The sequence below is a fragment of the Shewanella profunda genome (assembly GCF_023283765.1).
Taxonomy (GTDB): domain Bacteria; phylum Pseudomonadota; class Gammaproteobacteria; order Enterobacterales; family Shewanellaceae; genus Shewanella; species Shewanella profunda.
Genome location: NZ_JAKILG010000013.1, coordinates 57672 through 98155, shown reverse-complemented (window position 1 = coordinate 98155; position 40484 = coordinate 57672). Strand labels below are relative to the sequence as shown.

The window sequence follows — 40484 nt, the reverse complement described above, 5'->3', positions numbered from 1 at the left end:
CCGAGCATCACCTAAACTGGCATGTTGGAAGAGATGTTGGGCCCATTGTGCTGGGTTGGAAATAAAATTCATAGCGTGCGCCTAAAGTTGTTTTGTAGATCAGATCAACAACATCAGCGCGAGTTCAAAAAAATCCCCCGAATTTATCGGGGGATTTGTGTATAAGAGACAGGCATTTAGCGCCTTTTGAATATCCATAAAATAAAACCTAGCAGATAGATATTACTCTTTGTGGTCAGTTTTACTGGGCTCTGGAGGAGTCTCTGTTACAGATGTTTGCTGTAATGGTTTTTCATTATCTGCTTCGGTAGGCGCTTTGTTAGGATCCGCAGCAGAAGCGTTTGCTCCCGTCTTTAGCTGCTTATCTTTATCATGCTGACCAAATTGCGGTAGCTTGAACTTAGCACTGTATTTTAGTGCTGCCAGATTGCTGGCGATAACACCTATGACCAAAATAATAATGATCCAGACTTCTAAGGTCGACATATAGAGCTCCTACTTTGGCATATCTATTTTCAGGATTAATCTGCCGCTAAACGTTGCTCACATTTGTGGATATCTTCTGGTCTATCGACTTCAAGAGAATTAGAGGCGCTGATGGCGATTTTGATCTTATGACCATGTTCTAAAGCACGTAATTGCTCGAGTTTTTCCAGATCTTCAAGGCGGCCTAATGGCAGTGCGGCGAAGGTTTGTACGAATTTACTCGTATAGGCGTAAATCCCTAAGTGCTTAAAAACGGGATAATTTTGGCTGTCGCGGCCAAATGGAATACGCGAGCGGGAGAAATACAAGGCATAGTAGTTGTTATCAAATACCATCTTCACTTGCATAGGGTCATCAATGTCGGCTTTGTTAACGATTTCATAGCCTAGGGTGGCCATTTCAAACTCACCCGGTTGACGCTCGAATAGGTTGATCAGTTGCTCGATAGCGTTGGGATCAATCAGGGGTTGATCGCCCTGTACGTTGATCACTAAATCGTCATCTTTTAATCCCAGCAGCTTGATCGCTTCATTGATACGATCTGTGCCCGATGCGGCATCAGGGCTGGTCATGACCACTTTGCCGCCAAATCCTTCAACGGTCGCTTTGATGCGTTCGTCATCGGTTGCAACGTAAATATTAGTGAGACCTTTTGCTAACGATGCGCGTTCATACACGTGTTGGATCATTGGCTTACCGTTAATCGGGGCCAGTGGCTTGCCAGGGAAGCGGCTAGAGCCGTAACGCGCTGGGATTAACAGAGTCACATTCATCAAATTATCCTACTTATCAAGGTTATGTGGTGTACAAAGATAAAAGGGCTCGCGACTGAGACCTTTTAGTATGCGCTAGAGTTTAAATGCGGCGGAATAGGGCGGTCAACCTATCGTCAGAGACTTTTTATCCCCAACCTATGCTGTAAATGCTTGCCCATAATCGAACTTTGCTCTTGGGCACTGCAAGCTGCACTATATCGACAACTTAAGATCACTCAGCGGGGATTGGCTAAGCCTTGAGTTCGGTCGACAGTGACATCTAAGTCGGTTAATAAACCATTGTCTATGCCATAAATCCAACCGTGAACGGCAACCTCTTGACCGCGATCCCATGCCTCTTGAACTATGGTTGAACTGGTAACATTGGCGACCTGCTCAATCACGTTCAGCTCGCACAGGCGATCGAAACGTTTGGCTTCATCCATTTGCAGCAGTTCTTCTTGGTAGATACGGTAAATATCCCGTAAATGCCCGAGCCAGTTGTCGATAAGGCCTAGTCGCTGTTGACTCATCGCTGCGCGCACACCACCGCAACCATAGTGACCTACCACCATAATATGCTTTACCTTCAGTACATCGACGGCGTATTGCAGCACAGATAAACAATTGAGATCTGTGTGGATGACCATGTTGGCAATATTACGGTGCACAAAAACTTCGCCGGGCATTAAATCGATGATTTGATTAGAAGGTACGCGGCTATCTGAGCAGCCAATCCACAGGTATTCAGGATTTTGCTGTTTTGCCAATTGTTCAAAAAAATCGGGATTTTCTTGGCGTATGCGTCCAGCCCAACGGCGGTTATTATCAAATAAAGGTTTGAGTAGTTTCATTTTAACCTATTGTTTTATTAACGCATTAACTGTCTTTAATGCTCTAAATCATGCATAAGCGAATTTTCAGCAAGAGTATAACAGTAATTTTATGACGGCTGGTCTATCCAATGCGTTGTTATGACACATCCTAGATAAGATGTTTGAGAAATTGGTTAAGCCGTTGATTAATAAAATCGGCTTGTTCTAGGGTGGAGATATGGCCAGCATTAGGGATATGCACCAGTTCACTGCCATCAATGGCATCGTGCATCAGGTAGCTTTCTAATACACTGCGGGCTTTATCTTCAACACCGACCATGATTAAACAAGGCAGCGTAAATTGCTCCGCAAAATCCATGGTGTCTCGGCGGCCAAAAATCATACGTCCAAGCTGTACTATTGTGGGAATATTTTCTGGGGGTATTGAGGCTAAATATTGCTCAAAACGAGTAACCAGTTCTGGATGCTTGTTGGTGGCATCAGTTGCAAAAAAAAGTGGCGAAATGGCGCTGATAAGCGCAGGGGGAATAATGCCTGCACTCTGGATCATATCCAACATACTATCGTATTTTGCGCGGGTAACTTCTGGCTCAAAACCAATAAAACTGTCGAGCATGACTAAGGCGTTAACCCGTTCTGGCGCTTTGAGGACGAGCTCTGCCCCCACATAGCACCGACTGAAAGTCCGATAACACTAAAGTTATCAATAGCAAGGGTATCCATCAGCATAAGCATATGATCGGCAATATCAAGTAAGCTATTGCAGTTGTCAGGCAGTGCGCCAGATTGTCCGTGTCCCCAGAGCTCAGGTACTATGCAGCGGTAATGGGTACTTAATGTGGTAATCTGTGGCGCCCACATGGCACTATCCCAGAGATAACTGTGCCCTAGGAGTAGGACGGGCCCTGTGCCGATATCGAGATAACTCAGTTGGCGACCTGCGATCATCCTGGTCTGACGGTATAAAGATAAATCCATAAAAACCTACTTAATATTAATGAGCACATAAGCAATAAGGTAAGCGTGGCGCTGTTGCTAGGGTTTTGCGATACGTAGTACGTACTCATCCACTAGCGTGCTTAATCGGGATAGTACGGCATCTTTTAATAGCATATCACTGTTTTTTAACAATATTGCCAGTTCATGGGTATCAAATTGGGGTAATAATAGCTGCGATACGGGGAAATAACTGATATGCCAAGGTTCGGGACTTACAGCACTTTGTCCGCGCTGAAAGGGAAAATAAAAGCCAAAATCATGGGCATTATCTTTTAGCCAACTATGCAGTTTGGCGCAGGGGCCTCCCTCAATATACTCAACCTCAATAAGACGAAGTGCCTTAGCATCAATTTGACTTGCATCGAATACATCGATATCTGTGCCCCAATGATGACGCGATGCGCCGGGTAGCGCCGACCAGAGTAAGATCAAATCGACCAGTTGATTATCAGTTAACCCTTTAATATCAATTTGTTGCTCAAAAGCATCTAATACAACTCGTTTACCACTGGCCTTAGCATTCCATATGGCTAACTGGCGCTCAAAGGGACGATAGGCAGAGCAGATGGCTAAATGAATGCCATCTTGTGCCGCCTTGGCTGCCATGGCTTCGAAGGCAAGGGCTGTATTGGCTTCCAATTGAAACCGCGTTTCTTGACTATGGTAAGGACTGAATATTTCAACTAACGTATTGGGCTCTAAGCCATAGAGCCGTGCGGTTGCGGGTGATATTGTTGATGTGTTTAACACAGTAGTTGTTCCAAAATCACTTCGTAACATAGGGCGAGTTGTTCAAGGTCATCCACTTTTACACACTCATTAACCTTATGAATGGTCGCATTCACTGGACCTAACTCTAAAACTTTAGCCCCCGTTGGCGCAATAAAACGGCCATCGGAGGTGCCGCCAGTGGTTTGTGGTGACGTTTCATAACCTGTCACTTGGTGGATAGCGTATCGGGTGGCATCCAGTAGGGGGCCATCGCCGGTTAAAAATGGCAATCCATTGAATATCCAGCTTATATCGTAATCAAGTTCATAGGTTTTAAGGAGAGTTACAACCCGTTCGATTAGGATTTCAGCGGTCACTTCGGTGGAATAACGGAAGTTAAACATGATATCGAGTGCCCCTGGGATCACATTCGATGCCCCTGTTCCTCCATGGATATTGGCAATTTGAAAACTGGTCGGTGGAAAGAACTCATTACCATTATCCCAATGCATTTGGCTTAACTCCGCTAAGAATGGCGCAGCCTTATGGATAGGATTATCGGCAAGGTGAGGGTAAGCCACATGGCCTTGAATACCTTTGATGGTGAGATTACCAGTGAGACTACCACGACGGCCATTTTTAACGACATCGCCTAGCTTGAGAGTCGATGAAGGTTCACCCACCAGTGCCCAAGTGATTTTCTCATTGCGCGCTTCTAGGGTATCAATCACTCGGGTGGTGCCATTGATAAATGGGCCTTCTTCATCACTGGTGATTAAAAAGGCGATAGAGCCCTGATGATCAGGATATTTTGCCACAAAACGTTCGGTCGCCACGATCATGGCGGCGAGGGAGCCTTTCATATCGGCAGCGCCGCGACCATAGAGATAACCATCGATAATGGTGGGTTCAAATGGAGGGGTGTGCCAACGGCTAATATCCCCAGTGGGTACAACATCCGTGTGACCCGCAAAACAAAAAACTGGACCTTGGGTACCACGGCGTGCCCACATATTAGTGGTGTCTTCAAATACCATAGGTTCAATCATAAATCCGAGGGCACTGAGTCTTTCTGCCATTAATGTTTGACAGCCTTCATCGAGCGGGGTAACTGAAGGGCGGGAGATCAGGGCCTTAGCTAGCTCGGTTACCGGAAAGTTTTCGGCTGTCATAGGGAAAAGACCTTTTTATAGTCTGCTTCATTAAAGCCAATAAGTACTTGCTTGCCAACAACCAGTACGGGACGTTTGACAAGCGTAGGATGGATTAACATTAATTGAATGGCTTTGGCTTGATCAATATTGGTTTTATCCGCCTCATTTAGGGTGCGAAAGCTGGTACTGCGTTTGTTAAATACCGTTTCCCATCCTGCGGTATCGCACCAGAACGTCAGATCTTCCTGGGTTAAGCCATCTTCTCGAAAATCATGGAAACAAACTGGAAGTTGATGATTTTCAATCCATTTACGTGCTTTACGCACTGTATCGCAATTTTTAATACCAAAGAGAGTCAAAACGTTGCTCCAGTGTTGATGCACGCTTGGCGTGCAAGCATTGATTTTGCACGCATTGTGGCATTGTGCGCTTGATGTCACAAGTCGGATGTATTGCCTCCCAAGGGGAGGATGGCTTAAACGATGAATTTATTCAGGATTGCGTCTTGCTCTTTGATATGTTGGGTTTGAGTATCCATAGCCGAATTTGCCCGAATGGCAGTGTCTGAGACTTGGACTGATAAATCTTTGATCCTGATGGTGTTATTGTTTATTTCCTCAGCCACTAAACTTTGTTCTTCGGCCGCAGAGGCTATTTGAAGGTTCATATCGGTGATCTGTAATATCGCTTCACGGATCTTATCTAATGCGGTATTAGCATCTTGGGCGCGGGTAACGGCATCCTTTGCGGTTTCCTTGCTTTGGTGCATAACATCAGCCACGGCACGGGCCCCTAGCTGAAGTTGCTCTATCATATTACGGATTTGCGTCGTTGATTGTTGGGTTTTTTGCGCTAGAGTCCTCACTTCATCGGCTACAACGGCAAAGCCCCGTCCAGAATCTCCCGCCCTTGCGGCTTCAATCGCCGCATTTAAGGCCAGCAAATTTGTTTGATCCGCAATATCGTTAATGACTTTTAGAATAGTCGCAATATTGTCTGTCGCAGCTCCTAGTGTTTTGACTTCGGTTACGGCCATGTCAATCTCAGAGGATAACGCATTGATTGCCTTTGTTGTATCACTAACTACCCGAGTACCCACACTGGTGGCTTCATCTGCCTCTTTAGCTGCTGACGCGGCACCTTGGGCGTTGCGTGCGACATCTGATGAGGTGGTTGCCATTTCATGCATGGCGGTAGCCAGTTGTTCTAGTTCATGTAGCTGCGAGTTCATGGCCTCGGTCGATTGTTGTAATTCTAAGGATGTCATTGCTGCACTCTGGTGAATGAGTTGGCCAATGGATTTAGATTCAATAATCAGTTGTTGTAGATTGGCCGTGAACGTATTGAAACTAATAGCTAAAGATGAGAACTCAGTATCTGTTTTTGTATTCAAACGTTGAGTCAGATCGCCTTCTCCAGAGGCGACATCTTGAATAGCTTCGTTCAAGGTTTGTAATGGGCGCATCAAGGTTGTGATCAGTAGGAGGAGTACTGTAATACTGATAAGTAAAGCGATTACCGTATATAGAATAGAACTATTGCGTAAGTCCGTAACGGCTGCATAGGCAATATCTTCGTCTAAGATAACGCCGACATACCAGTTTTCTCCTGCAACTCTAGAAAAATCTAGGGTGAAATTTTTACCATCAATGTTCACTTTCTGAGGCTCTTCCATCACCTTGATATTGGGTAGATAGTCGGCCATTGGAGTACCATTCCGCTTTTCTTCAGGGTGGGCGATTGTTGTACCATCCTGTGCAACAATAAACACGTATCCAGCGTTGAATAGTTTCACCTCATTGACTAGCTTGGCTAAGCCAACGAGACTGACATCGTAGAAAATAGCACCGATAAATTGACCATTGTCTTTTACGGGAGTTGCGATAGAGACAAGAATCTCACCGGAGACGGAGTCAGGATAGGGCGCTGTGATGATCAATTTATCGGCTTGTTTTGCATCTTTATACCAGGGTCTCGCCCTTGGATCCCATCCTGCGCCGGGGTCCCAACTCGGATTATTATTAGTATTAGTGCCATCTTTTTCATAGCCGAAACCCACGAGCAAAAATGCATTTTTAACGATGGGGCGCGTGATAACAGTGCTAATGTGGCCAGGGGTGAGATCTTGCTCTATCAGGCTAGTGGTATAAGCCGCCAGTTGTTTACGGGCTTCAATTTCCGATGAAACTGTGTTTCTTACTCCGTCAACAATTTCGGTAACACTGGCCTCGACTTGTGCCTGCATTTCCATCTGAATAGAGTAATATTGTTTTATTGTTAGCAACGTTACTGTGACTAAAAGTAACGCAGAGGAGGCGGCTACAATCCTATGACTGAACTTCATCGTTTTTCCTCTTTAATCTTAAAGGGTGCTTTAGATATATAGCCATTTTTGTGTGTCAGGGCCAGCGTAGACATTGATTTTTTTGGTTTTTGCGATGAATGTAACGGAGGATACTTTAACGAGGATAGATGACTCTTTTATTTAATCTAATAGGCCGATTGTGTGATCTTAGCTCAATATGCTTGATAATATATTAGTGCAGCAAATATAAAGGCGAGTGCTAAATGAGCGATCCTAAATTTTCTGGTAGGGATTGCGATAATGGGAGTAAAAAGAGCTGATGTTAGTGTGGGTACTATTTGTTTTGTTGCTGAGTAAATAAGTAACAGGCTTAATAGCTTTAAACTATATCAGCATGTTACTTATTTATTTTTAATTTATCCAACGGCTAAAGCTGGACGGTAAAGATCACATCTTTACCCGCGGTGACGCTTCCCTGAGCTTTATCAAGATATTTAACATCTTCCATATTGGCGAGTACCACTGGGGTAAGCAAACTCTCGACTTGATCCCTAAGATATTCAATATCAAATGCTAAAATCGGATCGCCTGCTTTTACTGTTTGGCCTTCTTCAGCTAATCGTTTAAAACCTTTGCCCCTGAGTTCAACAGTGCCAACCCCAAAATGCACGAATAACTCTAAACCTTGGGGTGACTCTATGCTAAAGGCATGGTTGGTCTCGAAAATCTTGCCAATAGTTCCATCAATTGGGGCAACAATTTGATCACCTTTGGGGGCGATAGCAATACCATCCCCAACAATTTTTTCAGCAAAAACAACATCGGGAACTTTTTCAATGGCGACTATATCGCCACTCACAGGTGCATACACCATGATACCGCCAGCCAAATAGGTTTGTCCCGATACCAATCGTCTTATGCGGCTTAGAAATCCCATAATGTTGAGCCCCTTGTATTCATTTTTGTCATTATTCTTTCGATCCGTGATGCAGCATAACGAATAAATTCCACTATTTATAGCTTGTTATACATTGCTGTAGGGTTGCAATTCTATCTTGTTGTAATGCAGTGTGCGCTAGCGCAGAAAATCGTTCAAAATCCCCTTGGCAGATGGCAGCTTTGACTTCTAACAGGGAGTTTAAATTCACGCTGAGCTCATCGAGCCCCATACCGACCAACAAGGGCACCATCAGAGGTGAACTGGCAAGTTCGCCACAAAGTGATACTTTGACACCTGCTGATTTCGCCTGTGATATGGTCATTTTTATCAGTGCGAGTATCGCAGGGGACAGTGATGGATAGTCCCGTGTGAGTTGTGGATTTGTGCGATCGGCTGCCATGGCATATTGGGTTAAGTCATTGGTGCCAATACTCACAAAATCCAGCTTAGGCAGCATGGCACTCAGATTGAGTACTGCGGCGGGAGTTTCTACCACAATGCCATAGCTCAACTCTCCATAACCTTTTTCTTCTTCCTCTAATGCATCTTGGCATTCGGCAATTAGCTGAAAAATCTGTTCGAGTTCCTCGACTTGATTAACCATAGGAAACATTAATCGAATTGGGCCATGATTTGCGGCGCGAAGAGTGGCCCGCAACTGGGTTTTAAACAGTTCAGGATGAGCCAAAGTGTAACGTACTCCCCGTAACCCTAGTGCGGGATTCTCCTCCACTTCTTGATATAGACAAGGTAATTCTTTATCGGCACCGATATCTAAGGTTCTAATGGTGAAAGTTTTTCCTACTAGAGCATGTAATGCCTCGCAATAGAGGCTGTACTGTGCTTTTTCATCGGGTAAGGTTCTGGCATTCATTAGCATAAATTCGGTGCGAAATAACCCAATACCATCGGCGCCAGCATCGCTCACATGGGTGATATCGTTTAGGTTGCCCACGTTTGCTAATAGACTAATTTGGTGTCCATCCAGGGTTTGTGCGGGGACGTTTTTATAGTCCTCGAGTGCCGCGCGTCGAACCTGTTCATGGTGCAATGTCACAGTAAGTCGAGCTTGCTGCTCTGGAGTGGGCTTGACCCACAATTCGCCATTAAGGGCATCGAGAACCAAGGGCGTGCCGTTAGGAATAAACTCGGCATCAAACTGGCAACTCAAAATAGCGGGTATACCCGCGGCTTTGGCTAAGATTGCGGTATGACTGGTTAACCCGCCAGTTTTGAGGACGATACCGCTGATATGTTCCTTTGGCAGCAAGGCAAACTCAGCAGGGGTGAGATCCTGAGCGAGTAAAATTGTGGGTGCGGTGAGTTTATCTAACCCCTGATCTAAGTGGCCATGGATAGCGGAAACAAGACGTTGACCAAGGCTGCGCACATCCTGCGCCCGATTGGCTAAATAGGGATCGTCAAGGGATTCTAATTCGTTGGCTTGGTGAGCGAATATCCGCTCAACTGCGACGCTCGCAGATAATTGCAGAGTCCTAATCGTATCTTTGACTTGCTCAATGAGTTCTTCATCCTGTAACAGCAATAAATCGGCTTCAATAAGCTGATAATTTTCACATTCGGCGGAAAGTTTGGCTTGGCTGTGGCTAAGTTGTTGTTGTAGTTCCTGTAGTGCCTTGAAAAATTTTGTCTGTTGCTGTGGGATCCTCGCGAGGGGAATAGGCCGATAATCGAGGTAATTTTTGGTGTAGTTAAGGTGTAATGCCTGTCCGAAGGCAATACCCGATGACACTATGATCCCTGTTATCGACATATTGATTCCTACAATTTACGCATAAGTGAGTGCAAAGAGAGTTTAACTTAAGGTAATTAAGAGTGTTGATACTTTTTCGACGGCATCTTGCGCCTCTTCGCCATCGGCAAACACTCTGACTGTGACACCATGATATAGGCCTAATGTTTGCAATTTAAATAAACTTTTAGCACTGGCTTGTTTACCATTGCACTCCACTAAAACATCACAGTTAAAGGTTTTAGCCTCTTTGACGAGTAGGGCGGCAGGGCGAGTGTGAATACCATGTTTGGCGGTAATAGTGACAAATTTTTCGTACATAGCGGATCCACTTTTTATATTTTTACTGTGTTTCTTTTGATTCGATAACTTGATAACCCTTTTTTCTTAGGGCATCAATGGCACTGGTGAGGCGATTTTGTTTCACGAGAATGTAGTCGGTATCGAAGGTAGAAAGGGCAAAAATACTGATTTGTACATCGGCTAACGTACTAGAAACTTTCGATAAAATGCCCGTCATTGAAAAACCTAAAGGTCCAAGTACTTCTAAACAACACCAATGGCTTTCTTGTTCAAGGCTATCTAGTTCAATATCACTGCTGATAACGACCGTAAAACCTTCCTCAGTTTTACTAATAAAATACACAGCTTCGGCGAAGATTTCGCTCGGTAGCTGGGCATTTGGACTAAAACTATGGATAGTATATTGCCGAGTGTGAACGGCTAAAGTCATGCGCATCGGCTGTTCCTCTATTAGATTTCGTTACAGGATACCCTAATATTATTGCCTTGCGTGTTAGGTTTTTTATTTTGAAACATTTTAATTTAAAAAAGGCGCCATTTGGCGCCTTAGTTGCTAAAAGTCATGTAGAGCGATTAGATTTTAAATTGGCCTAGTGTATGGGACATATCCTGGCTAATGTCCTGCAACGATTGTGCTGCGTGGCTGTTGCTTTCGTTTGCCCTGACTGAGACTTCCGTTAACTCTGAGATGTTACAAATATTACGGTTGATCTCTTCTGTGACTAATGACTGTTCTTCCGTAGCGCTGGCAAGCTGAGTGTTCATATCACTAATATGGGCAATCAATTGTAAAATCGCTGCCATCGATTTACCCGCTTCGTGGGCTTGGGCCTGCAGTTCATCGGATTGATGTTGGGTTTGGCTATTACTCTTCATGACTGAGCTAACACCCGATTGGATCTCAGTGATTATTTTCTGAATTTCATTGGTAGAGTCTTGAGTGCGGGTAGCCAGTGCACGGACTTCATCGGCAACGACTGCAAAACCTCGACCATGGCTGCCAGCCCTTGCGGCTTCAATAGCAGCATTGAGTGCAAGTAAATTCGTTTGTTCGGCAATACCGCGGATCACATCAAGAATGCTGCCAATTTGCCCTGAGGCAACACCAAGTTTTTGGGTGATGGCTTCAGAGGCTTTAAGTTCTAAGACCAGTTTTTCAGTGTTGCGCACGGTATTGTCTATCACGACTTGGCTCTGTTGAGCTTGCTCTTTAACGCTATTTGCCGCATCCGCCGCTTGTTGGGTATTGTTCGCCATTTCATGGGTTGTGGAGAGCATTTGATTCACCGCAGTGGCAACACTGCCTGTTTCACGGTGAATATGTTCAGCACTTTGATTCGACTCTTCAACGGCTTGCATTAATTGTTTTGCATCGCTGTCGAGTGAATGACCAAGAGGCTGTAAGTGGCCAATCATATCGCCAATTTTTTGCGCAAAGAGATTAAAAGCTTGGGCTAGGTGGGCAATTTCGTCTTTACCTTTGGTTCCTAAACGTTGGCTTAAATCTCCTTCACCTTGGGCAATATCTTCCAATGCCTCAATGGCATCGTTAAGTGGCGAGGTAATAGAGTGATTTAACACGAGGAAAAAGGCGAAAATGGGGACAGAAATTAAAAACATGATAACCAGATAATCGACAATTACCGATTTAAGGTTTTGTTCTACATCACTAAGATATGCTCCTGTGACGATAGTCCAACCCCATTGTGGGTAATAACGGGCTTCGGCAAGCTTATCTTCAATCACATTAGTGACAGGATTAGTAAATCGGTACTCTAAGGTGGTTTTTGCGTTTTTACGTGCTAACGGCAACATAGTCGCTAATGGATTTGAGCCATCAGCCAGCTTAACATTCATGGCTGAAGTGCCTATTAACGCGGTATTTTCACCATGTGCAACGATTTGATTAGTATCATCTATAACAACAAAATAACCCGCGCCAGCATAACGAATTTGACTCATCAATGCCGCAGCTGCTTTTTTTGCATCTTCTTCAGTGGATTTCCCATTGAGGGCATCTTGGCGATAGGCATCGAGTATACTCAACACACTACCAAGTTGCCCGTCGATCTGTTGCCATTTCTGCTCTATCAAATTGTTGTACTGTAATTTTATCGAGAAGCTTGCGAAGCAAACAGTACCAATTGCAGCCATGATGAGCATTATCATCAGTCGTTGCAATATTGTAAGTTGACGTAAAAATGTGATCATTTGGGTTCCTTAAAGGCACAATATACACAAAAATAGTGTAACCCAATATACATGCGAATCATTGTTAATTGAATCACTTACTACTCAATTTAGTAACAGGTTAATAAGAATCGATGGTTTCTTTGATCTTAAGCAGGATATTTTATCCGACGGTTCTGAAAAGATAGTGTTGAGGGTTTTACTCTTTTTTATGAATGGTCTTGTATTGCTGGTCGTAGGGAAGATTAACATAATATCAATAGGTTACAGAAATGTAACTATTTTATTTGTGCTGAAATAGGCTAATTAGTTGTTTTAATTTTGATTTTTTAGGCTTTTACGCGCAAGATTAATTTATTGTTCAGTTTGAGAATTGATTATGACAACAAACACTATCGTTACTTCGGATGATATTTTACTCAAGCTATGTCATTCGGTGGCCCATGTGTTATCGAGTACAAGTGCCAGCCATGTTAGCCACGCGGGTATGGTACAGAGTATAACTCGGACTCGCCTTAAACCCGATCTTGGGTGTTTTTCTATTTTTGACGGCGGTTTTTCTGGATTAGTGGTGATCAACTTTTCTGCCTCGGCCGCTATTGAGATCTATCGTCGGTATATGTTGAACATGGGGATGCCGGAATCTGAGCTGGCGTTCTCCCACACTTCTGATGAAGTGGGTAATGTGATGGGGGAGCTGATGAATCAAATTCTTGGCGATTTTATTAATAAGATCTCCAAGGAATTGCAAACGTCCATTAGCCAAAGCCAACCTAAAATGTTAACGATTAACAAAGAGTTGACTATTTCGATTGACGCAAACTTGGATGATGCTGTCGCAAGGCGAGTTTCTTTTAAAACAGAAAATAACCATATTTTCTACCTTGAATTTGCTATGGATAAGACGGAGTTTATTAAGTTAGACGAGTTTGAATACGACGAGGAATTTGATCCCGATAGTTTACTCGAGCAACATGGTAATATCGGCGCGAGTAACGATAGTAATGTATCACCTTGGTCAAAAATGAAGGATAAGCCAGCGATAGTCTCGCTAACTACGGACGCTAACGCCGATGATTTACTTGACCAATTAGGTCTTTAATTAGCTAAATACTTGTATAGACGGATGTTTAAATTATCCGTCTATACAAGTTTATCGAACTGTTTTAGTATCGTCTAAAATAATCACTTAAGTGAAAACCTCCCTATGGCATCGAAAGCGACCTCGATTGATATTGCTTATCGTGCTGGTGTATCCCAGTCTACGGTTTCCCGAGCCCTTAGAAACAGTCCGTTAGTCAATATAGAGACCCGTGAGCGAATTCAAGCAATTGCGAAGGAGCTCAACTATAAGGTCGATAAAAATGCCAGTAATCTTCGTACTCAAAACAGCCATACGCTGGCGCTATTATTGTGTGAAGACCCCACTAATGATGACTCATTAATCAACCCATTTTTTCTATCAATGCTCGGTTCTATTACTCGAGCAACAGCGCAGCAAGGATATGATTTATTAGTTTCTTTCCAGCAATTATCCAGTGATTGGCATGCCGATTATGAGGACAGTAATAAGGCCGATGGTATTATTCTGCTCGGCTATGGTGATTACATGGATTACGAACAGAAGCTGGAGAAATTATTAGCACAGAACACTCACTTTGTGATTTGGGGGGCCGAGCATAACAATAAATCCGTGTTATCGATTGGTTGTGATAATCACCAAGGCGGTCTGATTGCAACTGAACATTTGATCTCACTAGGCCGTAAAGCCTTTGCTTTTTTAGGCGATGCATCTAGTCATAGTCCAGAATTTAGGGACAGGTATTTAGGTCATGTTAAAGCTTTACAAATGGCGAATATTTCCATTGATAGCAATAAGCAGGTACCGGCCATCAGCACTGAAAGCTCGGGTTATGATGCGGCGATGATGTTGCTTGAAAAGGGCACTCATTTTGACGCTATTTTTGCTGCCAGCGATTTGATTGCCATTGGTGCAATTAGAGCGCTTAAGAAAAAGGGCATAGCGGTGCCGGAGCAGGTTGCTGTGGTCGGTTATGATGATATTCCCGTTGCCAGTTTTGCTAATCCCCCCCTAACCACTATCAAGCAAAATACCCAGTTGGCGGGCGAAATTTTGGTCGAAAGTGTGCTAAAGCTTATTCGCGGCATTGAAGTCAGCCCGCAGCTTATCCCGACAACCCTTGTTGTGCGCAGTTCCTGCGGTGTCGATAGTGCACCATTAAAGTCGATATCTTAGCAGCGGTATTGTATAAGATTGATTATCTAGATATTTTATCTAGAGCTGTACTCGCGAAGAAATTTAGGTACGTCGGCTTTTGTCTTTTTAGTTATTTTTTGCATTAGGCTAAAGGGTGGTGAGGTGATAGCAAAATCACGCTGTAAATCCGCCAGCATAGCTAACCATAGGTGGCTGGTCATCTCTGCATCGGCTAAGGCTCGGTGAAAAGTGCCATTGTTGGGCAATTGTTTATAACGTACTAAGGTGCCGAGTTGATGATTGCTTGCCAAGGGATATAAGCGTCTTGCCACCAGCAATGAACAACCAAATTGGCCTTTGTACTGGTGGCTAATTTGGGCAAATTCGGCATCGAGAAAACGCTGATCGAAGGTGGCATTGTGTGCCACTAAATGATGTTCGCCAATAAAATCGGCAAAACGTACCATCACTTCATGGCAGGGTGCGGCATTTTTCAGCATTTGATTGCTGATCCCCGTATAGTCCTCAATAAAAGAACTGATCCTAAAACCGGGATCCATGAGTTCGGAAAATCGTTGGGTTATCACACCATTCTCAATCAATACCGCCCCTATTTCGATGGCTCGATCGCCTTGGTTAGGTGAAAGTCCAGAGGTTTCAAAGTCGAGCACTACAACCGTATTCGCAGGGGTAAAAGCGGGTTTTTTAGACATATATCCATCATTGGTCCGGGTGAATAATCTTGTGCACTGAGCACAGACCTAAGCGGGTAAAAGGCTTTGGAGTGTAACTTAATTTTTAATTTGGAGCACCTTACCTGATTGCTTTTGCGATGATAAATAAATCTGTCGTAGGAACTGCATCACAGGGCACAGGAAATGTTTGGCGTGAGATCTCGAGGATTTGAAAACCATTGGTTATAAGCTGTTGCTCAATAAAGTCATATTGATGGTAATGCACATAGACACTGTCGCCACTGCTACCGGTTTGCAGACCGGAGCGGCTATCAACATCTTCCATAGTACTTAAATATACTAGGCCATCAGGGCAGATAAGCATGCTGAGTTGCTTAAAAAAATCGACTAAATCCACCTTAGATAAATAGGGCAAACAAAAGCCGCAGGCAATGATATCGAAGGAGCCAGCGCTGAGCGTATTCAGGCGGCCAAGTTGACGATTATCCATGATTTCGAACTGCCCAGTGGGAACATTCTGTTTGGCAAGTTCAATCATGTTAGGTGACAGATCAATCCCAAAAACCTTCATTTGCGGTATTTTAGCAGCAAGGTAACGACTGATATTACCTGGTCCGCAGCCGATATCGAGCAAGTGGTTATGATGGGTTATGTTATTGATTAGGGCATCATAGGTTTGAGTGTAGGAGGCAAACTCCATATATTTATCTTGGTACTGCTGGGCAAACTTATCGAATGTTGCCACTGTTAGCTGGTAGTTATCCTGTGTTTGTGGCTTCAATTTCATTCCCCTCTAATAAGCATAAATACGCGATGTGCAGTTTAAGTTGTGGGCGGGTATCACATGCTTAAATGGCATAATCCAGATCGAAGCTTATCTTTAAACCTAAGTTATAGGCGTGATTTTTGTGCAAATACTCCATTAATTCACCATCCATAAGTTGTGCTAAGGTGATAGGCCTTGCCTCCCAGCGCGGCGCATGGCCTGCATCATTGCAGTGGGCAAGATATAAACGCCGTTTACTTTGCATTATTCCAAAATAGTGCATGTTGCAGCGCTGACCTATGGAAAGGTAAGGCTCAAAATCGAGTGCATAAACCTGCATATCCTTAAATACAGACCATGGAATATAGCGGGTCTTTTCATAGCACATAGCGGGCAGATTTGCTTCAAGCGCAATGGCATCAAATAGCGCGATAACCTCATGTATATTATTTAATCTAATGATGTTTTCATTCATCAATCTTGTTCCTTAAACCCAAAGTCTATCGGCAAGACCCGATGCCCTTTGGGTGACTTGGCTGCTGGCTCGCTCAAAGACTTGCTGGGTACCTAAGCAGGTAAAATGGGTTTTAGCACGGGTAATTGCAGTGTAAATCAATTCTTTAGTTAATAGTTGCCACTGGGCTAGACTTGGACTCGGTGGTAGCACTAAAGCCACGCGATTAAATTCACTCCCTTGGCTTTTATGCACTGTCATAGCGTAGCAAGTTTCATGCTTTGGTAAACGTGCCGGTAAGACTTTAAGCAAACCACCGTCGGCCTTAATAAAGTGTGCCATTAGGCGTTCGGGTTTATCTTCATCCTGTAAAATCAGTCCGATATCCCCGTTAAATAATCCTAAGTTATAGTCATTACTTTGGATAATAATCGGGCGACCTAAATAAAACTCCTGTAGTGGTTTGATAAGCTTGGCATGGGTGAGCGCTTGGGTGACATATCTGTTAATACCTTCTACCCCATAATCGCCTGAGCGCATGGCGCATAAAATGCGATAGTGGTTAAAACGCTCGATAATCTCTGCGGTGCTAGGACGAGTCCCTAACTCCCTATTTAATAAATCGAGGTAGTCGCCATATTGTGCGCATGCTTGTTCAAGCAGTAAGTTAAGCCCAGTGTTGTTTGCAGGTTCACTGACTTTTGCTTGGGTTTGGCTGAGATTAGTACTGTGTTCTAGCCAGTTAAGCTCAGCAAATCCTTGGCGCCACACCTGTAGAATACCTTGAAGATCAGAGCGATTAACCGCGCCAGCAAGGAGTCCTATGCCCGCATCCCCTTTGAATCTATGGCTGTGCATTAACATGCATAAACTATCGCCCAGTTTAGGCGACTGACTGACAAATGGCGTTAAGTCATATCCGGTCAAAGCACTGAGCTGTGTCGCTTGCCCGAGCGAATAGTGCATTTGCCAAAGTGTATCCTGCGCCCCTCCTTGCGGTATGGGAAGTTTTAAGCCCGCGCAAATATCGGCAAGTACAGCACCTGCTTCAACCGAAGCCAGTTGATCCTGATCGCCAAGCAAAATCAAACTGGCATGCTCAGGCAAGGCACTTAACAACTTATACATCATAGGTAAATCCACCATCGAGGCTTCATCGACGATCAGTAAATCGAGCCTTAATGGATTATCTTGATGGTGGCGAAACTGAGGCGAATTAGGAATGACCCCGAGTAGTCGATGCAGGGTAGAGGCCTCTTCTGGGATACGGCTAAGTGCTGTTAAAAAAATCTCTTGGCTATTTCCGCCTTGGTTGACACTGAGTTCTTTAGCGAGGCGTGCCTTTGAGGCCTTAATTGATTCACTTAAGCGAGCAGCGGCTTTTCCCGTGGGGGCGACTAAACGGATCGCTTGTTTTGATTCCATTTGTAGCAATAATAACAGCTTAGTCACCGTCGTGGTTTTACCCGTACCGGGCCCACCAGTGATAACAGCCAGTTTTTTGCCAAGCGCCGTTGCCGTCGCGACTTTTTGCCAGTCAATCATCTCGACATTTTCATCGGCAGGGAATAGCTGATCTAAGTGATTTTTGAGATCCTCGGCCTGAACTGTGTTGGTTCGTTCGGATAATCGAATTAAAGAGGCGGCTACAGCGGTTTCAAAATGATGATAACGCTGTAAATAGAGTCTGCCATTATCGATGATCAGCGGTTTATTGCTGCCAGCTTGGCCCACTGCATCAAAGGTTTGCAGAGTCTTAGTTAATGCATCAAGGCTTAACGTGATTTTACAATGGCTGATTTGCTCCGCCATGGGATTGAGGGGCACTATATGGGCGAGCACTAAGCAACTGTGCTGTGAGGATAATTGCTGACTTAACAGTGCACAGAGTAGGATAAACAGGGGATTCTGACTATCAATTTGGTGTAACTGACTCATTTGCAGTGCAAAATGCCTATCGAGCGGCGTAATCAGTCGCTCTTGCTCCCATTGTTTTAACAGCTCAGATAGCGGCGCAGCGAGTTGGATTGCGCCATGGTCAATCCAATGCTCAGCGATTTGTGTATGCGTATTTAAGCCGAGTGTTGAGCGCATCATGCCGTAACTCCTGCGTCTACGAATGGGCTGTCAAATAAGGTGCTGTTAAATAAAGCATCAAGTGCATAGATCAGTGCCTTTGGTGGTTTATCATAATAAATACCATAGCCCGGATATTGAACCGACATTCCCCTTAAAAACAAATAATAACAACCGCCTATATGGGTGTCATAGTCATATGCTGGCAGGCGTAAGCCTAAGTATCTATGTAAGGCGAGGGAGTAAAGAATGTACTGCAAATCGTAGTGGTGATCTTTTATCGCCCCCTGGAGAGCCCCATGATGATAGGCATATATATCATCCCCTAGGTGGTTAGATTTATAGTCTGCAATGTAAAATTTACCATCATATTCAAAGGTTAAGTCAATAAAGCCCTTGAGCATACCTTTAAGATCATCAAATTTGAGTGTTGACCCATAACCAAATTGATTAAGTAAGTCATTAAGCTGCGCATCTTTTAGTCCGTTAAGGGGTAAATAAAACTCCATTTCGACTAAGGTATCTTGCTTTGATAACATGGCCAAACACAGATCAGGATTGATGAGTTGAGTCGTCGCTTCTGCTTCAGCGGGCATAAGTGCAAGTGGCGCCTTGAGTATATCAAGATACCAAGTATGTAAGACTTCTAACCATTGGGCTGCGATTCCATATTGCAGCATGGCTTTGGGTAGTTGCTCAGGTAAATCGAGCTCCGCCTTTGTAAAATCAATCAGTTCGAGCACTAAGTGCATAAAACTCCCTGCGTTTGCGCCACGCTCAAAGTTAAAGCGATTAAGCCCATTTTGCTTAGGATCTAACGTGTCATAGTGAGAGAGTGTTTCAAGCTGATCGCGTGCTGTAATACTTTGTTCGAGAACACTTAGCTCCTCATCATCGGCACCGGGGACGGCTTTACCGTGGCTGGTATTTTTCACTAAACCAGAATAACTGCCCACCCGCCAAGGTGTACTGTACTGGCGATTGATTGTTTTTGCCGCGAGTGTTTGCGTTGTATCCTGGCTTGAAGGCAGTGTTTGCGGGTGAGCTTCTTCTGGCACTGTATCGACGCTAATAGCATCAATACCCTGGGCAAGGCTTTGTGCCGCTTGGCTGATACGGTTAAAGTCACAATCGGCATCGGTGATCCCCAGAAGATAACCCATGGCGGTTTCATGGAGCTGACTCTTTAGGCCATTTTTGAGTTGGCGGCAGTGGTTAGCAATATACAAATAACACAGATACACAGGCCGAGTGAGTGCTACATATAATAGCCGTAGATCTTCGGCTAAGGTTTCTTGTGCAAACTGCTCCCAGCCTTCATCTGTCCCTTCAATATCCCACACTAACTCTTGCCCATTAGTCTGGTTTATTTTGTGGTAGAGCATAGGCGTTGGGCGGCGGCGATTGTCCCGTGCAAGGCTTACAAAGGGCACGAAACAGACAGGATATTCTAATCCCTTACTCTTATGGATAGTGACGATTTGCACTAGATTTTGCTCGCTTTCTAGGCGAAGCTGTTGCTCATCTGTGCCTGTATTATCAATAAGTTGTTGTTCATACCAATTGAGTAGGGCACTTATTCCATCGAGTTCAGTGGCCTTTTGCTGTAATAGTTCGGCTAAATGACGAAAATCGGTCAAACGCCGCTCACCATATGTCGTTTCTTGTTCTTGGTTGCTATCCAGATTGATCTGAGGGCCCTGCAGTAAACGTTCGATAAGAGACGTACTATTGGCAAGGCTGAGCAATGCGGGCATGATGCCGCGTTTTTGCCAGATAATGTGCAAGTTAAAAAACTGTTCTAACAGTTGTTGTCTTTGCTCTTCATTTTGGTTAAATGCATGAATTTGTTCGGCGTTATAACCAAGCAATGCCGTGGCGAGGGCGCTACGCAGTGCCCGCTCATCTTTGGGGTTAGCCAGTGAGCGTAGGATCAGCGCCATTTCCCGTGCTTCAAGGGTATCAAATACACTATCGCGACTTAAAAACACGGCACCGATTTGGCGCTGACTGAGTGCGACTTTCATCACCGCCGCTTCGTTGCGATCACGCACTAATATGGCAATGTCTTGTGCCATTAAAGGGCCTTTGGGGGTATGGCATTCGCCATTAGCGGCATCTGTTAGCAAACGGGTGATTTCTGTCGCCGCATCTTCAGCGAGTCGATGCCTCGCTGTGGTTTTATTCAGGCCATTTTCGGTTTCACTTAACAGTCTTAATCTGAGCGCTGCGGGATTTTCACGCTTCTGCGTTAGGGTTTTATGTTTAGCGCTGCTCGGGGTTTTTACGCTATCAAAGGGAATGGATTGGCTGATAAACGGATCGGGATGTCGACTAAATAAATGGTTAACACCCGCGACCATATTGGCGCTTGAACGGTAGTTCGTATCTAAGTGATAGTGGGACTCGGTGGCTTTGCGGGCCTCGATATAGGTATAGATATCAGCGCCACGAAAGGCATAAATGGCCTGTTTAGGATCGCCAATCATCAATAGACTGAGGTTGTTTTCAGTATGATTAAGGTGATTATCGCTGTGTTGATTGCATGAGTCATGGTGTTGATAAATACCAGAGAAAATCGCAAATTGCAGAGGGTCGGTATCCTGAAACTCATCAATCAGCGCCACAGGGAAACGACTTGCCACCGCTTTGGGCAAGGTTTTACTGTTGGCATTTAACGCAGCGGCTAAGGTGGTGAGTAGATCATCGGGCGTCAGCACATTTTGTTGTTGTTTTTGCTTTGCAAAGCGCTCGCTAATACCCTGTTTAGCACTATACAAAAACGCCGGTTTAATGGCTTTAATGAGTGCTGCCAATTGCTCCATATGATCCAGCAAGGGTGCTTCGTTTACACTTGGGATCACGCCACCTTTATTGAGTTTAAGTTCCGATAGGGATAAATCCTCCAGTACTTTTATGGGCGGTAGGCCATTTGCAAAGGCAAACCAATTGTCTAAAGCATCGAACATAGCGGCGAGCTTGGGATAATGATCACTTGCCTTGCCAAATCGGGTGCCATTAAGCGGCAAGTTATGCAATAACTCGAGTAATCCATCGCGACCTCGGGGCCATGCTAATTTGAAGCGCTCTAAACTCTGACTGAGGGATTGCGCTAAGGTAGTAAAGTTTGCTGTTGGGGTGAGAGGTTGCGCTTGACTCGCCCCCAGTAATGGCCGCAGCTGTTTGACTAAGCCATCGGGTTCGCCAAACTCTTTTGCGATAATTTGGGCCAAGTAGTCGGGTAAGGGATAGCAGGCCTCGCGCCAAAAATCCCGCACAGCATGGTGCAGGAATTCGCTGTCATCTAAGGTAAAATCAGACTCGAAAAGCAGGGATGATTCAAAGGCAAGATCCGACAAAATACGCTGACAAAAACCGTGAATAGTAAAAATCGCGGCTTCGTCAAGGGACTTTAGTGCTAAATCGAAACGCCTAAGGGCAATTGAGCGTTCGTCTGCTGGCGTATTGTCGTAAAGTGCTTGTACAAAGGGATCATCAATCGGTAAGCCTAAAAAACACTTAAAGGCGACTTGAATGCGGCGGCGAATACGATCCCTTAACTCTTCGGTAGCGGCATTGGTAAAGGTGACCACTAAAATTTGTTCGCAGGTCAGTGGGGTACTGATACCATCACCGAGGAGTAAACGCAGATAAAGACCTGAAATAGTATAGGTTTTACCCGTCCCCGCGCTGGCTTCTATCAGACGACTGCCACCAAAGGGCAATGTCAGCGGGTTAAGTGCCTCTGCCTGATTTTGTGCTGCTACCGCTTGGGTTTTAGTTTTTGAATTCAACATCATATCTTCACCCATCTTCATTCTCCCTGTGAGATATTCTGTTGTGTGCTAACGCTATTGATATCGGCCGCTGGATCTAAGTTAACACTACCGAGGTTCATGCCATTATTGAGGGCAAAGTCCTCAAGCTGAGCAAGTGTGTCTTTCACATATAAACTGACCATGGGGCGATAAATACGGTCGGCGAGTACACCAAAGGTATTTTCAGTAAAATCCCGCGGGAAGTGAAATAACCGCTGATAATGGGGCTCAGTACCTTCGCTCTTTTCCCCTTGTTCATCCAGCCATTCAGCCTGTGCCCCGTTGAGTCTTTCAACATGTTCGCCTTCACTGCTAGCGTAAGCAAGGGAGGTGCGTGGCATAAAACGCAGGGGATGCAGTTGACCTTGATAAAAAAGTTGCAGTAAATCGGCCAATAGTTGCTGAGCACGCTCTGGCATAATTGGCGAAAGCGCATGGAAATGCCCCATATCCAATAGGTAGCTTGCGTGGGTATACCCCATCGCCATTAAACACAGATGGCGTAAATACAGTTTCAATATATCGCGGCCATGGGCACTGCCGGGGCGGTAATTGATGAGTCCCTTAGGGCTAATATCATCAATACGGCCTTCAAGCCATACTCTGCGCGTTTGACCAGATTGAGTTGCGTGGGAAATCGCTAAATCGAAGCTTAGTCTAATGTCTGCATGATGGCTCTGTTGCTCGCCTTTAAGAAACAAGGTTCTATCGATCAGTGGTTTAATGTCCTGCTGATATTGGCGTAGCAGTAGATCATCAAAGGGATGCATGGGCAAGTTACCACTGGCTTTTAGGCGTTTTAAAAGCTCAATGTCCGGCTCTAACACACCTTGTCTTATGCTATTGTCGAGTAGTTGTGCTTGTAAAATATAGCGTTCAAGGGCATTCAAGCTAAAGGGTTCGTCATTATCATCGGCCTGAATATTAAGGCTTAGATCTACCTTGAGTGTGCGGTTAAAGAAGTATTGGGCCGGATTACGAAAGAAGCGGATCAGGGCCGAAATATCCACGTGTTCATCTTCGACGGTGGATTCTCGTTTTACTTCATCTTCAATAATGGTTTCATTTTCAATCACTATGCGTGTCAGTTCACCGATAAAACGACCATTATCAGCCTGAACCTGCGCATTAGGTGGACACCATTGTTGGCTATAACTTTGCTTAATTCCTTTTGAGTCGGCCGTTTTGGGTTGGTATAACTTAGGGTCAAAGGGTTGCAATGGCTGTTGGCTGACAATCTCATTGAGCAGGGCTTTTTCTACCTCTTCACTATTACTCATAGTGGCAAGCTGTGGTAATAGGTGTTCAGGCAGATAACAAAGCTGACAATATTCAATCAGTTCAGAAACGAGCATCGAGGCGATACGCTCCGAGTTGTCCCTTTCACTGCGACCAATGTAGCTGATATATAACTGCTCGCGAGCCGAGAGCAGGGCTTCTAAAAACAGATATCTATCATCAAGACGGCGGGAGCGATCACCTTTACGCGGGCCAAAGTGGGCCATAAGGTCAAAACCGACTGGGTGTTGCACTCTTGGATATACCCCGTCATTCATCCCGAGCAAACAGACCAGTTTAAAGGGAATGGAACGCATGGGCATAAGGGTACAAAAGTTGACACTGCCCGCAAGATAGCGTTGACCTACGCGGGATTCCGTTAAACGCTGATTAAACCATTGCTGTAATACTTCAATGCTTAAGGTTAGCGACGTGGCGATATCGGCTTGGGCTGTTGATTGTGCCTCAATCGGTTTTCCTGCGGATAATAGCTCTTGCTCTAGGGTGGCAATGGCATCGCGGATATCTTGTAACTGCTCGCGCTCGTCTTCATCTGCGTCGTAAAAGGCGTCCAATAACGCCGTTAATTCCATTAAACGCACGGCGCCCGGTTGGTTTTTTTCGAGTATTTGCTGGGTTTCATCGAGCACTTCGATAAAGTTGAGCAGTTTACCGAGTGCTTGTGCCGATTGTCCTTCTATGCCGGTAACCACTAAATGATCTTGGTAGAGCGGCGCATCGTCACTTAAGGCATAACCTAAGATCAGTCGTTTTATGCCAAAGGCCCAAGAGTTTTGCTCAAATGCGGGTACACCTTGTTTTAGGCGACTTTGTTGATCTCGACCCCAACGAACGCCAGCTTCATCAAGCCAGCGGCGGATCAGTTGTAATTCATCGTCATCAAGCTGAAAACGGCGCAAAATGGCGGGCACTTCGAGGATGCTGAGAATATCGGTCAAGCCGAAGCGGCTTTGATTAATCCCGAGCAAATTCAAAAAACTATTAATGAGTGGCGATTCCTGCGCCGCGCCGCGGTCAGCAATGGCGTAGGGAATATAATGCAGGCCCTGTTTGGCGGCGAACACGGCATCGATATAAGGCGCATAGGCGGCTACATCGGGCATCATCACGACAATATCTTTGGGTGATAATTGGGGATGGCGACTCAGCATTTCTAGCAGGTGATCGTGTAGGGTTTCGACTTCCCGCAGTGGACTATGGCAGCTCTTAACTTGTATTGACTCATCATCTTTTTTGAGCACGCGCCGCGCTGCGATATTTTGGTAAAGCGCAGCATCTGGCCCAAGCACGCTATCTAAGGTCTGCATCTCTAAAATATCGTATTGCACACCGTGGAGCATACTGGCGTGACTGGCAGGATCGTTAGGGTCATCGCAAGGTTCACAGTAAACATCATCACCAAAATCACAGTGTTCTGCGGGAAGCTCAAGCAGCATATCGAGTAATTCACGCCCCATCTTGCCATTATTCGCCAGCAGAGGATTGCCGACCTCGAGTTTATCCTCCCATTGCTCTGCTAATTGGCGCTTGCCGGCGTATTGCACCGCCATGCGTGCACGGTGACGTGGATCGATAATATCGCCCCAATAGTGCTGGCATGGACTCAGACTCAAAATGATCACATCAATACGGCTTGCTAAATGATAAAGCACTTCAAGGGTTTGAGGCGCCATTGAAGATATGCCAAACACAAATAGACGTTGGGGTAACGGGGTTAGTGAGGTATTGGGATCATTGAGCACATCAATCAATGCGCTGTGCAGGTTTGCCCTGTGATAATGGCTTTGATTGAGTTCATCGCGATTAAAGGCAATCAAGGCGCGCCATAGAATGGGTTGCCAGCGTCGGTCTTCATTGAGCGGTTTGTTGAGCGTTGTAGGGTGCTGGTTTTGCTCCCAAGCTAAAATCCAGTCGGGTCGATAGACTAAATATTGATCGAAAATATCGGCAATACGACCGCACAACTGATACAGCTTAATATCATCGGCAGGACGCTGATGCGCAAATTCATCCAATCCATTTACATCAATGTCACTTAACGCATGTAAACTTATGTCACCTAAATAGTGCCTAAGTGGCCCAAAGGCATCATCCGCTAACAGACGGGGTAATAACTGCATCAGTTTCCAGGTCATTGCTGCCTTGGTGAAGGCGTTTTCCTTCGGGACATTGGGCAATAAATGGTGGCACAACTGCCAAGTAAAACTGGAGGGCAGTGGAAATTCGAGTGCTGCCGCTATACCATTTTGTTTTGCAATTTCAAGGCGTAACCAAGTCGACATACCAGGGCTTTGTACCAGAATATGCTCACTACGTAGCAGGCGTGTATTAGGTACACTCTGGCGAAGGTAAGCGGCTAAATGGGCGCAGAGCACTTCCATTTGATTAGACTGGATTAACTTTAGCATGGGCAACTCGTGGTGTTGTGAGTGACTATTGTTTAACAAACAAAGGCTTGTTTAAGTTACAACGACGCAAATGACAATAGTGTAAGTAAAAGCAATTCTATGTGTTTGATTTATAAGATTCAACACTTTACTTTTTCACTTTATTTAGTGCCTATTTTAATAGGTTACTAGGCCGTATTAGCCGCCAATTTAATGCCTTGGCCGTGGTGTTGAATTGTCTTAACTGTTGTTGATACGCTTTTGGGGGCAAGTTTTGATATTTAAGCGCGACATAACTTTGGGTTAATGCATTAAATAGAGCGCAAAAGTTGGGTGCTTGGTGTTGGTAATCTTTAATAATTTGTTCGGCAAAATGATTCGGACCTTGGCCCTCTTGACGCGTTATTCCATGTGCCGCAAGACGTAAACAAATGTGTTGATAGCGCGAGCTAATAGGGTCGCGCTCCCGTTTACGGTGAAATAATCCCACACTATAGGCGATATAAAACCCTATTAAACTCAGGCATAACCCCATAAATACCGCTACTTTGGTTTTAGTGACATCCCCTAAAATATGATTGAGCACCTTATTTTGTCTTTCTTGATTAAAGCCTAATACCCACACACTCCAATAGTAATCTATGCTGGCAAAACGTTGTCTTAGCTCATTGAGCCATGGTGTGGATTTAAAGCGTAAACTACTAAAAGGGCTTTCCTTTAGATAACTGTCCTCAGGTGTAAACTCAGCATCAAAACCTAGCTCGATACGATTAGGTGCCACCATAGCCGTTGGGTCGAAACGCACCCAACCTTCGTTCTCAAGCCAAACTTCGGCCCACGCGTGTGCCATATATTGATATACGCTCAGATATCCCGCCTTGGGATTATATTCACCGCCCTGATAGCCTGTGACCATGCGCGCAGGTAAGCCGGTCGCCCGCGCCATAAAAATCAATGCAGTAGCATAATGCACACAAAAACCCGCTTTATTTTCAAACAGAAAATCATCCACTTGCTGTGGCCCTAGCATGGGAGGTGTGAGCGTATAAAAAAAGGGCTCAGTATTGAAATACTGCATCATAGCCACAAGACGTTGTTTGGCATCGGGGTAGGTTTGCTTAAATTGGTTGGCAAGTTGTAAGGTACGTGGATTACTGTTGTCAGGCAGCGCCAGATTGATATCCCTTTGCCGAGGTGAAAGGATAAGATCCATTGTGGCATTGGGCCAAGAATCAAGCTGATAGCTCATGCGTTGATCGAGATTACGTAGGGCAAAGATTCGATAATCGGGCAGATTGACTACGGCGGTATCTTCGCTGTAGGCCACATCGAGGCCAAAAAGCCATGGCTGATGACTTGGCTCGGCAATGATCTGATATCGATAAACCTGAGTCTTTGGACGGTTTGTTTTTGCTTGATTGTCCTCAGCTTTATTTCTCAATTCATCAACTGTTGACGTCGATACCTGCTGTGCTGGGCTTGGTCTTGATGGTGGAAAAATCAATGCATCCTGTTGTAGTTTCTTAATGCCGTTCTCTTGGCGCCAAGTCACTCCATCGTAGTCTTCCATTACCAATGCCCGCCAATAAAGTTCGGTATGGCGTGGCGTGCTTTCCGTAAAACTCGCTCTAAAAGCAAGCTCGGTGGAGCGGGTCAGTTTATTGATATCACCAATGGCAAGGGTATCGGATAGCCCTGTTTTGGCCTCTTTCATATTGGGGACAAGCCAGAGCGGTGCAAAACGGGGTAAGACTAAAAATAGCAGTAGAGCGAGCGGTACACTCTGCAACAGCAACTTGCCCCCAAGCCATAATGTATGCCGCAACCTGTGTTTACTTTGATATAAAGTGACAAGTACGCAGGTATTAACCACTGTCACTGCGAGCAAATGCACAGTGCTTAGCATAGATTGGTGATCTATAAAGGTCAGCGCAATCAGAAAATAGCCAACAATCACCACTGCTCTAACATCTCTTTGGTTACGCATCTCAATGTATTTTAAGGCATAACCTAAAATAAGCAGATTGATTAAGGCATTGAGTACCCCCATTTGACCTGAGACCAGTGCTAATGTGATGGCAGCACCAACAGCCAAACTTGTCACTAAAAAGCGCGGAGGTTTAGCCACTTTGCCGACGTAAATCCCAATGCGCCAAAGCAGACAAATTGCGCAGATCCCAAGTGTCCAGGGTGTCGTTTTATCAAATAAGGGGCTCAGTACCGCAAGGTTCGTGAGCAGCAGCCAAAATAGAGTTTGACGGCTGATGTTGTCACCGATTTGTGGGGCAGTAATCGTTTTAGTTGCTGCGATATTCTTTGAGCGGCTCATTTCGATCCGCTCTGCGTTAGTTGGCGATGTTTTTCAACAAATTCATTGCCATAGAATGGTGGGTTAGCGGTAGCGCTATGGGGTGGAGCACCCGCTTGTGGATGTTGTGGATTGAGCGGATACAATGCCAGTGCTTTCTGGCAGGCGATTCTATGGCTATTGCCGACAGCAGGTGACAGGATAATATTCTCACCCGTGGGGAGGTGTAGCCATAGACCAAAATGCTGCTCAAGTTGACTCAGTTTATTGACCTGCCAGCTTAACTGACTCAGTTGGGTTTCAAGCTGTTTAGGATTGGGCCTAAGTATTAGCCATACAGGCTTACCTTGGGGCTGCTCAAATTCCTTACTCAGCATACCGCGCCCCTGCGCCCATTGTTTCCAAGCCACTTGCTTAAGGGATTCACCCAGTACATGGGGTTTAAGCCCTTTAAATTCATCGATACCCGCTACATGCTGGCCTGCTACTGTGGGTGGCTGCTCCCTTAGATGATCAAGCGTTGCTTCAAGCTGAAGTGGGGCTTCAATCGGCTTTGCGTAGACTAAATGTGTGATAGCTAAGTCAACATGGGACCAAGTACGGCAAAGACCAAGTGGATAGAAAGACTCAATTTTAAGTCGCCCCGGTGTAACAAGGCCGCGAATTCCATGTTCAAAGGGAACAAGGGCTTGGACTTCATCTATCCCTACTTGCTTAAGCGTGTAACTGTGGTTGTTTGGATAACCAAGATTTATATGATAACTGCTGTGATTAGAGTTGATCTGGATAGGAAAAGTGATCGTTTCCCCCGCATAGACCTCAGGCGGCATGCTGGCCCGTAAATGTAGCCCGGCAAGATTGTTATAACTGTAGAGAATACAAGTATTAAAAAGACTTAAAAGTAAAATGCTTAACCCAATCACCAAATTGTTTTGGTAGTTAGTGCCAAATAAAAATAACAGCAAAACAAGAGCGAGCCAGATAAGCCCAAAACCACTGGGCAGAATAAAAATACTGCGATGGCTGAGGGTGATTTCGGTATTGGGGGGGAGGCGTCTGGCAAGCCATCGCTGCCAAATGCGCGTAATTAATTGTTTCACTCTGTCCTCATCTTTGATATTCGCTCTTTGCCTATATCACGATGTTCATCTCACCGTTACATAATAGGATTCACACTGGCGAGGATACGCTCTGAAATCGCTTCGCCCTGCAATTGGCTACTGGTTCTCAGTCTGTGCTCCGCCACACAGCAAAACACTGCCTGTACGTCTTCTGGGACAAGGTAGTGCCGACCGGCTAAAAATGCCCATGCCTTTGCTGCTTGCAGTAGGGCTTTGGTGGCGCGGGGGGATAAGCCTACGCTTTCAGTTTGTGTGCGAGAAAAACTCACTAAAGCCAAGATGTAATTGAGCAGGGCATCGGATGCACTAACCTTGTCGCATTGTTCTTGCAGCTGCATCAAGCTCATCGGGGTTAAACATTGGGGCAATTGATCCAGTGTTAGATGTGTGTGGTGAGCTTTAAGCATGGCAAGCTCAGCCTCGTGGCTCGGATAACCGATAGAAAGCCGCATCATAAAACGGTCTAGCTGGGATTCAGGCAGCGGAAACGTACCCGATTGATCCGTTGGGTTTTGAGTCGCGATAACGAAAAAGGGGTTTGGGAGTCTGTGGGTTATGCCGTCAACGGAGATTTGCTGTTCGGCCATGGCTTCGAGTAGGGCACTTTGGGTTTTTGGGCTTGCGCGGTTAATCTCATCGGCTAAGACCATCTGTTTGAAAATGGGGCCAGGGTGGAAGATAAATTGCCCTTGATGTTTATCAAAGATGGATACACCTAAAATATCGGCGGGAAGCATGTCGCTAGTGAATTGCACTCTTTGGTAGCTGAGCCCCAAACTCTGGGCAATACCATGGGAAATACTGGTTTTGCCCATGCCAGGTAGATCTTCAATCAGTAAGTGGCCGCGGGCGAGTATGCAGGCGAGTGCGAGGCGAATTTGCCGTGGTTCCCCCAGTAGCACTTGCTCAAGTTGTGCTAATAGGTCGTTGATCCCTGATGGTGCCACACTAGACTCCTTATGCCATGCTAGAGGAGAGTCGATAATAGACTCGTCCTATCACTATGGTGGATAATTCCCTTGATATCCAGTTGGGAGTAATGAGTCAAAGGTGCATTACATATTTCTCAATAAAACCGAGTTTAGTGATGAGGTTAGGAAAAACGTAAGGCTTCTGTGCTGGTAGGGCGAATAAACCATGACTTGAATAAAAAGCCCTGCACCAAATGCACTCCAATGTCCTTTGCAAAGGCAAGCTGAGCTTCGGTTTCTATCCCTTCCAGAATACATCGCTTGCCCGAGCGCTTCGCAAAGTCGACGAGTGCAATTAATAATTGGATACCCTGAGGTTGTTCAATCAAGGTTAACCAATGGCGATCAAATTTGAGGTAATCTACATTCATCATTAATTCCACAGACAGCATGGAATGGGGCGCACCTATATCATCGAGCGCTACGTTAATGTTTGCTTCCTTGAACTTAGCAAAAAGTTGATTGGCAAGGTTTGCATCACTTACACAGGTATTTTCAATAATTTCGACCGTGATCTGCTGATAATCAGACAGCAATGCTAATAGCTTTGCCGTATGCGAACCGTTGACGGCGTGAGGGTCGACATTAATGAAAATGGGTTGATTGCGGGGAGCATGGGCGAGTTGAAATACCTTAGCTTGGTATTCAATTGCCGCTAACATGTCTGAGGATACATGTAATTGCTCGAATACGAGATTAGGCGCAATGGCCTTGCCATCGGAAAAATAAAAACGGGCGAGGGCCTCATAACCATCAATGGCTAAGGTTTGTGGATCGACAAAGGGTTGATATTCACAGCTTAGGCTGAGCGTTTTGAGGTTAATCATTGGCCAAATGTGGGTATTAAATTAGTTAATTGCTAATTATTTGCATTTAACCTAGTGGAGTGCAAATAAGTTTTTATCAATAATGGTTGATTGCTGATTAAGTATGCACTTTTGTAATTATCTGAATAATAGAGACTAATATGCGCTTAACCCATACTAAAGAAAAGTTTGGTTTGAATGCTGGTATTCAACAATAGGGCTAACCTAGGTTAGCCCTATTGTTGAACTCGCAAAGAGAGGATTTGCAATTAATAGCTAAATTTAAGCTCGGTATCACTGAACAGTGGCTGTGGATTTTTCTTCTGCGCTTCGTAAATCAAACGGTAACTCAGCACTGCTTGGACATATTCACGGGTTTCAGTGAAGGGAATTGACTCAATAAATCCCATGGTATCCAATCGACCATTGGACTCGGCTAACCAGCGGCGTACCCTTGAAGGGCCGGCATTATATGCAGCGGTGGCGAGTACACGGTTTTGATTAAACTCTTTTAAAAGCTGAGCGTAATAGGCGCTACCCAAATTGAGGTTAAGCTCAGCACTATAAAGATCCTTAGGATCGTTATATTTTGCCCCGTGTTTTTTAGCGGTGGCTTTGGCGGTTGCAGGCATAATTTGCATTAAGCCACGGGCACCAACACCTGAGGTCGCATAGCGATAAAATGCACTTTCTCGGCGGCTAATCGCACGGATTTCATCAATATTAACCCTATGCTTTTTGCTGGCATGTTCAAACCCCGGTTGATGTGCCATAGGAAAACGTAGGGGAATATCGTCCCATAATTTGCCTTGGATACTCGCCTCAACACCAAAATCATACCAACCTTGATCATGGGCATAACGGCCGTAGCGGGCTCGCATAGGGTTATCGCTGCGTTTGAGTAAAGTGACCCATTCATAACGGGCATCGAAATAACGATCCAGTTCCATCAGTTCTTTTACGCGAACAAAGCCTAAGTCGTCCTCTAGTTTTGGGCTGCTTGCATCCACAACAGGTTCTGGGCTTTGGTTGAGCGATACGGGTTTATTTAACAGTTGTGAGGCGGCAAAACCATAGAAATTACGCTCATTACTAATCGCCCCCAGTGCTTTAGTCGCGCTGTCGGGGGCATTTCTAGCATTTGTTCGGTATAGCCAGTATTGCCAACGCTCCTTAGCGAGGGTTTCTGGTTCGAGCAAATTAAGGTAACGGGCAATATGGGTTGTATCTTGTTTACGAATGGCCCACCTTAAACGACGTTCAACTAAATCATCACTTTTCATTTCGGGCAACAGAGCGTCCACGAAGTCTCTATGATTATCATCCTGTTCAATTAATACTCGACGGACTAAGAACTTTTGCAGCTGTTGTTCTTGAGCGGGTGTAAAGCGTTTAGATTTTTGATACCGAGCATACAAATTAATTGCTTGGTCAAGATCTTTACGTGCAAGCCGTTTTAAACCAAGGGCGACGATGTCACCGACAATAGGGTTTTTATCTTTAAATTTTTCAGTATGGCGCAGGCTGTTCGGATCCTTAAATACCGCCACTAAGCGTTTAGCTTCGTTATTATGGGTGGTGATTTTTTGGGATAAGTAACTTAATAAACTGGTTTCACCCTCATCAAAACTCAGTAGCATTCGCGCCCAAATCACATCTTGATTACGCTTACCCGCTTTTATCCAAGCGTTAAATAGGGGATCACATTCCTTAGGGCGAGAACCACCATAAACCCACAGTGATTGCGTGGCGGCATAGGCGGTTTTGGTTTCGCCCTTGGCAAGCTTGGCCTCATAAAAAAAACACTGCAGGAGAATATCCGTTGGCGCCTCTTTAGCGATAGCAAGGAAGTCATTCCAGCGTTTTTGGTTGCCCGCGTTGGCTAAATACTTAGCTCGCAGGCGATGGTACATAGGGGTGGTTTGATATTTATCAATAAGTGCTTTGGCTTGAGTGCCCGAGAGTGCGTTAAGTTTACCTATATCGATATCATGGTCTAAGTAAATCGCCAGTGGATAGTCGCCAAGTTTTGAACGAAGTGGTTTATAGGTTGCGTAATCTTGCTTTTTTAGCGCTTTCTCAGCTTCTAGAAACGTTTTTTGCACTGGGGTCAAGGCGAAAACGGCAGAGGCATTTAATGCTCCAGCTATAATAATTGCGCTCGATAAAACCATATTCATTAATGGTTTGCACATGCAGAACTTGCCTCCTGTAAAGTCATCATCGATATTTCAGTATCGATTCAAGGTGAAAGTGATTATCTCGTATGTGCTTAATATTGTTCAAGTTCGGCGGTCTCTCGGGGCTCATCGGCGAGCGGTTGGACTTGCTCACTCTGTTCCTCTGTGTCGCTGTCGTCTTGGGCTTCATTCAATGCTTTTTGAAGTAACATTTTATCCAGTTGTTTGCTGGTATCTACGCCTAATTGTTGCATTAAATGGGCTTGGCGCACTAAGTTACCTTTGCCCGATGATAGCTTGTTCATTGCACTATGATAGGTTTTTTCCGCATTATCTAAGGCTCTACCAAGCTTTTCCATGTCTTCGATATAACCACATAATTTATCGTAAATGCGACCAGCCTGTTTGGCGATGGTTTGAGCATGTTGGTTTTGATACTCATAACGCCAAATATTGTTGATTGTACGCAGTGCCACTAAAAGATTGGTAGGGCTGACCAGCATAATATTTTGCTCTAGCGCAAAATTAACCAAGCTTGGGTCGTGCTCCAATGCTAGCAAAAATGCAGGCTCAATGGGGATAAACATGAGCACATAGTCTAAACTTTTAAGCCCATGTAAATGTTGGTAATCTTTTTGGCTCAAGCCCTTGATATGGTTACGAATAGAGATCACATGCTCGTTGATAGCCTGTTGGCGTAGGGCGGGATCTTCACTATTGAAATAACGTTCGTAACTCACGAGTGACATTTTTGCATCAATCACAACATCTTTGTCTTCCGGTAGATGGACTATGACATCGGGTTTGAACCGTTTGCCATTATCATCTTTTAAATCCTGTTGGGTATGATATTCATGCCCTTCGCGTAGGCCACTTTCTTGTAGCACGCGATCTAGGATCACTTCTCCCCAATTGCCCTGTTGTTTATTATCACCCTTGAGCGCTTTAGTGAGATTGATGGCATCTTGGCTCATCTTCAGATTAAGTTCTCGCAGATGTTCGAGTTGGTGTTTAAGGGCACTACGCTCGGATTGTTCGTGGGTGTAGGATTCGCGGATCTGTTGCCTAAAACCTTCGAGTTGTTGTTTTAGCGGTCCTAATACCCCCTCTAGCTGGCTGGCATTTTGGTGCTTAAAGTTTTCGCTTCGCTCCTCAAAAATGCGATTCGCAAGATTTTCAAACTGGATTTGCAGACGCACCTCTGCGGTTTCTAAGGTGGCAATCTTTTCCTGAAGGGATTCCTGCTGGGCATCGGCCTTAGCTTGAATGGTCTGCTGCATGGCATTGGATTTTGATAATGCCAATTGCAATTCTAATTGACGACGCTGGCTATCGTTAAGCTGTAGCTCTAAACTCGGTACACGCTCGGCTAGGGCCTCGGCTTTACCTAGCTGTTCAATTTTTTGCTCTAATCTTTGCTGGTATTGACGCAATTGTGCTTCTTTGTCATCGACCAGTATTTGTTGTTGCGCCAGTGAGAGTTCGGCATCTTCATTGACTTGACGCATTTCTTGCTCGAGCTCGTCTTTAAACTGTTGCCAACGCTGACGGGTTAAACGTTGATTGAGAAGGGCACCGATCAAAAGACCCAAGAAAGCGATGGCGATAAAACCGATGATTTCGGCAACGGAAAAAGATTGAGAAAATGGCATGGTCAATAGCACTCCTTTGGCATTGGCGCCTAGGTTCGCATGCTCCCCAAAAGGCTTCAAGTGCTTTAATGAACAATCTCTTTGAGTCAGGCTTGAATGAGCAAGTCTTATACGTTTAAGCTGAAATTTGTGCGAAGTGAAAGTTTTTTCGAGATTTCGCTGTCTATATCTGCATCTACCGAGCTGGGCTGAACTGGGCGCGGCGTGACAATTAAATTGCAAACCAAAGTTGAGGTGTCAATTGGCTAATTCTTCCCGTTTCACCCAAGGTATTCTTAAAAAAGCACAGTGGCATATTCAAGATAATCAAGTTACACCTGAGTCTGTTTTTCGTTCGCGCCGACATATTGTCAAAGCCATGGGGCTTGGTGCGATAGGGGCGAGTATTCCGGGTTATGTGCAGGCGGGTTTATTTGATCTTTTTGGTGACCAACCTAAAACGTCATTTATCACGACACCACTGACCTTTAAAACGAATCCGCAATATGGCGGGAGTGACGGATTAACACCCTTTGATAAAGTCACTTCCCATAATAATTTCTATGAATTTGGCACCAGTAAGCAAGATCCAATGGACAATGCCCAAGGTTTTAAGGTTGATCCTTGGCAACTTCGGATTGAAGGTGAAGTTGAGCGGCCAATGACCTTGGACTTGGACCAGCTCACGAAAATGTTTCCCCTAGAAGAGCGAACCTATCGTTTGCGATGCGTCGAAGCTTGGTCAATGGTGATCCCTTGGGTGGGATTTCCCTTAGCTGCTTTGCTTAAAAAAGTGGGCGTGACCAGTAAAGGCAAGTATGTTGCCTTTGAAACGGCTTTCGATCCTGAACAAATGCCGGGCCAAAAAAGTCGATTGATGGGCGGCGGCATACATTATCCCTATGTTGAGGGATTAACCTTAGCCGAAGCCATGAATGATCTGACTTTGCTGTCGGTGGGGTTATATGGCAAAACCTTACCCCCACAAAATGGCGCCCCCATTCGCTTAGTGGTACCGTGGAAATATGGCTTTAAAAGCATTAAATCCATAGTGCGTATTCGAGTGATGGACAAACAACCGCCCACGAGTTGGAACCAGTTAGCGTCCCATGAGTATGGTTTTTATGCCAACGTCAATCCCGCAGTAGATCATCCCCGTTGGTCACAGGCAACTGAACGTCGAATCGGTGAAGGTGGACTGTTTTCAGCTACCCGAATCGATACCCAGCTTTTTAATGGTTACGGCGAGTTCGTTGCGCCGCTCTATGATGGAATGGATCTTCGTAAATTTTATTGATCATGGTTGAAATGGGAGTGGGATGTTGAGATTAACGGCTAAACATTTAATTTGGCTCAAGAGTTTGTTCCACTTAATGGGTGCTTTACCGATTGCCTATTTAGTTATCGCCGTTGCAACGGATAGGGCTGGCGGCGATCCAGTGCAGTACATCATTCACTTTACCGGAATGGGAGCACTCAATGCATTGGTGGCAACCTTACTTATCTCACCCATTGCCAAGTTCACTAAACAAGGCGTATTAATGCAGACTCGCCGTTTAGTGGGCTTATATGTGTTCGCCTATGCCACCTTGCATATTGCGGCATTTTTCAGCTTGGATTTACTGTTTGCTTGGGGACTTTTGTTTAGTGAAGTGGTTAAACGGCCCTATATTCTAGTCGGCGCGCTCGCTTATCTTATCGTAACAACATTAGCCGTAACATCGTTTAAGGCCTTGATGCGCAGAATGGGGCGTCGCTGGCAAATCGTCCACAATGCTGTGTATTTGGTCGCAATACTCGCCCCAATTCATTTTTATTGGTCGGTTAAATCGGAAATTATCGAACCGAGTTTATATCTCGTGGGTTTAGGTTTGTTATTAGTATGGCGGTTACCATTTGTGCACAAAAAACGCGTAGAACGGGGTAATGTTGCTGGAAAAATGACGAAATAACTTGCTAGAAGCTAGAAGCTAGAAGCGCTGCGTTTGGCTATTACCAACAAACGCAGCATGTAATGATCAATTAGCCTAAACCTTGAGTGGCTGACTTCATCTGAATAAATTCAATCTTATAACCATCGGGATCTTCAACAAAAGCGATTTCTGTCGTGCCACCTGCAACAGGGCCTGGCGCGCGAGTGACTTTGCCACCTGCAGCGGCAATGGCTTCGCAACGGGCGTAAATGTCTTCATCACCAATGGCAAGGTGACCAAAACCAGTGCCTAAATCGTACTTATCTGTGCCCCAGTTATAGGTCAGTTCAACGACAGCTTGGCCTGTGGATTCCTCACCATAACCAACGAATGCCAAAGAATACTTATACTCTGGGTTTTCTGAGGTGCGTAGCAACGTCATGCCTAAAACTTCGGTATAAAAAGTGATACTGCGTTCTAAATTACCGACGCGGATCATAGTGTGTAACAGTTGAGACATAGGTTTCTCTCGGTAAATGAATTGCGCGGTCGAGTATAACAAGAATGTGCTTTTATATGATGCTAAAAATTGGGTAAACGTGATGATTAATATTGATTGACCTGAATTTGACATGCGGGTAGGGAACGCTGTTTTTTACCTGTATGCGTGCCTTTTTGAGACAAGTTGCAGATAAAATGCCCGATAAATTGGTTGTTGCTCACAAAACGGGTAATCAAACATGGGTTTTTATCATTAGGTTGATAATAATGTAGCCATACCAACTAGGAGAGTGAATGATGAACACCGAACTTAAAATGGCCTTAGGTACAACTGTTGTTATTGCTTTGTTTTTCAGCGCGTTCTTTGTTTCAATGTTTTGATTTAGCTTGTGTTAACCTGCTGTGACTATCTGTTTCAACTGCGTTAGACTACAAGTTAGACGAAAAAGCCTATACCCTCAATCTTAGGTTGTAGCAAAAGTATTGTCAGTTCTTATATTGAAGCAAAAAGCCGCATTAGCGGCTTTTTGTTTGTCTCAAATGTTCGTGAGCAAAAAATGTTTGTCAGTAAAATAGTTTGAAAAATAACTAATTTGATATTCATATATTTTGATATTCAAACTATAATCCCGTTCTAGTGAGAATCACTAATCAGGCCTTATGTGGCGTAGGGAATTAATATAATGAAATCAGATTATTCAGAACAAGCAGCCCGTAGTCTAGATGTTGGGCACTCGACTACAGGGCACGCTATCACAAAGTGGCAGCATTCCCATGGCTTTTCTAGCCAAAATACCGCGGGTGAGAAAAATACACGCTATGTTCTCTATTTAACGCTGATCACTATGGTGGCAGAGATTGTCGCTGGTACGATTTACGGCTCAATGGCACTGTTAGCCGATGGTTGGCATATGGGCACCCATGCTGCGGCTTTTATGATCACCTTGTTTGCCTATTCCTATGCCCGTAAACATGCCAATGATCCTACTTTTGCGTTTGGTACAGGAAAGGTGAGTGTGCTCGGTGGTTACACCAGCGCGATCGCCCTAGGTTTAGTGGCATTAATCATGCTGGTTGAATCTGGGATACGACTTATCAATCCTGAGCAAATTCATTTTAACGAAGCAATTTTTGTGGCCGTGATAGGTTTAAGCGTGAATGTGCTGAGTGTATTCTTGCTTAAGGATCATCATAGCCATGATCATGGACATCATCATGGGCATCATCATGGCCATGATCACCATCATGTTCATCCTGAAAGTGAGCATACTGCCCACGATGATGATCATGACGACCATACACATTGCCATCATAAACATGACCACCATGATGCTGAGCATGAGCATGAGCATGAGCATGAGCATGAGCATGAGCATGAGCATGAGCATGATGATAATCAGCATTCACACGGTGGACATGATCACAACTTACGTGCAGCTTATTTTCATGTTTTAGCCGATGCACTAACCTCTGTGCTCGCTATTGTGGCACTGCTGTTTGGCAAATATATGGGATTAACTTGGCTCGATCCTATTATGGGAATTGTGGGCGCCATAATTATTAGCCGTTGGTCTTGGGGACTTATCCAGCAAACCAGCCCCATTTTACTCGATGGTGGTGTGAAGGAATCATTGCAGCGTAGGGTTAAACAAACGATTGAAAGTGTGCCTGATCATCAAGTGGCCGATTTACATATTTGGCGTCTGAGTGCAGATCATCATGCTATGATGGTGTCCATTGTGTCTCACTCACCGAAAGAAGCCAGTTATTTTAATCAGTTACTGAGTCAATTTCCTGAGTTATCACATATCACTATTGAATTACACACTTGTCGCCAAAGCGAGTGTTTGGCTAAGGAAGTTTAATGGCAGCGGAGCATCCCAACATAACTCAACATCATTCAACTGATCATACATTGAACCATGTGATTATTGAGTTTTACGAAAAACTGTCGTCTTGGGAACACGCTATCGTGCGTGACAAAGGCTTTAGTTTGTCGCAGGTGCATACCATTGAACTGCTGGGTGTACATGGTGCCATGCGAATGAAGGAGCTCGCGGATAAAATCGGTGTGACTACGGGCACCCTTACAGTACAAATCGATAAAATGGTGGAAGCAGAGTGGGTGGTTCGTCGTCCACATGAAACCGACCGACGCTCTATTCTGGTGGAGTTAACCGAAAAAGGCCAAACGCTATTTATCGAACATGATGCGTTGCATTTACAACTCACCACGGATTTAACGGCGGGCATGAGCAGTGAAGAACGCACAGTGCTGCTTAATTTGCTGACTCGAATGAATCGCGAGTTTTAATTTAAATTTTGCTATACGCCGAAAATTAGCGCTCCAAGTGGGCGCTTTTTACTGTGTTATATCCTCAATCTAGTCCTTTCATATGTCTCTTTCTTGTTGATAACAAAGCTTTATTTTTTGTTACATTCTTGTTGGATTATTAGTTGAACTGAATGTGAATTAAGGTAATGTAGTGACGGTTACGGTGGACTGTGTTTAAAAAGGAATAAAATGAACAATAAATTACTGCCTTGGTGTATTGCAGGAGTGCTCAGCATGAGTGGTCAACTCCACGCACAAGAAGATAAATATATGTGGCTAGAAGAGGTTGAAGGCGCAAAGCCGATGCAATGGGTAAAAGCGCAAAATGCGGCGTCCGCCGCTGAAATCAAAGCCTTTAAAGGCTTTGATACCTTAGTAGCAAATAGCCTTGGGATCCTAAACGATAAAGAGCGCATTCCCTACGCCACCCATATTGGTGACAAGTTATATAACTTCTGGAAGGATGATACCCATGTTCGTGGTATTTATCGTCGCACTACAATGGAGGAGTACACTAAAGCCTCGCCTCAATGGGAAACCGTGCTGGATATTGATGCCCTAGGTAAAGCGGAA

General features: G+C 44.8%; 32 protein-coding genes and 1 pseudogene (1 of these 33 only partly in view). 7 read left to right on the top strand and 26 right to left on the bottom strand.

All coding sequences use genetic code 11. From position 1 onward, the window contains the following. Positions 1 to 222: 222 nt before the first annotated feature. The 13 genes and pseudogenes from L2744_RS08945 to L2744_RS08885 all read right to left on the bottom strand — a co-directional run bounded on the left by L2744_RS08945 (position 223) and on the right by L2744_RS08885 (position 12453). Complete coding sequence (locus L2744_RS08945) at positions 223 to 486, bottom strand: DUF2897 family protein (RefSeq protein ID WP_248991587.1); 264 nt, start codon at positions 484 to 486, stop codon at positions 223 to 225. A 35-nt stretch (positions 487 to 521) separates the two neighbouring features. Beyond that, complete coding sequence (gene kdsB, locus L2744_RS08940; RefSeq protein ID WP_248991586.1) at positions 522 to 1259, bottom strand: 8-amino-3,8-dideoxy-manno-octulosonate cytidylyltransferase KdsB; 738 nt, start codon at positions 1257 to 1259, stop codon at positions 522 to 524. Between the two features lie 218 nt (positions 1260 to 1477). After that, positions 1478 to 2095 carry a carbonate dehydratase gene (can, locus tag L2744_RS08935; protein WP_011789212.1) on the bottom strand — a complete coding sequence of 206 codons (618 nt, stop codon included), beginning with the start codon at positions 2093 to 2095 and terminating at the stop codon, positions 1478 to 1480. 130 nt (positions 2096 to 2225) lie between these two features. Next, positions 2226 to 3055: pseudogene (locus L2744_RS08930) on the bottom strand (alpha/beta fold hydrolase). A gap of 57 nt (positions 3056 to 3112) precedes the next feature. Continuing rightward, positions 3113 to 3826, bottom strand: a complete 714-nt coding sequence (locus L2744_RS08925; protein ID WP_248991585.1) for a M15 family metallopeptidase — start codon at positions 3824 to 3826, stop codon at positions 3113 to 3115. Further along, positions 3820 to 4959, bottom strand: a complete 1140-nt coding sequence (gene dapE / locus L2744_RS08920; protein WP_248991584.1) for a succinyl-diaminopimelate desuccinylase — start codon at positions 4957 to 4959, stop codon at positions 3820 to 3822. The genes L2744_RS08925 and dapE overlap by 7 nt, the downstream gene beginning before the upstream one ends. After that, entirely contained in the window at positions 4956 to 5300 is a 345-nt protein-coding gene (locus tag L2744_RS08915) for an arsenate reductase (protein ID WP_248991583.1), read from the bottom strand. Before L2744_RS08915 ends, dapE begins: the two co-directional genes overlap by 4 nt. A 116-nt stretch (positions 5301 to 5416) precedes the next feature. Then, the gene (locus L2744_RS08910; protein WP_248991582.1) at positions 5417 to 7285 is read right to left on the bottom strand and encodes a methyl-accepting chemotaxis protein; all 1869 of its coding nucleotides are present in this window, start codon (positions 7283 to 7285) and stop codon (positions 5417 to 5419) included. Positions 7286 to 7673: 388 nt separating this feature from the next. After that, a complete protein-coding gene (gene crr, locus L2744_RS08905; RefSeq protein ID WP_248991581.1) occupies positions 7674 to 8183 on the bottom strand; it encodes a PTS glucose transporter subunit IIA in 510 nt (169 codons plus the stop codon). Positions 8184 to 8256: 73 nt separating this feature from the next. Beyond that, positions 8257 to 9960: a phosphoenolpyruvate--protein phosphotransferase gene (gene ptsP, locus L2744_RS08900; RefSeq protein ID WP_248991580.1), complete on the bottom strand. Its 1704-nt coding sequence runs from the start codon at positions 9958 to 9960 to the stop codon at positions 8257 to 8259. A gap of 42 nt (positions 9961 to 10002) precedes the next feature. Next, positions 10003 to 10260, bottom strand: a complete 258-nt coding sequence (locus L2744_RS08895) for an HPr family phosphocarrier protein (RefSeq protein ID WP_248991579.1) — start codon at positions 10258 to 10260, stop codon at positions 10003 to 10005. A 22-nt stretch (positions 10261 to 10282) separates the two neighbouring features. Continuing rightward, positions 10283 to 10678, bottom strand: coding sequence for an ACT domain-containing protein (locus tag L2744_RS08890; RefSeq protein ID WP_248991578.1), 396 nt, complete (start codon positions 10676 to 10678; stop codon positions 10283 to 10285). Between the two features lie 137 nt (positions 10679 to 10815). Next, complete coding sequence (locus L2744_RS08885; protein ID WP_248991577.1) at positions 10816 to 12453, bottom strand: methyl-accepting chemotaxis protein; 1638 nt, start codon at positions 12451 to 12453, stop codon at positions 10816 to 10818. Between the two features lie 358 nt (positions 12454 to 12811). Here L2744_RS08885 and L2744_RS08880 point away from each other — a divergent pair, with 358 nt between their 5' ends. Both L2744_RS08880 and L2744_RS08875 read left to right on the top strand, forming a co-directional pair. Continuing rightward, a complete protein-coding gene (locus L2744_RS08880) occupies positions 12812 to 13534 on the top strand; it encodes a DUF3334 family protein (RefSeq protein WP_248991576.1) in 723 nt (240 codons plus the stop codon). Positions 13535 to 13639: 105 nt separating this feature from the next. After that, positions 13640 to 14689: a LacI family DNA-binding transcriptional regulator gene (locus L2744_RS08875; protein WP_248991575.1), complete on the top strand. Its 1050-nt coding sequence runs from the start codon at positions 13640 to 13642 to the stop codon at positions 14687 to 14689. A 35-nt stretch (positions 14690 to 14724) separates the two neighbouring features. Here L2744_RS08875 and L2744_RS08870 read toward each other — a convergent pair whose 3' ends face one another. From L2744_RS08870 to rmuC, 12 genes are all read right to left on the bottom strand, one after another. Further along, complete coding sequence (locus L2744_RS08870; RefSeq protein WP_248991574.1) at positions 14725 to 15363, bottom strand: 3'-5' exonuclease; 639 nt, start codon at positions 15361 to 15363, stop codon at positions 14725 to 14727. Between the two features lie 100 nt (positions 15364 to 15463). Next, the gene (locus tag L2744_RS08865) at positions 15464 to 16132 is read right to left on the bottom strand and encodes a class I SAM-dependent DNA methyltransferase (protein WP_248991573.1); all 669 of its coding nucleotides are present in this window, start codon (positions 16130 to 16132) and stop codon (positions 15464 to 15466) included. Between the two features lie 61 nt (positions 16133 to 16193). After that, positions 16194 to 16586, bottom strand: coding sequence for a hypothetical protein (locus tag L2744_RS08860; RefSeq protein ID WP_248991572.1), 393 nt, complete (start codon positions 16584 to 16586; stop codon positions 16194 to 16196). Positions 16587 to 16598: 12 nt separating this feature from the next. Then, the gene (gene recD, locus L2744_RS08855) at positions 16599 to 18662 is read right to left on the bottom strand and encodes an exodeoxyribonuclease V subunit alpha (RefSeq protein WP_248991571.1); all 2064 of its coding nucleotides are present in this window, start codon (positions 18660 to 18662) and stop codon (positions 16599 to 16601) included. Next, complete coding sequence (recB, locus tag L2744_RS08850; RefSeq protein ID WP_376711939.1) at positions 18659 to 22453, bottom strand: exodeoxyribonuclease V subunit beta; 3795 nt, start codon at positions 22451 to 22453, stop codon at positions 18659 to 18661. The genes recD and recB overlap by 4 nt, the downstream gene beginning before the upstream one ends. 2 nt (positions 22454 to 22455) lie before the next feature. Beyond that, positions 22456 to 26166 carry an exodeoxyribonuclease V subunit gamma gene (gene recC, locus L2744_RS08845; protein ID WP_248991570.1) on the bottom strand — a complete coding sequence of 1237 codons (3711 nt, stop codon included), beginning with the start codon at positions 26164 to 26166 and terminating at the stop codon, positions 22456 to 22458. Positions 26167 to 26317: 151 nt separating this feature from the next. After that, a complete protein-coding gene (locus L2744_RS08840; protein WP_248991569.1) occupies positions 26318 to 28474 on the bottom strand; it encodes a transglutaminase TgpA family protein in 2157 nt (718 codons plus the stop codon). Further along, on the bottom strand, positions 28471 to 29553 hold the full coding sequence (locus L2744_RS08835) for a DUF58 domain-containing protein (protein WP_248991568.1): 1083 nt from the start codon (positions 29551 to 29553) through the stop codon (positions 28471 to 28473). The genes L2744_RS08840 and L2744_RS08835 overlap by 4 nt, the downstream gene beginning before the upstream one ends. Before the next feature lie 56 nt (positions 29554 to 29609). Continuing rightward, positions 29610 to 30521 (bottom strand): AAA family ATPase, encoded by a 912-nt coding sequence (locus L2744_RS08830; protein WP_248991567.1) that lies wholly within the window; start codon positions 30519 to 30521, stop codon positions 29610 to 29612. Between the two features lie 146 nt (positions 30522 to 30667). Next, the gene (locus L2744_RS08825; protein ID WP_248991566.1) at positions 30668 to 31372 is read right to left on the bottom strand and encodes an EAL domain-containing protein; all 705 of its coding nucleotides are present in this window, start codon (positions 31370 to 31372) and stop codon (positions 30668 to 30670) included. A 248-nt stretch (positions 31373 to 31620) separates the two neighbouring features. Continuing rightward, positions 31621 to 33546: a transglycosylase SLT domain-containing protein gene (locus tag L2744_RS08820; RefSeq protein WP_248991565.1), complete on the bottom strand. Its 1926-nt coding sequence runs from the start codon at positions 33544 to 33546 to the stop codon at positions 31621 to 31623. 77 nt (positions 33547 to 33623) lie between these two features. Continuing rightward, complete coding sequence (rmuC, locus tag L2744_RS08815; RefSeq protein WP_248991564.1) at positions 33624 to 35183, bottom strand: DNA recombination protein RmuC; 1560 nt, start codon at positions 35181 to 35183, stop codon at positions 33624 to 33626. A 241-nt stretch (positions 35184 to 35424) separates the two neighbouring features. Between rmuC and msrP the strand changes: the two genes are divergently transcribed. Further along, positions 35425 to 36459, top strand: a complete 1035-nt coding sequence (gene msrP, locus L2744_RS08810) for a protein-methionine-sulfoxide reductase catalytic subunit MsrP (protein ID WP_248991563.1) — start codon at positions 35425 to 35427, stop codon at positions 36457 to 36459. A 22-nt stretch (positions 36460 to 36481) separates the two neighbouring features. Then, positions 36482 to 37114 (top strand): protein-methionine-sulfoxide reductase heme-binding subunit MsrQ, encoded by a 633-nt coding sequence (gene msrQ / locus L2744_RS08805; RefSeq protein ID WP_248991562.1) that lies wholly within the window; start codon positions 36482 to 36484, stop codon positions 37112 to 37114. Between the two features lie 70 nt (positions 37115 to 37184). On the opposite strand, the gene gloA is transcribed toward msrQ, so the two are convergent. Further along, a complete protein-coding gene (gene gloA, locus L2744_RS08800) occupies positions 37185 to 37595 on the bottom strand; it encodes a lactoylglutathione lyase (RefSeq protein ID WP_248991561.1) in 411 nt (136 codons plus the stop codon). Between the two features lie 664 nt (positions 37596 to 38259). On the opposite strand from gloA, the gene L2744_RS08795 reads away from it, so the two are divergent. The 3 genes from L2744_RS08795 to L2744_RS08785 all read left to right on the top strand — a co-directional run. Further along, positions 38260 to 39441, top strand: a complete 1182-nt coding sequence (locus L2744_RS08795; protein ID WP_248991560.1) for a cation diffusion facilitator family transporter — start codon at positions 38260 to 38262, stop codon at positions 39439 to 39441. Further along, positions 39441 to 39890, top strand: coding sequence for a MarR family winged helix-turn-helix transcriptional regulator (locus tag L2744_RS08790; RefSeq protein WP_248991559.1), 450 nt, complete (start codon positions 39441 to 39443; stop codon positions 39888 to 39890). The genes L2744_RS08795 and L2744_RS08790 overlap by 1 nt, the downstream gene beginning before the upstream one ends. A 210-nt stretch (positions 39891 to 40100) precedes the next feature. Beyond that, positions 40101 to 40484 carry the 5' portion of a prolyl oligopeptidase family serine peptidase gene (locus L2744_RS08785; protein ID WP_248991558.1) on the top strand. The gene runs 1710 nt beyond the window's last position, so the window shows 384 of its 2094 coding nt (coding positions 1–384); the start codon lies at positions 40101 to 40103; the stop codon falls past the right edge of the window.

Bases quoted from the DNA above. Each gene is read 5' to 3' on its own strand.
- ptsP (WP_248991580.1), bottom strand. From the start codon at position 9,960: ATGTCGATAACAGGGATCATAGTGTCATCGGGTATTGCCTTCGGACAG.
- L2744_RS08865 (WP_248991573.1), bottom strand. From the start codon at position 16,132: ATGAAATTGAAGCCACAAACACAGGATAACTACCAGCTAACAGTGGCA.
- rmuC (WP_248991564.1), bottom strand. From the start codon at position 35,183: ATGCCATTTTCTCAATCTTTTTCCGTTGCCGAAATCATCGGTTTTATC.
- L2744_RS08875 (WP_248991575.1), top strand. From the start codon at position 13,640: ATGGCATCGAAAGCGACCTCGATTGATATTGCTTATCGTGCTGGTGTA.
- recB (WP_376711939.1), bottom strand. From the start codon at position 22,453: ATGGGTGAAGATATGATGTTGAATTCAAAAACTAAAACCCAAGCGGTA.
- msrQ (WP_248991562.1), top strand. From the start codon at position 36,482: ATGTTGAGATTAACGGCTAAACATTTAATTTGGCTCAAGAGTTTGTTC.
- gloA (WP_248991561.1), bottom strand. From the start codon at position 37,595: ATGTCTCAACTGTTACACACTATGATCCGCGTCGGTAATTTAGAACGC.
- L2744_RS08825 (WP_248991566.1), bottom strand. From the start codon at position 31,372: ATGATTAACCTCAAAACGCTCAGCCTAAGCTGTGAATATCAACCCTTT.
- L2744_RS08910 (WP_248991582.1), bottom strand. From the start codon at position 7,285: ATGAAGTTCAGTCATAGGATTGTAGCCGCCTCCTCTGCGTTACTTTTA.
- recC (WP_248991570.1), bottom strand. From the start codon at position 26,166: ATGCTAAAGTTAATCCAGTCTAATCAAATGGAAGTGCTCTGCGCCCAT.
- L2744_RS08820 (WP_248991565.1), bottom strand. From the start codon at position 33,546: ATGTGCAAACCATTAATGAATATGGTTTTATCGAGCGCAATTATTATA.
- recD (WP_248991571.1), bottom strand. From the start codon at position 18,662: ATGATGCGCTCAACACTCGGCTTAAATACGCATACACAAATCGCTGAG.
- can (WP_011789212.1), bottom strand. From the start codon at position 2,095: ATGAAACTACTCAAACCTTTATTTGATAATAACCGCCGTTGGGCTGGA.
- L2744_RS08890 (WP_248991578.1), bottom strand. From the start codon at position 10,678: ATGCGCATGACTTTAGCCGTTCACACTCGGCAATATACTATCCATAGT.
- L2744_RS08840 (WP_248991569.1), bottom strand. From the start codon at position 28,474: ATGAGCCGCTCAAAGAATATCGCAGCAACTAAAACGATTACTGCCCCA.
- L2744_RS08880 (WP_248991576.1), top strand. From the start codon at position 12,812: ATGACAACAAACACTATCGTTACTTCGGATGATATTTTACTCAAGCTA.
- L2744_RS08860 (WP_248991572.1), bottom strand. From the start codon at position 16,586: ATGAATGAAAACATCATTAGATTAAATAATATACATGAGGTTATCGCG.
- L2744_RS08790 (WP_248991559.1), top strand. From the start codon at position 39,441: ATGGCAGCGGAGCATCCCAACATAACTCAACATCATTCAACTGATCAT.
- L2744_RS08795 (WP_248991560.1), top strand. From the start codon at position 38,260: ATGAAATCAGATTATTCAGAACAAGCAGCCCGTAGTCTAGATGTTGGG.
- L2744_RS08870 (WP_248991574.1), bottom strand. From the start codon at position 15,363: ATGTCTAAAAAACCCGCTTTTACCCCTGCGAATACGGTTGTAGTGCTC.
- L2744_RS08895 (WP_248991579.1), bottom strand. From the start codon at position 10,260: ATGTACGAAAAATTTGTCACTATTACCGCCAAACATGGTATTCACACT.
- kdsB (WP_248991586.1), bottom strand. From the start codon at position 1,259: ATGAATGTGACTCTGTTAATCCCAGCGCGTTACGGCTCTAGCCGCTTC.
- dapE (WP_248991584.1), bottom strand. From the start codon at position 4,959: ATGACAGCCGAAAACTTTCCGGTAACCGAGCTAGCTAAGGCCCTGATC.
- L2744_RS08885 (WP_248991577.1), bottom strand. From the start codon at position 12,453: ATGATCACATTTTTACGTCAACTTACAATATTGCAACGACTGATGATA.
- crr (WP_248991581.1), bottom strand. From the start codon at position 8,183: ATGGGATTTCTAAGCCGCATAAGACGATTGGTATCGGGACAAACCTAT.
- L2744_RS08945 (WP_248991587.1), bottom strand. From the start codon at position 486: ATGTCGACCTTAGAAGTCTGGATCATTATTATTTTGGTCATAGGTGTT.